At 75.1% G+C, this 56,848-nt stretch carries 56 protein-coding genes and 1 tRNA gene (2 of these 57 only partly in view); 35 read left to right on the plus strand and 22 right to left on the minus strand.

The window, feature by feature from the left end; all coding sequences use genetic code 11:
• The 5 genes from ACI8AD_RS06710 to ACI8AD_RS06730 form a co-directional block, all read right to left on the minus strand.
• Nucleotides 1-2,366, minus strand: the 5' portion of a protein-coding gene (locus tag ACI8AD_RS06710; RefSeq protein ID WP_456869748.1) for an FtsX-like permease family protein. 109 nt of this gene lie to the left of the window's left edge; only the first 2,366 of its 2,475 coding nucleotides appear in the window; its start codon is at nt 2,364-2,366; its stop codon lies off the left edge, out of view.
• 3 nt (nt 2,367-2,369) lie between these two features.
• On the minus strand, nt 2,370-3,143 hold the full coding sequence (locus tag ACI8AD_RS06715) for an ABC transporter ATP-binding protein (protein ID WP_456869749.1): 774 nt from the start codon (nt 3,141-3,143) through the stop codon (nt 2,370-2,372).
• Between the two features lie 197 nt (nt 3,144-3,340).
• Entirely contained in the window at nt 3,341-4,024 is a 684-nt protein-coding gene (locus tag ACI8AD_RS06720; RefSeq protein ID WP_456869750.1) for a response regulator, read from the minus strand.
• Nucleotides 4,021-5,220 (minus strand): sensor histidine kinase, encoded by a 1,200-nt coding sequence (locus tag ACI8AD_RS06725; RefSeq protein WP_456869751.1) that lies wholly within the window; start codon nt 5,218-5,220, stop codon nt 4,021-4,023. The genes ACI8AD_RS06720 and ACI8AD_RS06725 overlap by 4 nt, the downstream gene beginning before the upstream one ends.
• 89 nt (nt 5,221-5,309) lie before the next feature.
• Nucleotides 5,310-5,807, minus strand: a complete 498-nt coding sequence (locus ACI8AD_RS06730; RefSeq protein ID WP_456869752.1) for a MarR family winged helix-turn-helix transcriptional regulator — start codon at nt 5,805-5,807, stop codon at nt 5,310-5,312.
• Between the two features lie 88 nt (nt 5,808-5,895).
• Here ACI8AD_RS06730 and ACI8AD_RS06735 point away from each other — a divergent pair, with 88 nt between their 5' ends.
• The 11 genes from ACI8AD_RS06735 (at nt 5,896) to ACI8AD_RS06785 (ending at nt 17,118) form a co-directional block, all read left to right on the plus strand.
• Complete coding sequence (locus tag ACI8AD_RS06735; protein WP_089404709.1) at nt 5,896-6,459, plus strand: YceI family protein; 564 nt, start codon at nt 5,896-5,898, stop codon at nt 6,457-6,459.
• Nucleotides 6,460-6,630: 171 nt separating this feature from the next.
• A complete protein-coding gene (locus ACI8AD_RS06740; protein ID WP_456869753.1) occupies nt 6,631-8,235 on the plus strand; it encodes an ATP-binding SpoIIE family protein phosphatase in 1,605 nt (534 codons plus the stop codon).
• The gene (locus tag ACI8AD_RS06745; protein ID WP_456869754.1) at nt 8,232-8,588 is read left to right on the plus strand and encodes an STAS domain-containing protein; all 357 of its coding nucleotides are present in this window, start codon (nt 8,232-8,234) and stop codon (nt 8,586-8,588) included. Before ACI8AD_RS06740 ends, ACI8AD_RS06745 begins: the two co-directional genes overlap by 4 nt.
• A 19-nt stretch (nt 8,589-8,607) precedes the next feature.
• Nucleotides 8,608-8,979, plus strand: coding sequence for an STAS domain-containing protein (locus tag ACI8AD_RS06750; protein ID WP_456869755.1), 372 nt, complete (start codon nt 8,608-8,610; stop codon nt 8,977-8,979).
• Nucleotides 8,976-9,725 carry a hypothetical protein gene (locus ACI8AD_RS06755; RefSeq protein WP_456869756.1) on the plus strand — a complete coding sequence of 250 codons (750 nt, stop codon included), beginning with the start codon at nt 8,976-8,978 and terminating at the stop codon, nt 9,723-9,725. The genes ACI8AD_RS06750 and ACI8AD_RS06755 overlap by 4 nt, the downstream gene beginning before the upstream one ends.
• A gap of 26 nt (nt 9,726-9,751) precedes the next feature.
• On the plus strand, nt 9,752-10,927 hold the full coding sequence (locus tag ACI8AD_RS06760) for a hypothetical protein (protein WP_456869757.1): 1,176 nt from the start codon (nt 9,752-9,754) through the stop codon (nt 10,925-10,927).
• On the plus strand, nt 10,927-12,090 hold the full coding sequence (locus tag ACI8AD_RS06765; protein WP_456869758.1) for a hypothetical protein: 1,164 nt from the start codon (nt 10,927-10,929) through the stop codon (nt 12,088-12,090). Before ACI8AD_RS06760 ends, ACI8AD_RS06765 begins: the two co-directional genes overlap by 1 nt.
• The gene (locus tag ACI8AD_RS06770; RefSeq protein ID WP_456869759.1) at nt 12,090-13,238 is read left to right on the plus strand and encodes a hypothetical protein; all 1,149 of its coding nucleotides are present in this window, start codon (nt 12,090-12,092) and stop codon (nt 13,236-13,238) included. The genes ACI8AD_RS06765 and ACI8AD_RS06770 overlap by 1 nt, the downstream gene beginning before the upstream one ends.
• Nucleotides 13,235-14,413 carry a hypothetical protein gene (locus ACI8AD_RS06775; protein WP_456869760.1) on the plus strand — a complete coding sequence of 393 codons (1,179 nt, stop codon included), beginning with the start codon at nt 13,235-13,237 and terminating at the stop codon, nt 14,411-14,413. Before ACI8AD_RS06770 ends, ACI8AD_RS06775 begins: the two co-directional genes overlap by 4 nt.
• The gene (locus tag ACI8AD_RS06780) at nt 14,410-15,615 is read left to right on the plus strand and encodes a hypothetical protein (RefSeq protein ID WP_456869761.1); all 1,206 of its coding nucleotides are present in this window, start codon (nt 14,410-14,412) and stop codon (nt 15,613-15,615) included. The genes ACI8AD_RS06775 and ACI8AD_RS06780 overlap by 4 nt, the downstream gene beginning before the upstream one ends.
• Before the next feature lie 108 nt (nt 15,616-15,723).
• Entirely contained in the window at nt 15,724-17,118 is a 1,395-nt protein-coding gene (locus tag ACI8AD_RS06785) for an MFS transporter (protein ID WP_456869762.1), read from the plus strand.
• A 31-nt stretch (nt 17,119-17,149) separates the two neighbouring features.
• Here ACI8AD_RS06785 and ACI8AD_RS06790 read toward each other — a convergent pair whose 3' ends face one another.
• Nucleotides 17,150-17,674, minus strand: a complete 525-nt coding sequence (locus ACI8AD_RS06790; protein WP_456869763.1) for a GNAT family N-acetyltransferase — start codon at nt 17,672-17,674, stop codon at nt 17,150-17,152.
• Between the two features lie 52 nt (nt 17,675-17,726).
• Between ACI8AD_RS06790 and ACI8AD_RS06795 the strand changes: the two genes are divergently transcribed.
• From ACI8AD_RS06795 to ACI8AD_RS06820, 6 genes are all read left to right on the plus strand, one after another.
• Nucleotides 17,727-18,071 carry a hypothetical protein gene (locus tag ACI8AD_RS06795; RefSeq protein WP_456869764.1) on the plus strand — a complete coding sequence of 115 codons (345 nt, stop codon included), beginning with the start codon at nt 17,727-17,729 and terminating at the stop codon, nt 18,069-18,071.
• A 41-nt stretch (nt 18,072-18,112) separates the two neighbouring features.
• On the plus strand, nt 18,113-18,646 hold the full coding sequence (locus ACI8AD_RS06800; protein WP_456869765.1) for a hypothetical protein: 534 nt from the start codon (nt 18,113-18,115) through the stop codon (nt 18,644-18,646).
• 173 nt (nt 18,647-18,819) lie between these two features.
• Complete coding sequence (gene typA / locus ACI8AD_RS06805; RefSeq protein WP_456869766.1) at nt 18,820-20,721, plus strand: translational GTPase TypA; 1,902 nt, start codon at nt 18,820-18,822, stop codon at nt 20,719-20,721.
• A 101-nt stretch (nt 20,722-20,822) separates the two neighbouring features.
• Entirely contained in the window at nt 20,823-21,887 is a 1,065-nt protein-coding gene (locus ACI8AD_RS06810) for an aldose epimerase family protein (protein ID WP_456869767.1), read from the plus strand.
• Nucleotides 21,888-22,066: 179 nt separating this feature from the next.
• Nucleotides 22,067-22,558, plus strand: a complete 492-nt coding sequence (locus ACI8AD_RS06815; RefSeq protein WP_456869768.1) for a DUF5994 family protein — start codon at nt 22,067-22,069, stop codon at nt 22,556-22,558.
• A gap of 62 nt (nt 22,559-22,620) precedes the next feature.
• Entirely contained in the window at nt 22,621-23,604 is a 984-nt protein-coding gene (locus tag ACI8AD_RS06820; RefSeq protein ID WP_456869769.1) for an NAD-dependent epimerase/dehydratase family protein, read from the plus strand.
• Between the two features lie 91 nt (nt 23,605-23,695).
• Here ACI8AD_RS06820 and ACI8AD_RS06825 read toward each other — a convergent pair whose 3' ends face one another.
• The 4 genes from ACI8AD_RS06825 to ACI8AD_RS06840 form a co-directional block, all read right to left on the minus strand.
• On the minus strand, nt 23,696-24,706 hold the full coding sequence (locus tag ACI8AD_RS06825; protein WP_456869770.1) for a sulfite exporter TauE/SafE family protein: 1,011 nt from the start codon (nt 24,704-24,706) through the stop codon (nt 23,696-23,698).
• A 257-nt stretch (nt 24,707-24,963) separates the two neighbouring features.
• On the minus strand, nt 24,964-25,965 hold the full coding sequence (locus tag ACI8AD_RS06830) for an anion permease (RefSeq protein ID WP_456869771.1): 1,002 nt from the start codon (nt 25,963-25,965) through the stop codon (nt 24,964-24,966).
• Between the two features lie 19 nt (nt 25,966-25,984).
• Complete coding sequence (locus ACI8AD_RS06835) at nt 25,985-26,602, minus strand: DUF47 domain-containing protein (protein WP_456869772.1); 618 nt, start codon at nt 26,600-26,602, stop codon at nt 25,985-25,987.
• Between the two features lie 105 nt (nt 26,603-26,707).
• Nucleotides 26,708-27,265: a sigma-70 family RNA polymerase sigma factor gene (locus ACI8AD_RS06840; protein WP_456869773.1), complete on the minus strand. Its 558-nt coding sequence runs from the start codon at nt 27,263-27,265 to the stop codon at nt 26,708-26,710.
• 68 nt (nt 27,266-27,333) lie between these two features.
• Here ACI8AD_RS06840 and ACI8AD_RS06845 point away from each other — a divergent pair, with 68 nt between their 5' ends.
• Genes ACI8AD_RS06845 through ACI8AD_RS06865 form a run of 5 tightly spaced genes read left to right on the plus strand, consistent with a single transcriptional unit; the run spans nt 27,334 to nt 32,298 of the window.
• On the plus strand, nt 27,334-27,978 hold the full coding sequence (locus tag ACI8AD_RS06845; protein ID WP_456869774.1) for a zf-HC2 domain-containing protein: 645 nt from the start codon (nt 27,334-27,336) through the stop codon (nt 27,976-27,978).
• Nucleotides 27,975-29,780, plus strand: coding sequence for a copper resistance CopC/CopD family protein (locus ACI8AD_RS06850; RefSeq protein ID WP_456869775.1), 1,806 nt, complete (start codon nt 27,975-27,977; stop codon nt 29,778-29,780). Before ACI8AD_RS06845 ends, ACI8AD_RS06850 begins: the two co-directional genes overlap by 4 nt.
• 42 nt (nt 29,781-29,822) lie before the next feature.
• On the plus strand, nt 29,823-30,548 hold the full coding sequence (locus ACI8AD_RS06855) for a YcnI family copper-binding membrane protein (protein WP_456869776.1): 726 nt from the start codon (nt 29,823-29,825) through the stop codon (nt 30,546-30,548).
• Nucleotides 30,545-31,222 (plus strand): SCO family protein, encoded by a 678-nt coding sequence (locus tag ACI8AD_RS06860; RefSeq protein WP_456869777.1) that lies wholly within the window; start codon nt 30,545-30,547, stop codon nt 31,220-31,222. The genes ACI8AD_RS06855 and ACI8AD_RS06860 overlap by 4 nt, the downstream gene beginning before the upstream one ends.
• Nucleotides 31,219-32,298: a hypothetical protein gene (locus ACI8AD_RS06865; protein ID WP_456869778.1), complete on the plus strand. Its 1,080-nt coding sequence runs from the start codon at nt 31,219-31,221 to the stop codon at nt 32,296-32,298. Before ACI8AD_RS06860 ends, ACI8AD_RS06865 begins: the two co-directional genes overlap by 4 nt.
• A gap of 42 nt (nt 32,299-32,340) precedes the next feature.
• Here the strand turns inward: ACI8AD_RS06865 and ACI8AD_RS06870 are convergent, their stop codons facing one another.
• From ACI8AD_RS06870 to ACI8AD_RS06885, 4 genes are read right to left on the minus strand one after another with little or no spacing between them, the layout of a single operon-like run.
• The gene (locus ACI8AD_RS06870) at nt 32,341-33,162 is read right to left on the minus strand and encodes a phosphocholine cytidylyltransferase family protein (RefSeq protein WP_456869779.1); all 822 of its coding nucleotides are present in this window, start codon (nt 33,160-33,162) and stop codon (nt 32,341-32,343) included.
• On the minus strand, nt 33,149-34,276 hold the full coding sequence (locus ACI8AD_RS06875; protein WP_456869780.1) for a CDP-glycerol glycerophosphotransferase family protein: 1,128 nt from the start codon (nt 34,274-34,276) through the stop codon (nt 33,149-33,151). Before ACI8AD_RS06875 ends, ACI8AD_RS06870 begins: the two co-directional genes overlap by 14 nt.
• Nucleotides 34,273-35,055: an HAD family hydrolase gene (locus ACI8AD_RS06880; RefSeq protein WP_456869781.1), complete on the minus strand. Its 783-nt coding sequence runs from the start codon at nt 35,053-35,055 to the stop codon at nt 34,273-34,275. The genes ACI8AD_RS06875 and ACI8AD_RS06880 overlap by 4 nt, the downstream gene beginning before the upstream one ends.
• Nucleotides 35,052-36,578 carry a mannitol dehydrogenase family protein gene (locus ACI8AD_RS06885; protein ID WP_456869782.1) on the minus strand — a complete coding sequence of 509 codons (1,527 nt, stop codon included), beginning with the start codon at nt 36,576-36,578 and terminating at the stop codon, nt 35,052-35,054. Before ACI8AD_RS06885 ends, ACI8AD_RS06880 begins: the two co-directional genes overlap by 4 nt.
• Before the next feature lie 574 nt (nt 36,579-37,152).
• Here ACI8AD_RS06885 and ACI8AD_RS06890 point away from each other — a divergent pair.
• Together ACI8AD_RS06890 and ACI8AD_RS06895 are read left to right on the plus strand one after the other, a co-directional pair.
• The gene (locus tag ACI8AD_RS06890) at nt 37,153-38,112 is read left to right on the plus strand and encodes a M23 family metallopeptidase (protein ID WP_456869783.1); all 960 of its coding nucleotides are present in this window, start codon (nt 37,153-37,155) and stop codon (nt 38,110-38,112) included.
• 83 nt (nt 38,113-38,195) lie between these two features.
• Nucleotides 38,196-38,268 (plus strand) — tRNA-Ala (locus ACI8AD_RS06895).
• Nucleotides 38,269-38,494: 226 nt separating this feature from the next.
• On the opposite strand, the gene ACI8AD_RS06900 is transcribed toward ACI8AD_RS06895, so the two are convergent.
• Both ACI8AD_RS06900 and ACI8AD_RS06905 read right to left on the minus strand, forming a co-directional pair.
• Nucleotides 38,495-39,367: a DUF2254 family protein gene (locus tag ACI8AD_RS06900; RefSeq protein ID WP_456869784.1), complete on the minus strand. Its 873-nt coding sequence runs from the start codon at nt 39,365-39,367 to the stop codon at nt 38,495-38,497.
• A gap of 18 nt (nt 39,368-39,385) precedes the next feature.
• Nucleotides 39,386-40,141, minus strand: coding sequence for a type 1 glutamine amidotransferase domain-containing protein (locus ACI8AD_RS06905; protein WP_456869785.1), 756 nt, complete (start codon nt 40,139-40,141; stop codon nt 39,386-39,388).
• Nucleotides 40,142-40,500: 359 nt separating this feature from the next.
• On the opposite strand from ACI8AD_RS06905, the gene ACI8AD_RS06910 reads away from it, so the two are divergent.
• The 4 genes from ACI8AD_RS06910 (at nt 40,501) to ACI8AD_RS06925 (ending at nt 44,627) form a co-directional block, all read left to right on the plus strand.
• The gene (locus tag ACI8AD_RS06910) at nt 40,501-41,649 is read left to right on the plus strand and encodes a zinc-dependent alcohol dehydrogenase (protein ID WP_456869786.1); all 1,149 of its coding nucleotides are present in this window, start codon (nt 40,501-40,503) and stop codon (nt 41,647-41,649) included.
• Between the two features lie 16 nt (nt 41,650-41,665).
• Nucleotides 41,666-42,268 carry a hypothetical protein gene (locus tag ACI8AD_RS06915; RefSeq protein ID WP_456869787.1) on the plus strand — a complete coding sequence of 201 codons (603 nt, stop codon included), beginning with the start codon at nt 41,666-41,668 and terminating at the stop codon, nt 42,266-42,268.
• 123 nt (nt 42,269-42,391) lie between these two features.
• Nucleotides 42,392-43,240: an aldo/keto reductase gene (locus tag ACI8AD_RS06920; RefSeq protein ID WP_456869788.1), complete on the plus strand. Its 849-nt coding sequence runs from the start codon at nt 42,392-42,394 to the stop codon at nt 43,238-43,240.
• Nucleotides 43,241-43,673: 433 nt separating this feature from the next.
• A complete protein-coding gene (locus ACI8AD_RS06925) occupies nt 43,674-44,627 on the plus strand; it encodes a LysR family transcriptional regulator (protein WP_456869789.1) in 954 nt (317 codons plus the stop codon).
• A 257-nt stretch (nt 44,628-44,884) separates the two neighbouring features.
• Here ACI8AD_RS06925 and ACI8AD_RS06930 read toward each other — a convergent pair whose 3' ends face one another.
• Nucleotides 44,885-45,103 (minus strand): hypothetical protein, encoded by a 219-nt coding sequence (locus ACI8AD_RS06930; RefSeq protein WP_456869790.1) that lies wholly within the window; start codon nt 45,101-45,103, stop codon nt 44,885-44,887.
• 288 nt (nt 45,104-45,391) lie between these two features.
• Here ACI8AD_RS06930 and ACI8AD_RS06935 point away from each other — a divergent pair, with 288 nt between their 5' ends.
• From ACI8AD_RS06935 to ACI8AD_RS06955, 5 genes are all read left to right on the plus strand, one after another.
• Nucleotides 45,392-46,546 carry a glutathione-independent formaldehyde dehydrogenase gene (locus ACI8AD_RS06935; RefSeq protein ID WP_456869791.1) on the plus strand — a complete coding sequence of 385 codons (1,155 nt, stop codon included), beginning with the start codon at nt 45,392-45,394 and terminating at the stop codon, nt 46,544-46,546.
• Between the two features lies 1 nt (nt 46,547).
• Complete coding sequence (locus ACI8AD_RS06940) at nt 46,548-47,123, plus strand: type 1 glutamine amidotransferase domain-containing protein (protein ID WP_456869792.1); 576 nt, start codon at nt 46,548-46,550, stop codon at nt 47,121-47,123.
• Entirely contained in the window at nt 47,120-47,608 is a 489-nt protein-coding gene (locus ACI8AD_RS06945) for a hypothetical protein (protein ID WP_456869793.1), read from the plus strand. Before ACI8AD_RS06940 ends, ACI8AD_RS06945 begins: the two co-directional genes overlap by 4 nt.
• On the plus strand, nt 47,605-48,780 hold the full coding sequence (locus tag ACI8AD_RS06950) for a zinc-dependent alcohol dehydrogenase (RefSeq protein WP_456869794.1): 1,176 nt from the start codon (nt 47,605-47,607) through the stop codon (nt 48,778-48,780). The genes ACI8AD_RS06945 and ACI8AD_RS06950 overlap by 4 nt, the downstream gene beginning before the upstream one ends.
• Before the next feature lie 91 nt (nt 48,781-48,871).
• Nucleotides 48,872-49,546: a DUF1345 domain-containing protein gene (locus ACI8AD_RS06955; protein WP_456869795.1), complete on the plus strand. Its 675-nt coding sequence runs from the start codon at nt 48,872-48,874 to the stop codon at nt 49,544-49,546.
• Between the two features lie 147 nt (nt 49,547-49,693).
• On the opposite strand, the gene ACI8AD_RS06960 is transcribed toward ACI8AD_RS06955, so the two are convergent.
• The 4 genes from ACI8AD_RS06960 to ACI8AD_RS06975 all read right to left on the minus strand — a co-directional run bounded on the left by ACI8AD_RS06960 (nt 49,694) and on the right by ACI8AD_RS06975 (nt 55,080).
• Nucleotides 49,694-51,073 (minus strand): DUF1254 domain-containing protein, encoded by a 1,380-nt coding sequence (locus ACI8AD_RS06960; RefSeq protein ID WP_456869796.1) that lies wholly within the window; start codon nt 51,071-51,073, stop codon nt 49,694-49,696.
• A gap of 60 nt (nt 51,074-51,133) precedes the next feature.
• Entirely contained in the window at nt 51,134-52,939 is a 1,806-nt protein-coding gene (locus ACI8AD_RS06965; RefSeq protein ID WP_456869797.1) for an alkyl/aryl-sulfatase, read from the minus strand.
• A gap of 141 nt (nt 52,940-53,080) precedes the next feature.
• Nucleotides 53,081-53,917, minus strand: a complete 837-nt coding sequence (locus tag ACI8AD_RS06970; RefSeq protein WP_456869798.1) for a YhjD/YihY/BrkB family envelope integrity protein — start codon at nt 53,915-53,917, stop codon at nt 53,081-53,083.
• Nucleotides 53,914-55,080, minus strand: a complete 1,167-nt coding sequence (locus ACI8AD_RS06975; RefSeq protein ID WP_456869799.1) for an AI-2E family transporter — start codon at nt 55,078-55,080, stop codon at nt 53,914-53,916. The genes ACI8AD_RS06970 and ACI8AD_RS06975 overlap by 4 nt, the downstream gene beginning before the upstream one ends.
• 222 nt (nt 55,081-55,302) lie before the next feature.
• On the opposite strand from ACI8AD_RS06975, the gene ACI8AD_RS06980 reads away from it, so the two are divergent.
• Nucleotides 55,303-55,494, plus strand: a complete 192-nt coding sequence (locus ACI8AD_RS06980) for a LapA family protein (RefSeq protein ID WP_456869800.1) — start codon at nt 55,303-55,305, stop codon at nt 55,492-55,494.
• A 74-nt stretch (nt 55,495-55,568) separates the two neighbouring features.
• On the plus strand, nt 55,569-55,781 hold the full coding sequence (locus ACI8AD_RS06985; protein WP_456869801.1) for a hypothetical protein: 213 nt from the start codon (nt 55,569-55,571) through the stop codon (nt 55,779-55,781).
• 22 nt (nt 55,782-55,803) lie between these two features.
• Here ACI8AD_RS06985 and ACI8AD_RS06990 read toward each other — a convergent pair whose 3' ends face one another.
• On the minus strand, nt 55,804-56,848 hold the 3' end of the coding sequence (locus tag ACI8AD_RS06990; protein ID WP_456869802.1) for a LuxR C-terminal-related transcriptional regulator. Its footprint extends 1,598 nt past the window's final position; only the last 1,045 of its 2,643 coding nucleotides appear in the window; the start codon falls outside the window, past its right edge; its stop codon occupies nt 55,804-55,806.

Below are 56,848 nucleotides of genomic sequence, written 5' to 3' on the forward strand. Positions count from 1 at the left end.
TGCAGCCACGGGACGTCGACCACGACCTCGCCGGCCATCCCCAGCACCGACGCGGTCCCGGTGACGCCGTAGACCCCGCCGAGGACGACGCCGAGCACCGCCGCCACGCCGGACACCACGACCGCCTCCCACGCCAGCAGCCCGCGCAGCTGCCCGCGGGTGAGACCCACTGCCCGCAGCAGGCCGTTCTCCTGCCGCCGCTCGACCACCGACAGCGCCAGCGTGTTGCCCACGCCGATCAGCGCGATGACCACCGCGACGCCGAGCAGGCCGGTGACGACCAGCAGCAGCACGTCGAGCACCTCGTCCATCTGCTGGCGCAGGCTGACCACGCCGGTGACCTGCGCGTCGGGCACCACCGACCCCACCGTGTCGGTGACCGTGTCGACGACGGCGGCCTGCGCGTCCGCGCCGGCGTCGTCGAGCCGCAGCCACAGTTGGCCGACCGCGGCCCCGGGGGCCAGCACCGCGAGGTCGCCGGTGGTCAGCAGCACCGGCGCGTCGTCGCCGGTCACCCGGGCCCGCAGCGACAGCGCCCGGCCGTCCCCGGTGAGCTCCACCGACTCGCCCCCGGTGACCGACCAGGAGCGGGCCAGCCACCCGGGGAGGAGCACCTCGCCGGGCGCGGGCAGCGGGGTGTCGGCGGTCGACCGCAGGGTCGGCACGGCGGTCGCCGGGTCGACGGCGCGGACCGTCCACGGCTGGCCGTCGGGTCCGGCGACCTCGGCGACGGCGATCGCGGTCCCGCGCGTGACGCCGTCGAGGCCCTCCAGCCGGCCCAGCAGGGTGGCGGGCAGCTCGCCGGATAACCCCTCGACGACGACGTCGGCGGGGTACTGCGCGGCCAGCCCCGCGGTCGCCGTGGCCCGGGTGGAGGCGGTGCCGACCACCATCGCAGTGGTGAGCGTCACGCCGATGAGCAGCGCGGTCGCCGTCGCCGCCGTCCGCCGGGGGTTGCGGGTGGCGTTGCCGGCCGCCAGCCGGGCGGGCACCCCGCCCACGCGGGCCACCAGGCCGCCCGCGGCGCGCACCACCGGCGGCAGCACCCGTTGGCCGAGCAGCACGACGCCGAGGAAGCTGGCCGCCCCGCCGGGCAGCGCCACGAACACGCTCGACACCGCGACGCCGAGGGCGAGCACGGCCGCCCCGGGCAGGAGCAGCAGCAGCCCGAGCACCAGCCGCGCGAGTCCCGGGCGGGTGCGCAGCGGCGCCGGGTCCAGCGGGCGCATCGCGGCCAGCGGCGCGACCCGGGTCGCCGCGCGGGCCGGCGCGACGGCGGCCAGCAGGGTGGTCAGCGTGCCCACCGCCAGGCCGGCGAGGACGGCGGTGAGCGGCACCGACAGGCCCGACAGCGGAACGGGGGACTCGACGCCCCCGGCCAGCGCGGACACCGCCCCGGCCAGCCCGATCCCGGCCCCGACCCCGACGAGCGAGGCGGCGAGCCCGGTGAGCGCGGCCTCGACCAGCACGCCGCGGCGCACCTGCCGCGCCGTGGCGCCGACGCAGCGCAGCAGCGCCAGCTCCCGGGTCCGCTGGGCGAGCAGGACGGCGAGTGTGTTGGCGATGACCAGTCCCGCGACGAGCACGGCGACGGTGCCGAAGACCAGCAGCACCGCGGCGAGGGCGGTCGCGTTGCCGAGCATCGACCCGGCGCGGTGCTCGGCCTGCCCGGTGCCGGTGCGCACGGTCAGCCCCGGCCCGGGGAGGGCGGTGGTGACGGCGTCGGCCAGCACCTGCGGGTCGGTGCCGGGCCTGCCGGCGACCCGGAGCTCGGTCGGGTCCACCGCGCCCCACGCCTGCGCCTGCGCGGGGGTGGCCCAGGCTCGGCCGTACAGGCCCGCCTCGGGGTCGCCGCCGAGGTCGACGACGCCGGTGACGGTGACCGCGGTGGCGGTCCCGGTGCCGTCGGCGCTGGTCGCGGACACCTGCAGCACGTCGCCGACGTCCGCGCCGACGCGCTCGCTGACGGCCACCTCGCCGGGCCCGTCCGGCAGTGCGCCGTCGGCGAGCCGCTGCCACCGCAGCGCGGGGTCCTCGGCGACCGCGCCCACGACCAGGTACTGCGCCCCGGTGCGGCCCGGTGCGACCGCCTGCACCGAGGTCTGCCACTCCGGGGCGACGGCGCGGACGCCGTCCAGCGCGGTGAGGACGGGCAGCTCGTCGAGCAGCGAGCTGCCGTCCTCGGAGGTGACGACGGCGTCCGCACCGACGTACCGGGCGCCGGCGGCGGTCAGCACCGTGCTGCGGGTGGTCTCGTTGAGCACGAGCGTGGCGACGACGAAGGCGACGGCCAGCACGACGGCCACGCAGGAGGCGACCAGGCGCGGCAGGTGCGCGCGCAGGCCGGCCAGGGCGGTGGACAGCACCGGTCAACCCCCGAGCCCGCGCAGCGCGTCGAGCACGGACGCGGCGGTGGGCCGCTCGATCTCGCCGGCGAGGCGGCCGTCGGCGAGCAGCACGACGCGGTCGGCGTAGGAGGCCGCGGTCGGGTCGTGGGTGACCATGACGACGGTCTGGCCGGTCTCGCGAACGCTGCTGCGCAGCAGGTCCAGCACCTCCGCGCCGGCGCGGGAGTCGAGGTTGCCGGTGGGCTCGTCGGCGAAGACGACGTCGGGGCGGGGCAGCAGCGCCCGGGCGATGGCCACCCGCTGCTGCTGGCCGCCGGAGAGCTCGGCGGGACGGTGCCGCAGCCGCTCGCGCAGGCCGAGGCGGGCGATCACGGCGTCGAACCAGGCGGGGTCGGGACGGCGGCCGGCCAGCTGCATCGGCAGCACCACGTTCTCCCGCGCGTCGAGCACCGGCAGCAGGTTGAACGCCTGGAAGACGAAGCCGATGCGCTCGCGGCGCAGCCGGGTCAGCTCGTCGTCGCGCAGCCGGGTCAGCTCGGTGCCGCCGAGGAACACCTGCCCGTCGGTGGCGGTGTCGAGGCCGGCCAGGCAGTGCATGAGCGTCGACTTGCCCGAGCCGGACGGGCCCATGATCGCGGTGAACCCGCCGCGGGCGAAGTCGACGTCCACGCCGTCGAGAGCGAGGACCCGGGCATCGCCCGAGCCGTACACCTTGGTCAGCCCGGTGGCCCGGACGGCGGCGGACGACACCGGCGCCGGCGGCTCGCCGGGCACGGTCATGACGGGGACGGACACGGGGGACCTCCGCGGATCGGTTCTGGGGACGCAGGGACCCTCGCGGCCGGGCGCGTCCCCCCGCGTCGGACCCGGAGGTGATCCCGCCGTCATCCGCCGGTCGTACGGGCACGTCCGCGGAAGTGCCCGGGGAGGGCGTGCACTTCCGCGGAAGTGCGCGGAAGAGGGCGTGCACTTCCGCGGAAGTGCCCGGGGGTTCAGGCGTCGCGGAGGAGGTCGGCGGGGGAGACCAGCCCGGTCCGGTAGGCGAGGACGACGGCCTGCACGCGGTCGCGCGAGCCGGTCTTGGCCAGCACCCGGCCGACGTGGGTCTTCACCGTCGCCTCGCTGACGAACAGCCGCCCGGCGATCTCGGTGTTGGTGGCGCCGAGCGCCATCTGCACGAGCACCTCGCGCTCGCGCGGGGTCAGGTCGGCGAGCTCCGCACCGCCGCCGACCGTCGCCGGGGCCGCGCCGCGCAGCAGGGGCGCCACGGGCTGCAGCAGCCGGCGGGTGGAGCTGGCCGCGATCACCGAGTCGCCGGCGTGCACGGTGCGCACCGCGTCGAGCATCTCCTCCGGCGGCGCGTCCTTGAGCAGGAAGCCGCTGGCCCCCGCGCCGATCGCGGCGACGACGTACTCGTCGAGGTCGAAGGTGGTGAGCACGACCACCCGCGGCGGGTCGGGCAGCGCGGTGACCCGGCGGGTGGCCTCGATGCCGTCGGTGCCCGGCATGCGCACGTCCATCAGCACGACGTCGGCCGCCGTGCGCTCCAGCAGCCGCACCGCCGCCTCGCCGTCGCTGGCCTCCCCGACGACGGTGAGGTCGGGCTGGGAGTCGATGACCATGCGGAAGCCCGCGCGCACCATCTGCTGGTCGTCGACCAGGACCACCCGGATCACCGCGCGCCGCCGATCGGCAGGACGGCGTGCACCCGCCAGCCGCCGCCGGCGCGGGGGCCGGCCTCCACCCGACCGCGGTGCAGCTGCGCCCGCTCCTGCATGCCGCGCAGCCCCTGCCCGTCGCCCGCGGCCGCCGCGCCGGCCACCGCGGCCGCCGCGCCGCGACCGTCGTCGAGCACCGACAGCTCGAGGGAGTCCGGCCGCCAGTGCAGCCGCACCCAGGCCCGCACCCCGGGGCCGGCGTGCTTGAGCACGTTGGTCAGCGACTCCTGCACGATCCGGTAGGCGGCCAGTTGCGGACCGGCGGCCATGGGCCGCGGCTCGCCCTCCACCAGCAGGTCGACGTCGAGCCCGCTGGCCCGGACGTCGTCGACGAGCTCGGGGACGGCGGCGACGTCGGGCTGCGGGGCGTACTGCTCGGCGGCGCCGTCGCGGAGCACGCCGAGCAGCGCGCGCATGTCGGTGAGCGCCTGGCGGCCGGTGGCGGCGATCGCCTCGAGGGCGCCGGTGGCGGCCGCGGGGTCGGCCCGCCCGGCGTAGCGGCCGCCGTCGGCCTGCGCGATGACCACCGACAGGGAGTGCGCGACGACGTCGTGCATCTCGCGGGCGATCCGTGCCCGCTCGGCGGTGGCGGCCAGCCGCATCTCCTGGTCGCGCTCGACCTCCAGCAGCCGGGCCCGCTCGGCCAGCCCGGACAGCTCCGCGAGGCGTGCCCGGCGCAGGTCGCCCAGCGCCCAGGCGGCCACCACCGCCACGGCGATGGAGGCGGCGGGCACGAGGAAGGTCTCGCCGAGGTCGGCGGCGTAGTAGCGCGCCGCGGCGAGGACGGCGCCGGCGAGCCCGAGCACCAGTCCGGCGCGGCCGGCCCACCGCGGCGCGTAGGCGGCCAGCGCGTGCACCATCACCAGTGCCGCGACGTTGGCCGGCAGGAACACCTCCACCAGCGCCAGCTCGAGCAGTCCGGCCGCGGTGACCGCGGCCGCCGCGGCGACCGGGGAGCGGCGGCGCCAGGCCAGGGGGGTCACCAGCAGGAGGCTGACGAGGAGGGCCGGACCCTCACCCGACCCGACGCCGCCGCCGCCGCCGAAGGAGACCACGACGAGCAGGGCCAGCGTGGCGGTGATCGCGACGTCGACGGAGAAGGGCCGTGAGCGCAGCGTCGCCGAGAGCCGCTCGAGGGGGAGGCGCTGGTCCATCGGCGCCGACCCTAGGCAGCGCGGGTGCGCCCGTCGTCCACCCGGGGGAGGACCCGCCGCTCGTCCTCCGGGCGGAGTGTCAGGAGGGGTCAGGAGGGGTCGAGGTGGCGCAGCAGGGTCTCGCCGATGTCGCGCATCGCGGCGACCTGCTGGGGGGAGAGCTGGTCGAACAGGTGGGTCCGCACGCCCTCCACGTGCACCGGGGCGGCGGCCTCCAGGGCGGCGAAGCCCTCGTCGGTGAGCACGGCGAGGAGGCCGCGGCCGTCCTCGGGACACTCCTGGCGGCGGACCCAGCCGCGCTCCTCCAGGCGGGAGACGGCGTGCGACAGGCGGCTGCGGGAGGACAGGCAGCGGTCGGCGAGCTCGCTCATCCGCATCTGGCGCCCTGGGGTCTCCGACAGCTGGACGAGGATCTCGTAGTAGGTGTGCGGGATGCCGGTCGCGCGGGTCAGCTCGCGGTCGAGCCGGTCGGCCAGCAGCTGGGTGCTGTAGAGCCAGGCGCGCCAGGCCCGCTGCTCCTCGGCGTCGAGCCAGCGCGTCTCCCCGTGCTCCGGCCGCGGTGTGCGGGAGGACACGTCGGTGGTCATGTCCTCCAGGGTACTGGCGGAATAATCAAGTGCTCAACTATGCTCCAGGCGGCGAACGTCAAGCGTTCAACTACAAGGAGTCCTGAACATGACCAGCACCACCGCCGTCCAGATCCCCGGTTACGTCGCCGGCACCTGGGACATCGACGCCGCGCACTCGACCGTGGGCTTCTCCGTCCGCCACATGATGGTGAGCAAGGTCCGCGGCTACTTCACCGAGTTCTCCGGCGAGCTCGTCACCGCCGAGGACCCGGCCCGGTCGTCCGTCACCGCAACCATCGACATGGACTCGATCGACACCCGCCAGGAGCAGCGCGACGCGCACATCCGCTCCGCGGACTTCTTCGACGTCGGCAACCACACCGTCATGACCTTCCGCTCCACCCGCGTCGTCGCGGACGGGGACGACTGGTCCGTCGAGGGCGACCTGACGATCAAGGGCATCACCAAGCCCGTCACCCTGCGCCTCGAGGTCAACGGCTTCGGCCCCGACGCCTACGGCGGCACCCGCGCCGGCTTCAGCGCCAAGACCTCCATCTCCCGCAAGGCGTTCGGCGTCGACATCGACATGCCGATGGACGGCGGCGGCGTCGTCGTGGGCGACAAGATCGACATCGAGCTCGAGATCGAGGCCGTGCTCCGCACCGCCTAGTCGAGAAGTCCGTCCCCCCGGGACGGGACCACCGAGGGGCCCCGGACGACGCGTTCGTCCGGGGCCCTCGGCGTCCCGGTCGCCGACGGCGACGGTCGCACCCGCCACGCGGGAGTCCCTTCCGCGCCACGCCGCGGGGGAGCACCATGCGGCCAACCGACCCCGGGGGAGGTGACCGTGCTGCGTGCCGCGCGACGGGGCACCCGGCTGTTCCGCCGTGACCGGGCCGCACCGGCCGTCCCCACCGTCCCGGCGCCGGTGGAGGACCCGCAGGTCGACCTCGACCCCGACGACCCCCTGCTCGCCCACCTCGCCACGGTCGCCGAGCCGACCCCGGTCGACCGCATCCCCGTGGACTCCCCGGGTGTGCGGGCACTGCGCGAGGCGGGCATCACCCTGGTCGTCCCGCTGGTGACCTCCGGGGAGCTGGTCGGCCTGCTCAGCCTGGGGCCGCGGCGCTCGGAGAACGAGTACTCGACCGACGACCGCCGCCTGCTGCAGGACCTCGCCGCACACGCCGCACCCGCGGTGCGGGTGGCCCAGCTGGTGCGCGAGCAGGAGGCCGAGGCCCTCGACCGGCAGCGCATCGAGCAGGAGCTGCAGGTCGCCGGCCTCATCCAGCAGCAGTTCCTGCCGCGCTCGCTGCCGGAGCTGCCCGGCTGGCGGGTCTCGGCGCACTACCGGCCCGCGCGCGAGGTGGGCGGCGACTTCTACGACTTCCTCGACCTGCCCGGCGGACAGGTCGGCATCGTCATCGGCGACGTCACCGACAAGGGCGTGCCCGCGGCCCTGGTCATGGCGACGACGCACAGCATCCTGCGCACCGAGGCCGCCCGGCTGGTGTCCCCCGGGGAGGTGCTGCGGCGGGCGAACACGCTGCTCGTGGGGGAGATGCCCGCGCATATGTTCGTCACCTGCCTCTACGCCGTCCTCGACCCCGCCACCGGCCGGCTGCGCTACGCCAACGCCGGGCACGACCTGCCCTACGTGCGCACCGCCGACGGCGTCGTCGAGCTGCGCGCCACGGGGATGCCGCTCGGCCTGCTCCCGGAGATGGACTACGAGGAGAAGGAGACGGTCCTCGCCCCGGGGCACGAGGTGCTGTTCCACAGCGACGGCGTCGTCGAGGCCCACGACCCGGACCGGGAGATGTTCGGGTTCCCGCGGCTCAAGGAGCTCGTCGGCGAGCCGCTCAGCGGGGACGCGCTCATCGACCGCGTGCTCGCCGACCTGGCCTCCTTCACCGGCCCGGGCTGGGAGCAGGAGGACGACATCACGCTCGTGACGCTGTCCCGGGCGTCGCGGCCGACGGCGGGAGGCGACCGCATGCCCACCGGATGTGACGCCGAGGTCCTGGCCGAGCTCGACGTGCCCAGCGAGCCCGGTGGGGAGCGGGCGGTGCTGACCGCGCTGGCCGAGGCGGTCGAGCCGCTCGGCCTGCGCCCGGGCCGCCGCGACGCGCTGGCCACCGCCGTGGCCGAGGCCACGATGAACGCCATCGAGCACGGCAACGACAACCGCAGCGAGCTCCCGGTGCGGATCACCGTCGCCGCCACCGACCGCGACGTCCGGGTCAGCGTCACCGACCGTGCGGTGAAGGGCCCGGACCCCGGGACGGCCGAGGAGCCCGACATCGTCGCCAAGCTCGCCGGTGAGCAGTCACCGCGCGGCTGGGGCCTGTTCCTCATGCGCAACCTGGTCGACGAGGTCCGTGCCGCCGACCACGAGGGCGGGCACACCGTCGAGCTCGTGCTGCACAGGGACGGCCCGGCGTGAGCACCCGCCGCTTCCCCGTCCGCGAGCCCCGCCCGGGCTTCGCCGTCGTCGACCTGTCCGGGGACCTGCGCTCCGACGCCCGCCAGGCGCTGCAGGCCGCCTACGCGGAGGCCGCGGCCACCGGCCCGCACACCGTCGTGCTCGGCATGACCGGGGTCGGTTACGTCAACTCGACCGGCATCGCGCTGCTGGTGGACCTGCTCGCGCGGGCGCGGCGGGACGGGCGCGCGGTCGCCGCCTTCGGGCTGACCGAGCACTACCGGGAGGTCTTCGCGATCACCCGGCTGTCCGAGTTCATCTCCGTGTACGCCGACGAGCCCAGCGCACTGGGGCACGTGCCCACCGGCGCCTGAACCCTCCCTGGGGGAGCACATGCAGACCGCCCGACTCGAGACCGCCGTCCGCCGCGTCGATGACGACGTCGTCGTCATCTCGCTGGTCGGTGACGTCACCGCGGCCAGCGACGGCCCGCTGACCGAGGCCTACCAGGAGGCCTGCGGCCACGGGCCCCGCGGGATCGCGCTCGACTTCAGCCGGCTGGCGTACATGAACAGCGGCGGCATCGGGATGCTGGTGACGCTGCTGGTGCGGGCCAAGCGCGCCCACCAGCGGGTGGCCGCGTTCGGGCTGTCCGACCACTACCGCCAGATCTTCTCGCTGACCCGCATCGACGAGGCCATCAGCCTGCAGGACGACGAGGCGTCCGCCCTCGCCGCGGCGCGGGGGACGGTGGGCACGCGGTGAGCACCGACACGACCCCGGCCGGCGACGGCACCCGGCCGGCGGAGGACCCGCTGCCCCGGGACGCCGCGTACTGGGCCGCGCCGGTGTCCCAGCTCGTCGCGGCGAGCGAGGCCGCCAGGGCGCGCGGCCTGGACGGCAAGCGCCTCATGGGTCCGCAGCAGGGCTTCGGGAAGCTGTGGCGGCGCAGCCACCGGATCCCGCTGACCGGCGTCGCCATGACGCCGGAGGCCGTGGTCGCCCAGTGGAAGGTGCGGTTCGGCGAGTTCTGGCCCCGCGGCGGGCGCTTCCACCCGTCACTGGGCGGCATCGAGCCGGGGGAGGTGGCCGCTCTCGACGTCGGCGTCGGCCAGGTGTGCGTGCTCTCCACCGGCGTCTTCGTGATCTACGCCGACGAGACCTCCTTCGCCTACATGACGCCGGAGGGCCACGCGCTGGCCGCCTGGATCACCTTCAGCGCGGAGGAGGACCGGGGGACGACCGTCGCGGACATCAGCATGCTGCTGCGCACCGCCGACCCCCTGGTCGAGCTGCCCTACGTGCTGGGCGGAGCGCGGCTGGAGGACCGGTTCTGGCAGGCGACCCTGCGCAACCTCGCCACGGCGTTCGGGGCGGAGGGACCACCGCCGGTCGAGACGAGCGTCGTGTGCCTCGACCGGCGGCGGCAGTGGGCGCAGGCGCGCAACGTCCGCCACTTCGGCGGGGTGAGGACCGCGCTGCGCGGCTTCCGGGCGCCCCGCGGGGGCTGACCGGGAGCACGGGGAGGAGCGGGACCGTGCGGCGGGGCGTCTGGCTGCGGCTGCCGTGGGCCCTGCTCGGCCTGAGCGTGGTGCTCGCGACGCTGACCCACGTCCTGCTGTGGCAGGACGGCCGCGGCGACCAGCCGGCCGTCGTCCTGGTGACCGACCTCCTCAGCTCGCTGGGCGTCCTCGGCTTCGCGGTGGTCGGTGCGGTCGTGGCCGCCCGCCTGCCCGGCAGCCCGATCGGCTGGCTGTGCACCGGCCTGAGCGTGGCCTTCTGGTCGAGTGCGACCGCGGGGGCGCTGCAGGCGGCCGGGTGGGTGTCGGCGTGGCCCCTCGGCCTGCTGGAGCGGCTCGGCTTCCCGCTGGGGATCTTCCTCGCCGTCCTCCTGTTCCTGCTCTTCCCCACCGGACGGGTCCCCTCACCCGCCTGGCGGTGGCTCGCGCGGGTGGCGGTCGTGTGCGTGGTGCTGGCCGGCACCAGCGGTGCCCTCGTGCGCACCGACGACGACACGACGGTGGACCTGCCGTGGGCCCTGGACGGGACGGCCGCCGACGTGGCCGAGGGCGTGTTCTACGCCGGCACGCTCGGACTGATCGTCTCGTGGCTGGCCGCGCTGGTGTCGATGGTGCCGCGGTACCGGCGGGCCGGCCCCGTCGAGCGCGAGCAGCTCCGGTGGGTCTCCCTGGCCGTGCTGCTCAACCTCGCCCAGCTTGTCATCCGGCCGCTGGCCCCCGACGACGTCGGCGTCGTCTACGCGGCGGTGGCGTTCGCGGCGGTCCCGGTTGCCATCGGCATCGCCGTGACCCGGTACCGGCTCTTCGACATCGACCGGATCGTCAGCCGGACGGTGTCCTACGGCGTGCTGACCGGTGGGCTGCTGGTGCTGTACCTGGTGGCGGTGACCGCGCTGCGGCCGCTGCTGACCCCGCTGACGGGGACCTCGGACCTGGCGGTCGTGGTCTCGACGCTGGCGGCGGCGGCCGCGTTCGGGCCGGTGCGCCGGCGGGTGCAGGCGGCCGTCGACCGGCGATTCGACCGGTCCCGCTACGACGCGGCCCGGGCAGTGGACGCCTACGCCCGGCGGCTGCGCACCGAGGTGGACCTCCAGGCCGTCACCGCCGGACTGCGGGACACGGTGACGACGACGGTCGGCCCGCAGCGGGTGGGGCTGTGGCTGCGCGACGACGCAGTCGCCCGGAGGGCCTGATGCGCCCGCCGACGCACGCGCGACGGCTGCCGTGGGCGCTCTGCGCCCTCGCGCTGGCGCTGGTGGTGGCGGCGATCGTCGTGCGGTTCACCGTCGCCGACGCCTCCGGACCCCGCGCGCTCACCCCGGCCGAGGTCCTGGTGGGCACCCTGGGCTTCCTCGGGGTGCCCGTCGTCGGGGGTCTGCTCGCGTCCCGCCTGCCGGACAACCCCTACGGCTGGCTGTGGTGCGCCGCCGGGGTCTGCTACGGGATCACGGCGCTGGCCGCCGCCCTCGGCGCGGTCCCGGGGGGCCTGTCCCGGGTGGCTCGTACGGTCGAGGGGGCCAGCTTCGTCGTCGGCCTCGTGCTGCTCACCCTGCTGTTCCTCCTCTTCCCGACCGGTTCGCTGCCCTCGCCCCGCTGGCGCTGGCTGCCGCGGGTCGCCGTGGGCCTGGCCGTGGTCGTGCTGGCGGCGGGGGGCCTGGCCGGGGCCCGGCTCCCGGACGGCACCCCGGTCCGCGTCGCGGCAGCCGCGGCCGACGCCGGCGTGACCGGGCTCTTCCTCGCCGTGGTCGTCGCGGCCGTGTCGGTCCTCGCCCGCTACCGGCGCGCCGGGCCCGTCGAGCGGCGTCAGCTGACCTGGTTCGTGGTGGCCGCGGCGGCGCTGGTGGTGACGACGTCGCTGGACCTCACCGGCGCACCGGTGCCGCCCGCCGTCTGGGCGGTGCTCGACGCGGTCAGCTTCGGGCTCATCCCGGCCGCGGTGGCCGTCGCCGTCCTGCGCTACCGGCTGTACGAGATCGACCGGATCGTCAGCCGCACGGTGTCCTACGCGGTGCTGACCGGTGGGCTGCTGGTGCTGTACCTGGTGGCGGTGACCGCGCTGCGGCCGCTGCTCACCCCGCTGACGGGCACCTCGGACCTGGCGGTGGTGGTGTCCACGCTGGCGGCCGCCGCGGTGTTCGGCGCGGCCCGGCGGCGAGTGCAGGACCTCGTCGACCGGCGGTTCGACCGCTCCCGCTACGACGCGGCGCGGGCGGTGGACGCCTACGCCCGCCGGCTGCGCAGCGAGGTGGACCTCGACGCCGTCACGGCGGGACTGCGGGACACGGTCGCGACGACGGTCGGGCCGGACCGGCTGGGCGTCTGGCTGCGCCCCGGCGCCGACGTCCGGAGAGCCTGATGGACCGGACGCGGCGGGTGCGAGTGCGCGCCTGGGGGCTGTGCGCGGTGGCGGTGCTGCTCTTCCTCGCCGCCGGGGTCCTCCGGGCCACCGCGGACGACCCCTGGACGGCACTCGGGCTGGCCGGTTCCCTGGCGGTGCCGGTCGTCGGTGCGCTCATCGCCACCCGGCTCCCGGAGAACCCCCTCGGGTGGCTGTGGTGTGCCTTCGGCCTGACCGACGCGGTGCTGGTCCTGGTCGGCGAGCTGCGGTCCCTGGCCCCCGCCGCGGTCCCGCTCGCGGTCGTGGAGCGGTCGTCGTTCCTGACCCTGCTGGTACTGCTTCCCCTGGTCGTCGTCCTCTTCCCCACGGGCCGGTTGCCCAGCCCGGCGTGGCGGTGGCTGTTCCGCGGCGTGGGGCTCTCGCTGGCCGTCGCCGTGGTCGGCAGCCTGTTCGCCACCATCCCGGAGGACCCCGCAGCGGCGGGCCTGCTGAGCCCGGGTGGTGAGGCCGGGCGCCGCTGGTACACCGTCTTCGTCGCTGGGCTCAGCGGACTCTTCCTCGGCTGCGTGCTCGCCATGGCGTCGCTCGTGGTGCGGCTGCGCCGGGCCGGGCCGGTCGAACGGCGCCAGCTCGCCTGGTTCGCCTACGCCGGGCTGGTCAACGCCGCCGCGCTGCTCGCCGCACTGACGGGCGTCGTCGGGGAGGCCGGGTGGCTGCTGTTCGAGGTGACGTTCACCCTCTTCCCCGTGGCCGTGGGGGTCGCCGTGCTGCGGTACCGGCTCTACGAGATCGACCGCATCGTCAGCCGGACGGTGTCCTACGCCGTCCTGACCGCCGGCCTGCTCCTGCTCTACGTCGTCGCGGTCACCGCGCTGCGGCCCCTGCTGGCGCCGCTGGCCGGCACCTCGGAACTCGCCGTCGCCGTGTCGACACTGACGGTGGCCGCTGCGTTCCGCCCGGCCCGGCGGCGGGTGCAGGTCGCCGTCGACCGGCGCTTCGACCGGACCCGCTACGACGGGGCCCGGGCGGTGGACGCGTACGCCCGCCGGCTGCGCACCGAGGTCGACCTGCGGCAGGTGACCGAGGGGTTGCGCGACACCGTGGTGACCACGGTCCACCCGGCGTCGGTGGGTGTGTGGCTGCGCGGTGGGGGAGGACCGCCGTGACCCCGGGACGGGCCCGGTGGCTCGCGTGGTCGACCTGTGCGGCCACCCTGGCGCTGGCCGCCACCGCCGCCGTCGTCGACGTCCTCGAGCCCGACGGCACGAGCGACCCGTGGTCCTCGCTGCCCGGCCTGGTCTCGGCGGCCCTCGTGGGAGCACTGATCGCGGCGCGGCTGCCCGCCAACCCGTACGGCTGGGTGGCCAGCGGCTGCGCGCTCGTCGCGGCAGCCGTCCAGGTCGTCTTCACGCTCGGTCGCGGCACCGACGTCCGGGACGACGTGCTCGTCGTGGCCGAGGCCTGGGGGTACGGGGCCTTCTTCGTGCTCTTCTACCTCGTGCTGGTGCTCTTCCCCACCGGCCGACTGCCCGGCCCCGGCTGGCGCTGGTTCCCGTGGACGGCGGTCGGACTGGCCGCCGCCCAGGCCGTCGCGGTGCTGGTCGCGCCGCGGGACGGGGACCCGGTCGCGCCGGGGCCGTGGGCGGTGGCCGGCACCGCAGGCCAGGTCTGGGACGTGGTGGTCGACGCCAGCGTCTACGGAGCACTGCTGCTGGGCGTGCCGGCGGCGCTCGCGCCCGTGCTGCGCTACCGCCGGGCCGGGCCCGTCGAGCGGCAGCAGCTCAAGTGGCTCGCCGTCGCGAGCTCGGCCATGGCCGTGTCGATCCTGCTGGACCTGGTGGCCCCGGACGGGCTGGTGCCGGGCTGGGCGTACGTGGTCCTCGACCAGGTCGCCTTCACCCTCGTCCCCGTCGGGATCGGCATCGCCGTGCTGCGGTACCGGCTCTTCGACATCGACCACGTCCTCAGCCGGACCGTGTCCTATGCCCTGCTCACCGTGGGGCTGGTGGCCCTCTACGTGGCGGCGGTGACGGGGCTGCGGGCGCTGCTGGCGCCGGTGACCGGCAGCTCCGAGCCGGCGGTGGTGGCCTCCACGCTGGTCGTGGCGGCCGCCTTCCGGCCGGCCCGGCGGCGGGTGCAGGACGCGGTCGACCGGCGGTTCGACCGGTCCCGGTACGACGCGGCGCAGGCCGTGGACGCCTACGCCCAGCGGCTGCGCACCGACGTCGACCTCGAGACGGTGGTGGCCGGACTGCGGGAGACGGTCACCGCCACCGTCGGCCCCCGGCGGATGGCGCTGTGGCTGCGCGACGTCCCCGCCGGGAACGGGACGACGACGTGAGGACGGCGGCCCGCGTGCTCGGCGCCGGTGCGCTGTGCGCCGCGGTCCTGGTGCTCGTCGCCACGGACCTGGTCGTCCGGGCGCGCCACCCCGCGGCCTTCCCCGCGGACGGCGGGCTCGGGCTGCCGGTGGCGACGGCCGTGGCGCTGGCCACCGTGGCGTTCACCGCGGTCGGGGTGCTGCTGGTGTCCCGGGCCGCCGGCGGCGGGTACGGCTGGGCCCCCGCTGCGCTCGGTCTCGGCCTGGCGCTGCTGGAGGCCGGTTTCGCGGTCGGCCAGATCGGCGCGCTGCCCCGGTGGGTCGAGCTGCCGCTCGCCTCGTCGGCGGTCCCCGTCGTCCTCGCCTCGGCCACCGCGGTCTTCGCGCTGTTCCCCGACGGCCGGCTGCCGGGCCCCCGCTGGCGGTGGCTGCCACCGGTCACCGCCGGCGCCGCCGGTCTCGCGGTCACCCTCGGCCTCCTGCTCGGCCCGGACCCCGACATCCCGGGCCTGCTCGCCCCCGGAGGCGCCGTCGCCGACGCGGCCGACGCGCTGTCCTCGTGGCTGCTCCTCGTCCTCACCGCCTGCCTGGTGGCGTCCGCCGGGGCGCCGTTCCAGCGCTACCGGGGCGCCGGGCCGGTCGAGCGGCAGCAGCTGCGCTGGTTCGCCGGGGCGGCGCTGGCCTTCGGCGCGATCGCGCTCGTCGCGTCCCTCGGGAGTGCGCTCCTGCCGGAGGACGACACGGGTCTGGTCGTCGGGGTGGCCGTCGGCGTGAGCCTGGCGCTGCCTCCGGCCGCGATCTGGGTCGCCGTCAGCAGGTACCGCCTCTACGACCTCGACCGGCTGGTCAGCCGCACGGTCTCCTACGCGCTCCTCACCGGCCTGCTGCTGGCCCTCTACCTCGGGCTGGTGACCGCGCTGCGGCCGCTGTTCACCCCGCTGACCGGCACGTCCGAGCTGGCGGTCGCGGCCTCGACGCTGGCGGTCGCCGCGGTCTTCTCGCCGCTGCGGCGGCGGCTGCAGGGCGTCGTCGACCGGCGCTTCGACCGGGCGCGGTACGACGCCGCCTTCGCGGTGGACGCCTACGCCCGTCGGCTGCGGACCCAGGTCGACCTCGACGACGTCGCGACCGGGCTGCGGGACACGGTGGCGGCCACGGTCGGTCCCCGGCAGGTCGGTCTGTGGCTCCGCGACCCGGCGGCCCGGGGGGAGGCCCGCGGCTGAGGCCCGGCCTCCACCCCCGGCTCGTCCACTTCGGGGGAGGTCGCGGGCCGCGGCCGCGCCGACGATGGGCGGCGCCCGCTCCGCCCGGCCGGAGGACGACGCCCCGCCATGACCGCGACCACGCGCACCGCCGCGACGGCCCGTGCGGCCGTCCTGCCCCTGGCGCTCGCCCAGTTCATCGCCAGCTACGCCGCGTCGAACATGAACGTGGCGATCACCACGATCGCCGACGACCTCGGCACCGACGTCGCCGGGATCCAGACGACCATCACCCTGTTCACGCTGACGATGGCCGCGCTGATGATCCCGGGCAGCAAGCTCACCGACCTCTGGGGCCGCAAGTCCTGCTTCCTCCTGGGTCTGGGGATCTACGGGGCGGGCGCGCTGCTCGCCGCCATGGCGCCGGGACTCGGTCTGCTCACCGTCGGCTACGCCCTGCTCGAGGGCGTGGGCTCGGCGCTGCTCATCCCGCCGATCTACATCCTCGTCACGGTCCTGTTCGACGACGTGAAGACGCGCGCCAAGTGGTTCGGCGTGATCAGCGGCGCGGCGGGGCTGGGTGCGGCCGCCGGGCCGCTGATCGGCGGGCTGGTCACCGCCTACGTCAGCTGGCGGGCGTCGTTCGTGCTCCAGGCGCTCGTCGTGGGCCTGGTCGCGCTCCTCGCCCGGCGGATCGACGACCCGCCGCTGCCCGACCGGCGCCCCCCGTTCGACCTCCTCGGCGCCGTCCTGTCCGCGGCCGGGCTCTTCCTCGTCGTGTTCGGGATCCTGCAGACGAACACCCACGGCTGGACGAACGCCCGGGTCTGGGCGCTCGTCGCCGCCGGTGTGCTGGTGCTGGCCGCGTTCTTCGGCCACGCCCGCGCCCGGGAGCGCGGCGGCCGCGCCCCGCTGGTCTCGGTCCGCCTGTTCCGCAACCGGACGTCGAACCTCGGCCTGGTCACGCAGACCGTCCAGTGGCTGGTCATGCAGGGCTCGTTCTTCGTCATCTCGGTGTTCCTGCAGCAGGAGCGCGGCTACGACGCCATCCAGACCGGGCTGATGCTGGTGCCGGCCACGATCGGCATCCTGATCTCCTCCGCGGCGGCCCAGCGGATGGCCAGCCGGCACCCGCAGCGACTGCTGATCCGCGCCGGCTTTACGTGCACGGTCGTCGGGCTCGCCCTGCTGCTGGCGCTGGCCCGGGTGGACTCCGCCGTCTGGACCTTCTGGCCCGGCCTCTTCCTCATGGGGTTCGGCGTGGGCGCGATGCTCACCGCGTCGGTGAACGTGGTCCAGTCGGCCTGGCCGGAGCAGGAGCAGGGGGACATCTCCGGGGTGTCGCGCAGCGTGTCCAACCTCGGCTCGTCGCTGGGTGTGGCCATCGCCGGCTCGGTGCTGGTCGCCGCCACGGCGGGCGGGCACGCGCCGTTCCTGACCGCCATCGTGGTGGTGGGTGCCTTCGCCCTGGTGGGCTGGGTCGCCGCCCTGCTCCTCCCGAAGACCCCGCAGCCGGCCGGGTGACCGCGGGCCGCGGCGCCGCGGAGCTCCGGCGCTACGGCGCCGCCGGGTCCAGCAGCTGGAAGAGCACGTGGTCCTGCCAGCGGCCGGCGATGCGCAGGTACCGCGGCGCCAGCCCGTAGCGGGTGAACCCGGTGCGCTCGAGCACCCGCTGCGAGGCGACGTTGTGCACCAGGGTGCCGGCCTCCACCCGGTGCAGCCCGAGCTCGCCGAAGGCCACCGCCAGCACGGCCCGCACCGCGGCCGTGGCGTGTCCCCGGCCGTTGGCCGCCGACCGGATCCAGTAGCCGAGGCTGCACGACTGGAAGGCGCCGCGGACGACGTTGTTGAGGCTGACCCGGCCGACCACCGCCCCGTCGTCGTCGAGGACCACGTGCGGCACCCGCAGGCCCAGCCGGTGCTGCTCGAGCACCGACCGGATCTCCTCGCGCTGGCCGGCCTCCGTCGCCCAGCGCTCGTCGCGGAGGGGCTCCCAGGGCGCGAGGAAGTCGCGGTCCTCCCGGGCGATGCGCGCGAGGACCGGGGCGTCGTCGGGGGACAGCAGCCGCGTCGTGGTCACCCCTCACCCTCGCAAGGACCGGCGCGGGCCGGGAGCGGGGGAGACTCGGGGCATGACGACGTCGCTGCTGACCCGTGCCCGCACCCGGCTGTCCTCCGCCGTCCCCGTCGCCATCGGGCTGGCGGCGGGCTTCGGCGTCGCGCAGGGCACCGGCATCCGGGCACTCGGTGGCGCGGTGTTCGCCGCGGGCGGGCTGGTCGCGGGGTACCTGTGGGTCCAGCGGCGCGGCTGGGCGGTCGCCCTCGGGCTCGGCGCGCTCTACGTCGGCGCCTTCGTCCTGGCCCACGTGCTCGCCCTCGGCGCCGGCCTGCCGGCCTGGCTCGCGGTCGGCCTCGTGACGGTCGCCGCCGCGGGGGTCGCGTACGCGGTGGCCGACCGCGAGCAGCTCACGCCCTGATCCCGATGGCGCCGCCGCGCGGTGTCCGCCACGCTGACGGCGTGCGGACGCCGGGGGAGCGGGGACTGCTGACGGAGGCCCTGGGGCCGGTCCTGGTCGTCGGGGTCGCCTTCGGCCCGCTGCTCGAGGCGTTCGACGTGCTGGGGTTCGGCGAGACGTGGAGCTGGCGGCAGGTCCTCCTCTCCGGGGTGCTCGTCACGGCGGGAGCGGGGCTGGGCACCGCCGTCCAGCTGCGGCTGTCGGCCGCCGCCCGGCAGCGGGCCGCGGTCGGCCGGGCGGTCGCCGGGGGCGCCCTGCCGGCGGGGGCCGACGGCGAGTGGCTCGAGCGGCTCACGGCCGAGCGGCAGCGGCTCCTGCTGAGCCGGACCGGCGTGCCCAGCGTCCTGGCGCTCGCGGCGCTGCTGGTCGCCGCCACCACGCTCCTCCCGCGGGGGCCGGGCGACGGGGCGTTGCTCCTCGTCGTCGGCCTGGCGCTCGCCGGCGTCCTCGGCGGGGCGCGGGAGCGCAGGCGGCTGCACTCCGCCGACCGGTTGCAGGCCGAGCTGGAGGAGCGCCTGACCCCGTCCGGGCGGTGAGTCTGGTCACGATCACCGCCGCGGGGGTGACGTACGCGGTGGCAGACCGCCCGGAGCGGCCGGTCGTCGTCCGCTGAGCCCCTAAGGTGGGTGGGAAGGTCGCGACCCCGGCGGCCGTTACCAGTGGTACCGCGTGCGCCGCCGCCGCGGGATCCCCCCTGACTCTCCCCGAGGTGTCCTTCCGCATGCCCACCCGCGACGACCTGCGCAACGTGGCGATCATCGCCCACGTCGACCACGGCAAGACCACCCTGGTCGACGCCCTCCTCCGCCAGGCCGGTGCGCTCGGCCGCGCCAAGGGCGAGGGGACGGACAACGACTCCACGCAGGACCGCGTCATGGACTCGATGGACCTCGAGCGCGAGCGCGGCATCACCATCCTCGCCAAGAACACCGCCATCCGGCTGGCCGACGCCGAGGGCAACCCGGTCACGGTCAACATCGTCGACACCCCCGGCCACGCCGACTTCGGCGGTGAGGTCGAGCGCGGCCTGTCCATGGTCGACGGCGTCGTCCTGCTCGTCGACGCCTCCGAGGGCCCGCTGCCGCAGACCCGCTTCGTGCTGCGCAAGGCGCTGGGCAAGGGGATGCCGGTCATCCTCGTGGTCAACAAGACCGACCGCTCCGACGCGCGCATCGCCGAGGTCGTCGACGAGACCTACGAGCTGTTCATGGAGCTGCTCGAGGACAACGGCCTGGACACCGACGCCCTCGAGTTCCCGATCGTCTACTCCAACGGCAAGACCGGGCAGGCCTCGCTCACCCGGCCCGCCGACGGCGAGAGCCCGGACAGCCCCGACCTCGCCCCGCTGGTGGAGACGCTGCTGGAGACCATCCCGGCGCCGACCTACGACGCCGAGGAGCCGCTGCGCGCGCAGGTCACCAACCTCGACGCCTCGCCCTACCTCGGCCGGCTGGCGCTGCTGCGCATCCACTCCGGCACGATGAAGAACGGCCAGACCGTCGCCTGGTGCCGCACCGACGGCACGGTGAAGAACGTCAAGATCACCGAGCTGCTCATGACCGAGGGCCTCACCCGCACCCCGGCCGAGAGCGCCGGCCCCGGCGACCTCGTCGCCATCGCCGGCATCGAGGACGTCATGATCGGCGACACCCTCGCCGACCCCAACGACCCGCGCCCGCTGCCGCCGCTGACCGTCGACGAGCCGTCGATCTCGATCACCATCGGCATCAACACCTCGCCGATCTCCGGCCGCTCGGGCAAGAAGCTCACCGCCCGGCTCATCAAGAACCGTCTCGACCAGGAGCTGGTCGGCAACGTCTCGGTGCGCATGCTGCCCACCGAGCGCCCCGACACCTGGGAGATGCAGGGCCGCGGCGAGCTGGCGCTGGCCATCCTCGTCGAGCAGCTGCGCCGCGAGGAGTTCGAGCTGACCGTCGGCCGCCCGCAGGTGGTCACCAAGGTCATCGACGGCACGCTGCACGAGCCGGTCGAGCGGGTCACCATCGACACCCCCGGCGAGTACGTCGGCACGCTCACCCAGGCGCTGGCCGCCCGCCGCGGACGCATGGAGAACCTGGTGCACCACGACACCGGCTGGGCGCGGATGGAGTACGTCGTCCCGTCCCGCGGCCTCATCGGGTTCCGCACCGAGTTCCTCACCGAGACCCGCGGCACCGGCGTCCTCAACCACAACCTCGAGGGCTACGAGCCGTGGCTGGGCGACATGCGCGCCCGGCCCACCGGATCGCTGGTGGCCGACCGGCAGGGCGTGGCGACGTCGTACGCGATGTTCTCGCTGCAGGAGCGCGGCTCGATGATGGTCGCGCCCGGCACCGAGGTGTACGAGGGCATGATCGTCGGCGAGAACTCCCGCCCCGACGACATGGACGTCAACATCACCAAGGAGAAGAAGCTCACCAACATGCGGTCCTCGACCGCCGAGGAGCTCGAGCGGCTCATCCCGCCGCGGATCCTCAACCTCGAGCAGGCGCTGGAGTTCTGTGCCGAGGACGAGTGCGTCGAGGTGACGCCGGCCGCCGTCCGCGTGCGCAAGGTGATCCTCGACCAGAACGAGCGCGGCAAGGCGAAGAACCGCAAGCCCAAGCCGTGACCGGCTCCTGACCGAGTCCTGACGACGACGCCCCGGGTGCACCCGCGCCCGGGGCGTCGCGCCGCTTTGACACACCCGCGGGTCCTCCCTAGCGTCGGGCGGTGCCCGCCACCGTCGAGCCCTTCGGGACCACCCCTGACGGCACCCCTGTGGAGCGCTGGACGCTGACCTCCGGCGAGGCGACGCTGCGGGTGCTCGGCTACGGCGGCGTCGTCCAGAGCCTCGAGGTGCCCGACGCCGCCGGTGAGGTCGCGGACGTCGTCCTCGGCTTCCCCGACCTCGCGGGCTACCTCTCCGCCGACGACCCCTACTTCGGCGCGCTCGTCGGCCGCTTCGGCAACCGCATCGCGCAGGGGCGGTTCACCCTCGACGGCGAGACGTACCGGCTGCCGGTCAACCAGGGGTCCAACACGCTGCACGGCGGCCCCGTCGGCTTCTCCGACCGGGTCTGGACGGTCACCGACGTCAGCGACGACGCTGCCGCGGCGCTGCGGCTGGAGCTGGTCAGCGAGGCCGGCGACCAGGGCTTCCCCGGCACGCTGACCACCGCGGTCACCTACCGCCTCGACGGCGCGACGCGGCTGACCGTGCACTACCGCGCGACCACCGACGCCCCGACCGTGGTCAACCTGACGCAGCACACCTACTGGAACCTCGCCGGGGAGGGCTCCGGCGACGTCCACGGCCACGAGCTGCAGGTCGACGCGAGCGGCTACACGCCGGTCGACGCGGCGCTCGTCCCCACCGGCGCCATCGCTCCGGTGGCGGGCACGCCGTTCGACTTCCGCCGTCCCACCCCGATCGGCGCGCGCATCCGCGAGGCCGACGAGCAGCTGCTGCACGGGCACGGCTACGACCACAACTATGTGCTCGACCGCGGGGACGCCGACGGCGGGACGCTGCGGCAGGCGGCGCTGCTGCGCGACCCGGTCGGGGGCCGGACGCTGCGGGTCCTCACCACCGAGCCGGGCCTGCAGGTCTACTCGGGCAACGCCCTCGACGGCACGCTGGTGGGCACCGGCGGCCGCGTCTACCGGCAGGGCGACGGCGTCGCGCTGGAGACCCAGCACTTCCCCGACTCGCCCAACCGGCCGGACTTCCCGTCCACGGTGCTGCGCCCGGGCGAGGTGTACGAGAGCACCACGGTGTTCGAGCTGGGCCGCTGAGCCCGCCGGGTCGTGACCGGGGCGTCGTGACCGGTGCGTGACCGGTCGTGACGACGGGCCGCGCGTGCTCGACAGGCCGGGTGCGGGCTCGCCGGGAGGCGCCGACCCGCCGACCTACGGTCGGTGCTCCGGGTCCGGACGCGGGCCCGGGGCACGCTGAGCGGGAGGCGGGACGGCACATGACCCAGGGGGTGTGGGGACCGGAGGGGTTCCGCGGCGGGATCGACGTCCGCGTGAGCCTGCGGGCGGACGCCGGGTCGGGGGAGAACGCCTTCGACGGCGCCTGGTTCCCGCGCAGCCGCGACCTCGCCGTCGAGGTGCCCGAGCTGGTGGCCGCCCTCGACCGGCGCGGGGTGCGGGTCGAGCGCTTCACCCACGCGCTCGAGCCGTGGCTGCCGGCGCCGCGCAAGATCGTCGTCGACGGCCGGGTCGTGCGCACCGGCGGCTTCCGGAGCATGGACCCGGGCGTGGTGTGCCTGAGCTGGGCCGGCGGGAACCAGGTCGCCGACCTGCTGGTCGTCCCGCCGGAGACCGACGTCATCACCGGCGTGCGGGCGCTGCGGCTGTGCACCCGCCGCGGGCTGCCGCGCTCCCCGCAGATGGTGCTCGCCGCCGCCCGGTCCCAGCCCCTGCCGCAGGTGCCCGGCCTGCCCGCCACCCGCGCGGTCTGAGCCCGCTTGCGCCGTCGGTGAACCGGCTGGACGGGGCGGCCGGCCTGCACTGAGCTGGGCCCGTGCGACTCCTGGTCCTCGGCGGCACAGCCTTCCTCGGCCGGCACGTGACGACGGCGGCGCTCGACCGCGGTCACGAGGTGGCCACCTTCACCCGCGGCGTCACCGGCCGGCCCCCGGACGGGGTGCGGGCTCTGCACGGCGACCGGGACGACCCCGGCGCCCTGCCCCTCGCCCTGGACGGCTGGGTCCCGGAGCTGGTGGTCGACACCTCCTGCCAGACCCGCGCCGCCGCCGCGAACGCCGCCGCGGCCCTGGGCGGCGCCGGCGTCCGCGGCTACGCCTCCGTCAGCAGCCTCAACGCCTACTCGACCTGGCCGCCGGGGCCGGTCCCCGACGAGCGGCAGCCGACCTGGGACACCGACGACGACGAGTACGGGCCGGTCAAGGCGCACGCCGAGCGGGTCCTGGCCGCCGCCGTCCCAGGCCGCTTCCTCACCGCGCGGGCGGGGTTGATCGTCGGCCCGCACGACAACGTGCGGCGGCTGCCGTGGTGGCTCGAGCGCATCGCCCGCGGCGGGCGGGTCGTCGTCCCGGACGCGCTCGACCAGCCGATCGCGCTGGTCGACGTCCGCGACCTCGCCGGCTGGCTGGTGGCGATGGCCGAGCAGGGGGTGGACGGCCCGGTCAACGCCACCGGCCCGGCCGGGATGACGACCCTGGGGGAGCTGTTGCGCACCTGCCGCGAGGTCACCGGCAGCGACGCCGACCTCGTGCCGGTGCCGGAGGAGGAGCTGCTGGCCGCCGGCGTCGAGCCGTGGTTGCACCTGCCGCTGTGGCTGCCGCGGGAGATGGCGGGCACGGCGTGGGACGTCGGCACCGCCCGCGCCCGCGAGCTCGGCCTGCCCAGCCGCCCGGTGCGCGAGACGGTCGCCGACACCTGGGCCTGGCTGCAGCGCGACCCGGTTCGGCTGCCCACCCCGCACGGCCTGCCCGAGCCCGGCCTCCCCGCGGACCTGGAGGCCGCCCTGCTGGCCCCGCGATGATCAGGGTCCCTGATCGTGCGGCGTCCTCCCTCACGGTGGGACGTGCGGGAGGACGCCCCACGATCAGGTCACCTGATCGTGGCGGACCGCCTCAGTCGCGGGGGTCGGCCGGGCGGCCGGCGCGCAGGCTGCGCTCCAGGTCGGCGACGTCGGCCGCGTCGGGGGCGTGCAGCCGGTGCCGCTCCTCCTCGGCCAGGCGCGCGGCCTCGGCGGCCAGGGCGTCGGCCGACTCCTGCACCCGGTCCTTGCGGTACTGGCGGTAGGAGTGCACGACCGCGGCGGCCCAGACCGCGTAGAGCAGCGCGTAGACCGCGTAGCGCACCGGGTCGGAGGCGTCGATCCAGTCGCTGCGCAGCAGCGTGCGGGTGTTGGTCAGCACGATGATCCCGCCGACCAGCGAGCCGAGCAGCCGCGGCGGCACGTGCCGCACCAGCCAGGCGGCGATCGGCGCGGCGACCAGGCCGCCGGCCAGCAGCCCCAGCGCCCAGGTCCAGTTGACGCCCTGCGAGCCGAGGGCGAGCAGGAAGCCGAGGCTGGCCGCCAGCGCGACGAGGAACTCCGAGGTGTCGATCGAGCCGATGACCTTGCGCGGCTCCAGCCGGCCGCTGGCCAGCAGCGCCGGCGTGCCGACCGGGCCCCAGCCGCCGCCGCCGGTGGCGTCGACGAAGCCGGCCACCAGGCCCAGCGGCCCGAGGAAGCGCTTGCGGACGGGCTTGCCGAGGTTGCGGCGGTCGATGCCGCGCAGGGTGAACCGGACGAGCAGGTAGACGCCGAGCGTCAGCAGGATCAGCGACATCACCGGGGCGGCGACCTCGGTGGAGAGGTTCGACAGCACGGTGGCGCCGGCGAAGGCGCCGACGGCGCCGGGGATGCCGACCTTCGCGACGACCTTCCAGTCGACGTTGCCGAACCGCCAGTGCGCGGCGCCGGACATGAGGGTCGTGCCGATCTCGGCGAAGTGGACGGTCGCCGAGGCGGCGGCTGGGTTGGTGCCGAAGGCCAGCAGCAGCGTCGTCGAGGTGACGCCGTAGGCCATGCCGAGGCTGCCGTCGACGAGTTGGGCGCCGAGGCCGGCGAGGGCGAGCAGGATCAACGTCTTCACGGGGGCTGACTCCAGGAGGGGACGCCGGGGCGCGCGGCAGCGCGCCCTCGCGGCGGGAGGGGCGGAGGAGGCGCCGGGGGACGGCGCGGGAGGTCAGCGGCCCGGACAGGCGGCGGTGCAGATGCGCAGCAGGTCGACGTGGATGCGCCCCACGAGGAGCACCACGGTCGCCGCCATGGGCGGTATGTCTACCAGATCGGTGGAGATGGGACGAATGCGCCCCGGAGTGGCCTGGTCACGGGGTCGGAGCCCCCGCGTCAGCCCACGACGAGGTCGGTGATCAGGTAGGCCAGCGCCGCCACGGCGCCCGCGGCGGGCAGCGTGACGATCCACGCGACGACGATGTTGCCGGCCACCCCCCAGCGCACGGCCGACAGCCGGCGGGTGGCCCCCACGCCCATGATCGAGGTGGTCGTGATGTGCGTCGTCGACACCGGGACGGCGAAGACCGTGGCCGTGGTGACCATGACGCTGGAGGCCACCGTCTGGGCGGCGAAGCCGCCGGCCGGGGTGAGCTGGATGATCCGCCGGCCCAGCGTCCGCATGATGCGGAAGCCGCCGGCGTAGGTGCCGGCGCTGATCGCGGCGGCCGCGGCGAGCACGACCCACAGCGGCACGTCGAAGCTGTCGATCTCCCCGGCGGTGAACAGCGCCAGCGTGATGATGCCCATCGTCTTCTGCGCGTCCTGCAGGCCGTGGCCGAGCGCCATGGTGGCGGAGCTGGCGATCTGCGCGTAGCGGAACCCGCGGTTGGCGCGGGTGACGTTGGCCCGCCGGAAGGTCCACAGGATGGCGAGCATGAACAGGTAGCCGAGAGCGAAGCCGACCAGCGGCGAGACCACCATCGGGATGACGACCTTGTCGACGACGCCCAGCCACTGGACGTCGTGGGCCGCGGCCAGCGCGGCGCCCACCAGGCCGCCGATGAGGGCGTGCGAGGACGACGAGGGCAGCCCGAAGTACCAGGTGATCAGGTTCCACGCGATCGCCCCGACCAGCGCGGCGAAGACGATCTCCAGCCCACCGGTCCCGCTCGGCGCCTCGATGATGCCCTCGCCGACGGTCTTGGCGACCTCGGTGGACAGCAGCGCCCCGACCAGGTTCATCACCGCCGCCAGCGCCAGCGCCACCCGGGGCGTGAGGGCCTTGGTGGAGACGGCGACGGCGATGGCGTTGGCCGCGTCGTGGAACCCGTTGGTGTAGTCGAAGGCCAGGGCGACGACGACGATGACGACCAGCGCGACGAAGGCCGCGTCCATCAGCGGAGGTCCACGGAGCTCAGGACTCCTTGACCGAGATGGACTCGACGACGTTGGCCACCTTCTCGAACGCGTCGGCGGCCTCCTCGAGCTGGTCGGCCACCTCCTTGAGGCGCAGCACCTCCAGGGCCTCGAACTCCCCGCTGTAGAGCCGCGAGAGCAGCCGCCGGTAGAGCTTGTCGGCCTCGTTCTCGATGCGGTTGACCTCGATCCAGTAGTCGGGGAGGTCCTTGAGCGTCTGCAGCCGCGGCATGGCCTCGGCGGTGATGTGCGCCGCCCGCTGCAGCAGCGCCGTCTGCTGGTTCATCTCGGCCGGGAGGGTGCCCAGCCCGGTGAGGACGACGAGGTCGGCGGCGGCCTCGACGAAGTCCATGACGTCGTCGAGGTGGCTGGCCAGGCTGTAGATGTCCTCGCGGTCGAACGGCGTCACGAAGCTGGAGTTCAGCTGCCGGAAGATCGCGTGGGTCGACTGGTCGCCGGCGTGCTCGAGGTCGCGCAGCCGGTCGGCGAGCTCGGTGCGGCGGGTGTGCTCGCGGAGGAACTCGTCGAGGACGTCGGTGGCCGTCACCAGGTTCTGCGCCGAGGCGCTGAAGAGCCGGTAGAAGCTCTGGTCCTTGGGGGTCAGGCTGAAGGGCACGGGGGACTCCCGGATCGGCGGGGATGGGCTCGCCCGCCTCGGGATCAGCGGTCGTACGGCCGTCGGGCAGCATAGGTACCCGCTCACCTGTGGTTCAGCGCACGGTCACCCGCGGGCCGCGCCGGGCTCCTCCAGGACCGACCCGCCGAGCGCCCCGACGAGGTCGGCCCGCGCCCGCGCGACGCGGGAGCGGATGGTCCCGACCGGGCAGCCGGCCACCTCGGCGGCCTCGGCGTAGGAGAGCCCGAGCAGCTGGGTGAGCGCGAACGCCTCGCGGCGGTCGGGGTCGAGCCGGCCGAGCAGGTCGGTGACCGCCGCGCCCTCGCCCACCCGGTCGGCGGCGTCGGCGGGGGAGAGGGCCTCGAGGTCGGCGTCGTCGCCCACCAGGGTCAGCCGCCGCCGGCGGCGCGAGCGGACGGCGTCGGCGCAGACCCGCCGGGCGATGGCCAGCAGCCAGGTGCGCAGCGAGGACCGGCCCGCGAAGCGGTGCAGCGCGGCGAAGGCCCGGGCGTAGGTCTCCTGCGTGAGGTCGTCGGCGGTGTCGCGGTCGCCGAGGGCCGCGCACAGCCGCCACACGTCGGACTGGGTGGCCCGGACCAGGGTCGCGGCGGCGAGGGGGTCGCCGTCGACGGCGGCCGCGGCGACCCGCTCCAGCTCGTCCACGTGACTCCTCCGCTGTGATCCCCGTCGTACCGGGAACCGGACGGGCCCTGCGCGACGACTACCTCTCCATGCAGTGTGCACCGTTCCGCGAGGCGGTCTCGGCGCGACTCGACGGCGAACCGCTCGGGATGCCCGCCGCCGACCTCGACCGTCACCTGGCCGGCTGCCCCGACTGCGCCGGCTGGGCCGACGCCGCGGGCGCGGTGACCCGCCGCGCCCGGCTGGTCGCGGCCCCCGACGTGCCCGATCTCACGGCGGCGGTGCTCTCCGCGCTGCCGCGGCAGCTGCCCGGGGCCGCGGCCGCGGCGCGCTCCCGGCTGGTGCAGTCGGCGCTGCGGCTGGCGCTGCTGGCGGTGGCCGTGGCGCAGGCGGGCGTGGCCTGGCCGGCGCTGACCGGCGGCACCGCCGCGATGAGCGCCCCGGTGCACGTGGCGCACGAGACCGGCGCGTGGAACCTCGCCGTCGCCGCGGCCTTCCTCGCCGTCGCCGCCGCGCCGCGGCTGGCCGCCGGGGCGCTGCCGTTCCTGCTCACCTTCGGCGTGCTGCTGACCGTGGTCACCGTCCGCGACCTGCGGGCCGGGCACGTGCACGCCGACCGCGCCGGCGCCCACCTGCTGCTGCTGGCCGGCGTGGTGCTCGTCGCCGTGCTCGCCTGGCGACGGCGCAGCCGGCGGGCGGCCGCGGTCGTCGCCCGGGGGCGGGTGACCGCGTGACCGGCCACACCGCGCGCCCGGTGCGCCCGGTCCTGCTGCTGCTCGTCCTGCTGGCCGGCTGGCTGGGGCTGGGCGTGGCCACCGCCGGCCCCGCGGCCGCGCACGCCGAGCTGGTGTCGACCGACCCGGGGGAGGGCGCGCGCCTCGACGAGGTGCCCGCCGAGGTGACGCTGCGCTTCAGCGAGGGCGTGTCCCTCGGGGCCGGCTACACCCGCGTCATCGGCGAGGGCGGCGAGCGGGCCGACACCGGCGCGGCCACGGTCGACGGCGACACCGTGACCGTGCCGCTGCGCGCGGACCTGCCCGACGCCAGCTACGTCGTCACCTACCGGATCGTCTCGGCCGACTCCCACCCGATCAGCGGGGCCTACGCCTTCGTCGTCGGCGACGGCGAGCTCGCCGACGCCGGCACCGTGGCCGACGGCGCGGGTGTCGACCCGTTCGTGGCCGCCGCGCTGCCCGCCTCCCGGGCCCTGGGGTTCGCCGGCGTGGCCGCGGGCCTCGGCGTCCCCGCCTTCCTCGTGCTGTGCTGGCCCGGCGGCTGGGCGTCGCGGACGATGCGCCGGCTGACCACCGCCGGGCTGCTCACCGTGGCCGGGGCCGCGGTGCTCACCTTCCTGCTGCAGGGCCCCTACGCGGCCGGCGCCGGGCTCGGCTCGCTGCTCGACCCGTCGCTGCTGACCACCACGGGCAGCTCGTCGTTCGGGCTGACCACCCTGGGCCGCGGCGCCCTGGCCCTGCTGCTGGCCGCGCTGCTGGTGCCGCTGTGGCGCCGGGCGGGCGCCCCGACGGCGCAGGAGACGGCCGGGCTCGGCGCCGTCGCCGGCGGCGTCGTCCTGACCACCGCGGCGGTGGGGCACCCGGTCGCCGGGGCCCTGCCGGTGTTCGCCACCGCGGTCGCCGCCGTGCACGTCGCGGCGATGGCGCTGTGGCTGGGCGGGCTCACGGCGCTGCTCACCGGGCTGGTCCGCACCGGCACCGAGGCCGGTGACGTGGCCGCCGCCCTGCCGCGCTGGTCGCGCCTGGCGTCGGCCTCGGTGGCCGCGCTGGTGGTCACCGGCGTCGTCCAGTCGGTGCGGGAGGTCGGGTCGCCGGTCGCGCTGGTGTCCACGACGTACGGCTGGGTGCTGCTGGGCAAGCTCGCACTGGTGCTGCTGCTCCTCGCCGCCGCGGGGGTCTCCCGCGTGTGGGTGCAGCAGCAGCTGGGCCTGCCGCGGACCCGGCCGGGCCCGCGCCGCCGGGTCCCCGCGCCCGCCCTGGCGGGCGGGGCGGGGGAGGCCGTCGCCGAGGAGGCCGCGGTCGCCGAGGCGGCCCGCACCCGCGCGGCGGCGCAGGCCCGCGGGGCCATCGAGGACGTGGGCCCGCTGCGCCGCTCGGTGCTGGTCGAGGCCGCCGTCGCCGCGGCCGTGCTGGTGCTCTCGGCGGTGCTGGTGGGCATCCCGCCGGCTCGCGCCGCGGTGTCCCAGCCGGTCGACGTCACCTTGCCGCTGCAGGCGGCCGCGGGCGAGGTCGGCAGCGTCCAGCTCTCGGTCGACCCGGCCCGCCCGGGGCCCAACACCGTGCACGTCTACCTCTTCGACGAGGAGGGGCAGCTCACCCAGCCCGCCGACCTGCGGGTGACCCTCACCGAGCCCGCGCAGGAGATCGGCCCGCTCGACGTCGACCTGGAGCCGGCCGGCCCCGGCCACTGGGTGGCCGACGGGGCGAGCATCCCCGGCGCCGGCACCTGGACCCTCGCCGTCAGCGTCCGGCTCGACGAGTTCACCGCCGCCACCGCCAGCACCGACGTCCCGGTCCGCTGACCGCCACCCCGATCAGGCCCCACCCCGAACCCGAGGAGAACCGTGCGTCCCACCGTCCTGCGACCGCTGGCCCGTGCCGGCGTCGTCCTGACCGCCCTCGTCGCTGCCCTGGTCGCGTCCGTCGTGCTCGCCACCGGCGCCTCGGCGCACGTGACGGTCTCCTCCGACGACGCCACCGCCGGCGGCTACGGGAAGCTGACCTTCCGGGTGCCCAACGAGAGCGACACCGCCAGCACGGTGGCGCTGCGCGTGTCCATCCCGGAGGACGAGGCGCTGGCCTCGCTGCGCGTGCAGCCGGTGCCGGGCTGGACGGTCACGCTGACCTCGGCGCAGCTGACCGAACCGGTGGACGTCCACGGCCAGCAGATCAGCGACTACGTGTCGGTCGTGGAGTTCCGCGCCGACCCCGGCGGCGGGATCGCCCCCGGGGAGTTCCAGGAGTTCTCCCTCTCCGGCGGGCCGTTCCCCGACGCCGACACGCTGTCGTTCCCGACCGTGCAGACCTACAGCGACGGCACCGAGTCGGCCTGGATCGAGCCGACCGTCGACGGCCAGGAGCCGGAGTACCCGGCGCCGGTGCTCTCGCTGACGGGCGACACCGCCACCGCCACCGACACCGCGGCCGCCGCCGACGAGCACGCCCACGGCGGCGAGGTGAGCAACGCGCCGGCGGGGCTGGCGCTGTTCCTCGCCATCCTGGCGCTGGCCGTCGGCGTCGCGGGCGTCGTCCTCGGCTACCGCGCAGGTCGACGTACCGTGTCCTCGTGACCGCTCCCGTCCGCGGCCGGGTCGCCGCGCTGCTGCTCGCCGCTGCCCTGGGCCTGACCGCCTGCGGCTCCGACGACGGCGAGCAGGCGGCGGCCGCCGAGGGCCACGACCACGGCAGCGGCTCCTCCGACGGGCCGGCCGCCACGCTGGAGGGGCCCGGCGACGAGTACGCCGGCATCGACCTGCGCGATCCCTACCAACGGCCGTCGTTCACCCTCACCGACAGCACCGCCGCGGAGTACGACTTCGCGGCGGCGACGGCGGGGAAGCCGACGCTGCTGTTCTTCGGCTACACCAACTGCCCCGACGTCTGCCCGACGACGATGGCCGACGTCGCCCTGGCGCTGCGCGACGTCGACCCGGCGCTGGCCGAGCAGGTGCAGGTGGTCTTCGTCACCACCGACCCCGCCGCCGACACCCCGCAGGTGCTCGGCGAGTACCTCGACCGGTTCGACGCCGACCTGCCCACCCAGTTCGTCGGGCTGACCGGCGAGCAGGAGGTCATCGACCAGGCGCAGCTGTCGGCCGGGGTGCCGCTGGCCGAGGACCGGGGCCGGCTGCACAGCTCGCTGCTGCTGCTCTACGGCCCCGACGACGAGGCGCACGTGGCCTTCGACGCCGGCAACACCGCCCGCGACATCGCCGGCGACCTCGAAGCCGTCGCCGCGCGGTGACCGGCGCCCGTCCACGGCGGGCGGCCGGCCGGCTGCTCGTCGTCGTCCTCGGCGTGCTCGCCGCCCTCGCGCTCGCCGGCCCCGCCACCGCGCACGTCGGTGGGGACGCGGCCGGCAGCGACTTCGACGGCCGGGTGACGTCGGTGCGGCCGGGTGTGCCGGGGGTCTCGGTGCGGGTGCTGCAGTTCGGCGACGCCCTCGAGGTGGTCAACACCACCGGCGTCGAGGTGACCGTGCCTGGCTACTCCGACGAGCCCTACCTGCGGATCGGCCCCGACGGCGTCTGGCGCAACGCCGCCAGCCCGGCCACCTACATCAACCTCGACCGCTACGGCCGGGTGACGCTGCCCGCGGCCGCCGACCCGCAGGGCGACCCCGAGTGGGTGCAGGTGTCCACCGAGCCGCAGTACACCTGGCACGACCACCGCACGCACTGGATGAGCGAGGGGCAGCTGCCGCCGGCGGTCGCCGCCGACCCGTCGCACCCGCACACCGTCTTCGACTGGACGGTGCCGATGCGGCACGGGGACACCGCGGTGACCGTCCGCGGCGAGCTCACCTGGGAGCCACCGCCGTCGCCGCTGCTGGTCTGGACGCTGTACGCCGCGCTGCTCGCCGCCGTCGCCGCGGCCGGGCTGGCCGCCCGGACACCCGCGCCGCTGGCCTGGGCCCTGGGCGCCGGCGCCGCCGCGGCGCTGTGGCACGCCGCGGCCACGCCCGAGCCGCCCGTGACGGTGTCCTCGCACGCCGCGGCCGTCGTCTCGGCGCTGCTGCCTGCGGGAACCGCGGCGCTGGTCGCCGCGTTGGGTGCCGTCGCCGCCCGGCGCGGCCGGGGCGTGGTGACCGGCCTGTGCGCGCTGGTGCTCGGCTGGCTGCTGCTGGTGCAGGGCCTGCCCGACGTCGACGTGCTGTGGAGTGCCAACGTCGCCGGCGCCGGACCGGCCGTGCTCGCGCGGGTCGCCGTCGCCGTGCTGGTGGCCGGCGGCGCCGGGCTGGTCGTGGCGGGGCTGGGCGCGGTCCGCCGCTTCCGCGACCCCGCCCGCTCCCAGGCAGTGGAAGCTCTCCCCACGTCCTGACGCCCAGGACGTGGGGAGAGCTTCCACTGCCTCGAGGGGCCGTTACGCGGTGCCGTCGGGGACCGGGTGCAGGTGCGGCCGCGGGCCGGAGAACAGCGCGTTGGCGCGGTCCAGGTCGGCCTCGAAGTCGACCTCGACGGCGGCCCAGCGCGAGATGTCCAGCGGCCGGAACCGCAGGCCCGCCTCGGCGATCGCCGTCTCCATGCCGCGCTCGAAGTAGTCCTGGTCGCCGCAGGCCTCCAGGTGCTCGACCAGCAGGGCCTTGTCGGCCGAGGAGACGTGGTTGATGCCCACGGCCTCGCCGAGGCCGCCCTGCACCGTCTTCGACAGCCCGTCGATCCAGCCCTCGGCATCGAGGGTGTACTTGACCTCCTCGTCGCCGACCACCGAGGTGTCGACGCACACGAAGCTCTCGTCGGCCTGCAGCGCCGGCACGACCGCCTCGAGGACGGCGGCGTCGAACACGACGTCGCCGTTGAGCCACAGCACCCCGCCGGGGCCGGTGGCGCGCAGCCCGCGCAGCAGGCTCTTGCTGGTGTTGGTCCGCGCGTAGTGCGGGTTGTAGGCGAAGCGCAGGTCGGGGGCGGCCTGCATGACCAGCTCGCACTGGAAGCCGACGACGGCGGTCACGTCGACGGCCGGGCCGAGCACCTGCCCGACGGTGTCGAGCTGGCGCTGCAGGATGCTGCGGCCGTCGTGCAGCGGCGTCAGGGGCTTGGGCAGCGGGCGGCCCAGGCGGGTGCCCATGCCGGCGGCCAGGACGACGACCTGCACGGGGCGGGTCTGCGGCCGGGGAGCCGGGCGGTCGGCGCGCAGCCCGAAGCTGCGTGCCGGAGTGGTCTGCGTGAGGTCAGCGAAGCGCACTGTCGTCCCCTCCTCGGGTCGGAGCAGCCGCGCCGGCGGGACCGCCGGGCGGGAAGAACAGGTCGAGGACGCGCTCGGTGGCGTGCCCGTCCTCGAGGGCGGTGTAGGTCTCGCGGAACCGCCGGTAGCGGTCGGCGGAGGCGGCCGCGACGGCGTCGAGGTCGGCGATCGCGTCGACCAGCTCGCCGCTGGTGGTCACCAGCGGGCCGGGCGCGACCTCCTCGAGGTCGAGGTAGAAGCCGCGCAGCCGGTCGCGGTACTCCGCGAGGTCGTAGGGGAACAGCAGGATCGGCCGGCCGGTGATCGCGAAGTCGAACATCGTCGACGAGTAGTCGGTGACCAGCACGTCGGCGGCCAGGTACAGGTCGCGGATGTCGGGGTGGGACGAGACGTCGCGCACCGGCAGTCCCTCGATGGACTCCAGGCGGCTGGACACCATGTTGTGCAGCCGCAGCAGGAGCACGTGGTCGTCGCCCAGCCGCTTCGCGAAGTCCCCGAGGTCGACGGGGAAGTCGAAGTCGCGCTCGCCGCTGCCCTCGAAGACCAGGTCGTCGCGCCAGGTGGGCGTGTACAGGACGACGCGGGTGTCCTCACCGATGCCGAGGCCGGCCCGCACCGCCGCGCGCACCTCCTCGCGCCGGGGGCTGGAGAGCAGGTCGTTGCGGGGGTAGCCGGTCTCGTGCACCGGCCCGCGGAAGGCGAAGGCCTGCCGGAACCGGCCGGTGCTGTACGGGTTGGGCGAGAGCATCGCGTCCCACCGGGCGATGTCGTGCTCGAGGTAGGCCAGCCGGCCCTCCGGCGCCCAGAGGACGTCGTTGTGGATCCGCTTGAGCGGGGTGCCGTGCCACGTCTGCAGGTAGAACGCCCCGGGCCGCTTCTCCCAGTCCAGCGGCACGTGGTCGTTGGAGACGACGACGTCGGCGGACTCCAGGGCGGCGACGCTCTCCGGGCTGCCGAACGGGACGGTCTCGACGTCGGCCGGGAAGGCGTGCTCGGCGACCGGGGCGGTCAGCCACGTGTGCGTGACGTCGTCGCCGCGGGCGCGCAGCGCCTCGAAGACGGCGCGCGGGCTGTCGGAGAACAGGCCGCGGAAGCTGGTGTAGACGATCCTCATCGGCCACCTCCGGTCAGGACGGGCAGGAGCGTGTCGGCGAGCTCCTGCCAGGACGAGACGACGGCCAGCACCCCGGCCTGGCGGAGCGCGGCCTCGCGCTCGGCGCGCTCGGCGGGCTGGACGAAGAGCAGGTTGCCGACGGTCGGGCACCCGGCGCGGACCGCCGACAGGGCGCCGGGCACCGAGTCCTCGACCGCCAGACCCTGCGCCGGGGCGATGCCCAGCTGCGCGCAGGCGTGCAGGTAGACGGCCGGGTCGGGCTTGCTGGTCGGCGTCGGCAGGGAGTCCTCGGCGCTGAACCGGGCCGCCGGCGGGATGAGCTCGTCGAGGCCGGTGGCGGTGAAGCAGGCGGCGAGGCGGCCCAGGGCGCTGGAGCTGACCGCGGCCAGCCGCAGGTGCGGCGCGAGGGCGGTGAGCGCGGCCGTGGTGGGTCCGTGCGGGCGCAGGTGCTCACCGAGGTACGCGGTGACCGCGCGCTTCTCCTCGGCCACCCACGGCTCGACGTCGACCTCGGCCCGGCCCGCCTCGGCGGCCAGCCGCCGCGACGTGGTCCGGAAGTTCATGCCGGTGGTCGCCAGCCGCAGCTCGTCGGGGGTGAACCGGCGCGCGTCGCCGAGCTCGGCGAGGAAGCGGTTGGTGACCTCGGCGGAGGCGACGAAGGCCGGCTCCTCGGAGGGGAAGAGGTTGCCGTCGGCGTCGCAGAGGAGGGCGGTCAGGCCGGCCACGGCGTCCCGGGGGAGGACTGCTGCGGCCGCCCCGCCCACGCGGGGCGGGGTCACCGATCGCTCGCGGCGGTCGTGGCGGCGGATCCGGCGGTGGCGGCCGAGGCGGCCGTGGCGGCGGCGACGGTCTCGCGGACGCCGTCGTGTGCCAGCCGGTGCAGGGCCGCGGCGAGCTCCTCGGGGAAGCCGGGGACCGTCCCGAGGTCGCCGAACACCGACCGCTCGGCCAGCAGCGGGCGCGGGTCGGCGCCGGCGCGGGCCAGTGCCTGCAGGTGCTCCCCGCGGTCGTCCTCGACCGGCAGCGGCAGCCCGGCGCCGTCGGTGCGCTGCAGGTACCGCACCCAGCCGGCCAGCGCGAGGGTCAGCAGGCCGTGCGGGCGGCCCTCGGCCAGCGCCTGGCGCAGCGAGGGCAGCAGGTGCTGGGGCAGCTTGGTGGACCCGCGGCGGCACAGCCGCGACAGCCGGTCGGCGATGGCCGGGTTGGCGAAGCGCTGCCGGAGGGTGGCCTTGTACGCGTCGAGGTCGATGCCCTCGGGGCAGGGGATGAGCGGCGTGACCTCGTCGTCCATGAGGTGCCGGGCGTAGGCGTCGAACACCGGGTCGCCCATGAGGACGTCGATGCGCTCGTGCCCGGCGAGCGTGCCGAGGTAGCCCAGCGCCGAGTGGGTGGCGTTGAGCAGCCGGGTCTTCATCAGCTCGTGGTCGGTGACGTCGCGCACGAACCGCACGCCCACCCGGTCAAGCGGCGGACGGCCGTTGCAGAAGGTGTCCTCGACGACCCACTGCGAGAAGGGCTCGGTGACGACGGGCCAGCGGTCGTCGACGCCGTACCGGCGGGCCAGGGCCGCGCGCTCCTCGGGTGCGGTCTGCGGGGTGATGCGGTCGACCATGCTGCTGGGGAAGGCGACGCGGTCGGTGATCCAGCGCGCGAGCACCTCGTCGCGCCGCGCGGCGAAGCCGACCACCGCGGTGCGGGTGGCGTCGCCGTTGCGGTGCAGGTTGTCGCAGGACAGCACGGTGAACGGCGCGGTGCCGGCCCGGCGGCGGCGGTCGAGGGCCTCGACGAGGAAGCCGAAGACCGTCCGCGGGCGCGCCGGGTGGGCGAGGTCGTGCCGGACGTCGTCGTCGGGGGTGAAGGCGCCGGTGCAGGGGTCGAGCAGGTAGCCGGCGTCGGTGATGGTCATGGTGACCACCCGCGTCCGGGGGTCGGTGAGCCGGTCGAGCACGGCGGCGGGGGCGTCGGGGGCGAACAGGTAGTCGGTGAGGACGCCGACGACCCGGGCCCGCTCCCCGTCGGGGCTGCGCTCGACCACGGTGTAGAGGTTGTCCTGCGGCGCCAGGGCCTCGTGCATGGACCGGTGCCGCAGGCCCACGCCGACGACGCCCCAGCCGCCGGAGATGCGCTGCTCGGCGACCTCGTCGAAGTAGGTGAGCTGGTGGGCGCGCGAGAAGCCGCCGACGCTGAGGTGGACGACGGCGGGGACGAGCGCCGAGCGGTCGTAGGTGGGGACGGTGAGGCGGGCCCCGTGCTGCTCGAGCGTCGCGGCGGTCAGCGGCCGGATGCGGACGACGGGTGCCACCGCCGGCTCCGCGGGGGCCGTCCGGCTCCGCGGGTGCTCCCGCGGAGGACGCTCGGGCTGCGCCATCGAGGCATCGGTCCTTCCTGTCCAGGGTCGGTGCGGGCACGACCGGTCGCACCGCTGCCACGAGACGTCCGAGGACCACGCCGGGGAACGGTCATGGGATCACGCCGACCGGAGCGGCCACACCCCGGGGGGAGGTGGCGGCCGGCGGTGGCGGCGAGTCCTGCGGCGTGTCGCGTCGGGCGCCGGGCGCGGTGCGGTCCGCGGGCGTCGGCGGGGGTCGGCCCGGCGGGTGAGCGTCGGACCGGCGCGAGCTTCTCCACGCCGGAGGCAGGATCTGCCCCGGGGCGGGCGCGCCCAAACGCAGGTGCAGGACGTGACTCGGCACACACGGCGCGTCATCCGATGACACGCCGGGCGGAGGGTCACGAGACGGTCACGGTGTGTTTTGATCGCTGAGTCCTGATCGGGCCCACGGGGGCCGCTTCCCACGAGCGGGGTACGAGCGTTGGCCAGTCACCGGAGCGAGGCGGGTCTGCTGCCGCGACCCTCGAGCGACGCCTCCCGCGAGGTGCCCGGCCCCCGGACCGGCGCGCACCGGCGCGCCGCTGCCCGCCCGGTCTCGCCGCTGCGCGGCTTCCCGCCGGTCCGCCCCGCCGACCCGGCGCCCAGGGCCGCGGTCCTGCCCGCGCCGCGGGCGGCCGATCACGACGTCGTCGCCGGCCCGGACCCGGCCGTGCTGCCGACCGCGGTGCTGCCGGTGGAGGGCGCTGACGCCCCCGCGACCGCCGCCGTCCCGGCCCCCGTGGCAGCCGACCCCGTGCCGGTCCGCCGGCGTCGCGGCCTGCGCGACCGCCGTCCCTCCCTGCTCGTCGCCGCGCTGGTGGCCGGCGCCGTGGGCGCCGCGGTCGTCGGGGTCCCCGGCTCCCCGGAGGCGGCCGCCGAGCCGACTCCGGTGCTGGGCGCGATGGAGCTGGCCACCGGCGACGAAGCCGTCGAGGTCATGCCGATGGCCTCCATCACCGAGGCGGAGGCGCAGGCCCGGCTGGAGGAGGTGGCCGCCTCCCGCGCGGAGCGCGCCGCCGCCGAGGCCGCCGCCGCGGAGGCCGCCGCGGCCGCCGCCGAGGCGGCCCGGCCCAAGGCCGTGCTGCCGGTGGACGGCGCCCGCTTCACCAGCGGCTTCGGCTCGCGCTGGGGCACCTTCCACTACGGCATCGACCTCGCCGCCCCGATCGGCACGCCGGAGTACGCCGCGGCCGACGGCGTGGTCGTGCGCGCCGGTGCGGCCAGCGGCTTCGGCCTGGCCGTCTACGTCCTCCACGAGAACGGCGACGTCACCGTCTACGGCCACATGGAGGAGATCCTCGTCGAGCCGGGGCAGTACGTGGAGGCCGGCGAGACGATCGCGCTGCTGGGCAACCGCGGCCAGTCGACCGGGCCGCACCTGCACTTCGAGGTGCACGAGGGCGGCATGGACGGGAAGCGGATCGACCCCGTCGGGTGGCTGGCCGAGCGCGGCGTCGAGATCTGACGCGCCGCACCCCCCGCGCGGGCGGCCCGGGGCGGCGATGTACAGTTCTCCTCGGTCCGGACGAGACCGGCCGGGCCGGGAACGGGGCTGTGGCGCAGCTGGTAGCGCACCACACTGGCAGTGTGGGGGTCAGGGGTTCGAGTCCCCTCAGCTCCACCCCGACGACCAGGCCGTCCTCCCCCGGGAGGGCGGCCTGAGTCGTCTCTGGCTGCGGTCGACGCCGGCGTCACGAGCAGCACGGCGCCCATGCGGTCGGCCGCCTCGCGGGACAGGCCACGATGGCGGCTCCCGCTGCTCTCGCGGGTCGGCCTGGACAGCACCGCGTCCGAAGCGGAGGTCCGGCTCCTGACCCCGGCGATGGTCGGGCCGGCACCTGGCCGGCTCAGTACGGTGCGCGAGCCGCTCGAGATCGTGGCGCGGCGGTGACGTCGGCTCCCGACCCGATGCCCTCGGTGTCCGGGGTGAGCGCCGCGACGACGTCCTCCTCGTCCTCGTGGGCGCGCCGGACGGCGGCGTGCAGCAGCCGGAGCTGGCGGTCCAGCGGTTCCTGCCGGTCGGGCGGTGCCACGCTCTTGAGGTCGGCCAGCGCCGCGCACGTCTTCCGGGTCACCTGCGGCTCCGACGCCCCGGCCAGGCGGATCTCGTCGAAGGCCAGCCGGACGTAGCCGTCCCAGCTGACGGTCCGCTCGAGCAGGCGCACCACGCCGTCCTCGTCGCGGTGCTCACCGCAGGGCAGGGGGCGAGCGGCGATCTGGCGCAGCAGGTCGTGCAGCCGGTGCAGCGCCTGGACCGTCGTCGTGGGGTCGTTGAACGGCTGTGCGATCGACCGCACGGCGATGTCGACGAGCTTGCGGAAGCCGTAGGCCAGGTCCTCGGTGTGCACGCGCTCCGGGCCGAGCAGGACGTGGCGGGTGACGTCGGTGGCGCGGAGCCGACCGGCCGGGGGGCCGTCGGCGGCCACCGTCGACCGGGTGCCCGGGTGCACCCGGAACAGGGGCGCGCCGCCGACGACGAAGTCCCCGACGACGGGGACCAGCTCCAGCACGCAGTCCGCCCGCCGGGCCGCGGCGACCAGTGCCGGTCGGTCGACGCGGACCACGTTGCCGGGCTGCGCGGCGACCATCTCGTCCGGGCCGCCGGTGACGACGGGCCCCTCCCCGTGCTGGCGGACGATGAACTCGCGGGAGCCGGTACGGGTGCACCGCGGAGCACCGGCGTGCGTCGTGGAGTCGCGGCGGCTCAGGGACCTCCGCACCCGCCGCAGGCGCGGACGTCACCCGGCAGGGCCTGCCGCCCGGGTCCTCCAGCTCTGTGCAGCCGGACCGTGCAGGGCGCGCTGGGCGGCGGCAGCCAGGCCGATGCCCGCCACGGCGGCGACCGACGGCTTCGGCGACCACCGCAGCGCGGCGATGGCCCAGCCGACGGGCGCCTCGCGCTGCCGGTCGGACTCGCGACGCGGTGCCGTCGTCGCCGGCTCCGGCGACGTCGTCGCGAAGGCGTCGAGCATCCCGGGGACGAAGGCGGCCATGTCCTGGGGCCCCCTGCTGGTGGTGAGGTTCCCGTCCCGGACGAGCTCCCGGTCGAGCCAGGTGGCACCGGCGTTCACCAGGTCGTCGCGGATCCCGGGCCAGGAGGTGAGGGTCCGACCGTCCACGAGTCCCGCCGACGCGAGCACCCACGGTCCGTGACAGAGGGTGGCGATGGGCTTGTCACTGGCGGCGAACGCGCGGACGAACTCCCGTGCCGCGGCGGACTGCCGGAGGAGGTCGGGGTTGATGAACCCCCCGGGCAGCAGCAGGCCGTCGTAGTCGCCGGGATCGGCTTCCTCGATCGTCCTGTCCACGCGGACCCGGCTGGCCGGCACGTGCAGGTTCACCCCGCGGATGCGTCCGCGCCGCAGGGACACGACGTCCACCTCCGCGCCGGCCGCCTTCAGGGCTCGCAGCGGGACGATCAGCTCCACCTTCTCGAAGCCGTCGGCCGCCAGGGCAGCGAGCCGGCGACCCCTGAGCCTGCGTCGTGTGCGCACGTCGTCCCCCTGGTGCTCGATGGCGCGGAGATGACGGAGATCTCCTTGGTGGCGGAAGCCCCGATCGGGGCGCGCAGGGGTTGCTCCCACCTGGCCGGCTGCTCGGCGGTGAGCGGGGTACCCGCGCCTGACAGCCGGACACGTTCCCGGGCGGACGTCTGCGTCCATCCGAGCGGGACCGGGACGTCGGGCATCGGTAGATCTGCCGATCTTTCGGCGGAGCGGTGCGTGGAGCCCGGGTTGGGGTGGCCCCGGTGGGACGGCCGACGCAGAGTCGGGGGGCCCGGTGAGCAGAGCCGGCCGCTGGGCGCCCCGTGGCGCTCTCCCGAGCCGGGGCCCGCGCCCCAGGAGGGGATCCCATGCGAGCGATGGTCTACCGAGGTCCCTACAAGGTCAGGGCCGAGGAGAAGGAACGGCCTGCGATCGAGCACCCCAACGACGCGATCGTGCGGGTCACCCTGGCCGCCATCTGCGGCTCCGACCTGCACCTCTACCACGGCATGATGCCGGACACCCGGATCGGTCACACGTTCGGCCACGAGTTCATCGGCGTCGTCGACGAGGTGGGCTCCTCCGTGCAGAACCTGCAGGTCGGGGACCGGGTGATGGTGCCGTTCAACGTCTTCTGCGGCACCTGCTGGTACTGCGCCCGAGGCCTGTACTCCAACTGCCACAACGTCAACCCGAACGCCACCGCCGTCGGCGGCATCTACGGCTACTCCCACACGACCGGCGGGTACGACGGCGGCCAGGCCGAGTTCGTCCGGGTGCCCTTTGCCGACGTCGGCCCGTCCAAGATCCCGGACTGGATGGAGGACGAGGACGCGGTCCTGCTCACCGACGCCACGGCGACCGGCTACTTCGGGGCGCAGCTCGGCGACATCGTCGAGGGCGACGTCGTCGTCGTCTTCGGCGCCGGACCGGTCGGACTCGTGGCCGCGAAGTCGGCCTGGCTGATCGGCGCCGGCCGGGTCATCGTCATCGACCACCTGGACCACCGGCTGGAGAAGGCCCGCACCTTCGCCCACGCCGAGACCTACAACTTCACCGAGTACGGCGACATCGTCCTGGAGATGAAGAAGACGACCGACTGGCTCGGGGCCGACGTCGCCATCGACGCCGTGGGTGCGGAGGCCGACGGCAACTTCCTCCAGCACGTCACCTCGTCCAAGCTCAAGCTGCAGGGCGGCTCCCCGGTCGCGCTGAACTGGGCGATCGACTCCGTCCGCAAGGGCGCGACCATCTCGGTGATGGGCGCCTACGGCCCGCTGTTCAGCGCCGTCAAGTTCGGCGACGCGATGAACAAGGGCCTGACGATCCACACCAACCAGGCCCCGGTCAAGCGGCAGTGGCCGCGGCTGTTCGAGCACGTGCGCAACGGCTACCTCAAGCCCAGCGAGCTCGTCACCCACCGGGTGCCCCTCGAGCACATCGCCGAGGGCTACCACATCTTCTCGGCCAAGCTCGACGGGATCATCAAGCCCCTCGTCGTCCCGACCGCGGCGTGAGCGACAGGAGAACCCGATGACGTACACACCGCACAAGCCCCCGCTGGCCGAGTCGCCCGACGAGCTGAGGAAGCGCATCCCCGGCTGGGGCGTCGACCTCGACCCGAAGGACCGGCCGTCGGTGCCGAAGCTGCAGTTCCAGGAGGACTTCACCGGCGCGCACTGGGAGTTCCCGGAGCGGCAGCCCGAGAAGTACCCGCGGGAACGCTCCGTCGAGCACGGCATGCTCACCCCCGTCTTCGGCACCGCCCAGCCGCCGTCGGGCGTCGCCGGTGTCATCCGTCGCTACGCCTACACGTACAGCGAAGGCCGGACGGCGCACTGGCTGCTGCTCATCGCCGCCGACCGCGTGGACGCGTGGGAGCACCACCTGAAGTCGTTCCTCACGCTCCGCCCGGACAACCCGATCACCGAGACCGGGGTGAAGGCCGAGTTCACCCACCACGGCCTGAAGTCGCGGGTCGGGCAGCACCGCACCGACCTCAAGCACCAGGTGCTCGACCCGGTGATCGTCGGTGGCCCGTGGGTCGCCGCGGCGGGGGCGGTCTACGCCGGCGCCCGGAGCGTGTCGAGGTCGCTGGCGCGCGTCGGGTCCGACGGGCAGCGGCCGGTGCACTGAGCGGGTGCCCCACGGGCGGCAGGCCCTGCGGCCCTCGACTCCGCGGCCGCCGGGTCCGCCCCGTGTCACACGGGGCGGACCCGGCGGGGGCCGGGGCGTCCGCGAACTGCTCTGGAGGACCCCGTGACCACGTCCACGATCCGCACCGTGACCCTGCCCGACGGCACCGCCGCCCCGGCCCTCGGCATGGGCACCTGGTACCTCGGTGAGGACCCCGTCAGCACCGACAGCCAGCTGGACGCCCTGCGCGCCGGGATCGACCTCGGGCTGACGCTGGTGGACACCGCCGAGATGTACGGGGACGGCGCCGCCGAGGAACTCGTCGGCCGGGCGATCGTCGGCCGGCGCGACGACGTCTTCCTGGTCAGCAAGGTGCTGCCGCACCACGCCACGCGCCAGGGCACGGTGGACGCCTGCGAGCGGAGCCTGCGCCGACTGGGCACCGACCGCCTGGACCTGTACCTGCTGCACTGGCGCGGCCGGGTCCCGGTCGAGGAGACCGTCGCCGGGTTCGAGTCGCTGGTCTCCCGCGGGCTGATCCGCTCCTGGGGCGTGAGCAACCTCGACGTCCCCGACCTCGACCGGCTGGCGGGGCTCCCCGGCGGCAACCGCGTCCAGACCGACCAGGTGCTGTACAACCTCGCCCGGCGCGGCCCCGAGTACGACCTGATCCCCTGGTGCCGCGGCAGGCGCATGCCCCTGATGGCGTACTCGCCCGTCGACCACGGCAGGCTCCTCGAGCACCGGGCCGTCCGAGACCTGGCCGCGGACAAGGGGGTCACCCCGGCCCAGCTCGCCATCGCGTGGGTGCTGCGGCTGCCCGACGTGTTCGCCGTCGCCAAGGCCTCGACCCGCGCGCACGTCATCGAGAACCGCGCGGCGCTGGAGATCGGCTTCAGCCAGGCGGAGCTGGACCACCTCGACCGGATCTTCCCGCCGCCGTCCGGCAAGGTGCCGCTCGACGTCCTGTAGGACCGGCCGACGAGCCGATCACGAGGGCCTGCCTCACGAGCCGCGGCCGGCGGGTTCCTCTCGCGAGCGCCCAGGGCCGACGGCCGGAGCCGCGCCACCGAGTTCCTTGCCCACCGTCGGATCAGCGTCGTCGGGCTGGGGCACCCGCGGGTCGTCCGGGAGCCGGGTGTCGACCTCGTCGGCGGCCGCGGCCGCTGGCGTGTCGTCCTGCGGAGGGAGGATTCCGCCGTCCATGCCGTGGGGGTACCCCGAGCCGCCGTCGGAACCGGGGCCGCCGGCCGAGATCGGCAGCCCTGCCGATGCCCGTCGGTCGCCTGGCCTGGACCGTCCCGTGCTCTGGCCGTGAGTCCTCCGCCGAGGTCCAGCGCCGGCGACCGGCGCCCGTCCCCGTCCACGGCCTGCGGTCGGCACGGGGTCCGCAGTAGCGTGGGTCGTGGAGTTGCGCCAGCTCAGGTACTTCCTGGCGGTGGCCGAGGAGGGGCGCTTCAGCCGTGCGGCCAAGCGGCTGCACATCGCCGCACCCTCCCTCTCCCAGCAGATCCAGGCCCTGGAGCGCGAACTGCGTGCGTCCCTCTTCGAGCGCACGCCGCAGCGCGTCGAGCTCACGATCGCCGGGCAGGCTCTGCTCGAGCGGGCGAGGGTGGTCCTCGCCGAGGTGGAGCGGGCGCGGGCGGACGTGCGCGCCGCCGGAACGGGCCGCCAGCGGCTGACCCTCCGGGTGGCCAACATGGCCGACCTGGTCCTGGACGGTCCGTTGAGGAGCCTGGGCCGGGGCATCGACGGGGTCGAGGTCTCGGTGAGCTCCAGCCGGGGGGACGACGCGCTGGAGGCCGTCCGTCAGGGCCGGGCCGACGCGGCGGTCGTCTGGAGCCGGGCACCGTTCGACCGCGATCTCGACGGCGTCGTCCTCGGCTCGGTGCTGTTCGGCGTGGTCGTCCCGCTCGGGCACCGGACGGCCGACTCCGAGACGGTGTCGGTCGCCTCCCTCGCCGACGAGGTGCTGGTCATGTTCCCGCGGGAACCGTTCGCCGGGATCTGGGACCGCACGGTGGACCACTTCTTCCCGGACGGCGCAGGCTCGCGGCAGGTCGTCGTCGAACCGAACCTGCTCAACAGTCCCGAGGCAGTGCTCCGGGCGGTCGCGGCAGGCGTCGGCATCGCCGCCGGCATCCTGGGCTCCGTCGGTCTCTCGGGTGTCGGCGGGCTCGCGGTCCGGCGTCTGGACCCCGACCTGCGACTCGACCTGGAGGTCGTGTGGCGTGCGCCCGCCGGGCAGTCCGTCCGCAGCCTCGTCGACTGCCTGCGGCAGTCGGCCCGGGATCCCGGTACCGCCATCGAGGCGGTCCAGCACCGCGGTGGCGACACCGGGACCCCGATCAGGCCGTGAGGACGACCTTCTCGCGGGGCTCCCTGACACCTCCTCCCGTGGTCCGGTGACGGTCGTGGCGGACGTGAGTTCCACGGGTGTCGCGGTCGTTCCCCTCCGGATCGTCCGGGTGGCGGCTGCGTGAAGGTGGGCAAGCGACCCATCCGTGGCCGGTGCCGGATCGGCTCAGGTCGCTCCGGTCCGCCCGCACCCCGGGCAGGTCTCCCACGTGACGCGCTCACCCACCGACGATCCTCCCGACTGCGGAGCCGCCGTGGTCAGACGAGCCCCTCGTTGTGGGGCTCGATGCTGGCCGAGGGATCCACCCCCTGGTCTGCGTCCGGCTGAACCGGACCCTCGCCCGGCTCGGAACCGGAGCCGGCGGCGGTGTTCCGGGAGGACCGCTCCGGGTCGGTCACGTCGGTGGTCGTCGGCGCCTGACCGATGCGCTTGGCGGCATCCCCGGTCCCGGTCTCCTCGAGCTCTGACTCGCTCACCACTCCTCCATCCAGGTCGTGCGCTGCGGGCGCTCACGCGGTCGGGCTGCGGGAGGACGCCGGTCGGTGCTCCCACCGTGGGACATGCCGCCGCGGGAGGCCATCGGCAGACCTGCCGATGTGCGTCGTCCGGGTACCGGTGCGCGAGCCGGGGAGGCCTGGCGGTGCACCCCCAGGGGGACGTCGGCCGGGATCGGCATGTCTGCCGATTCCGGGCACCCCGCCGCGCCGGGTGCAATCGAGGTCCCGACCCCAGCCGGGACGGGACCACCCCGACGAGGAGGCAGCGTGAAGGCAGTCGTGTACGACGGACCCCGCCAGGTCAGTGTCAAGGACGTACCGGACGCGCGGATCGAGCGGCCGACCGACGTCCTGGTGCGGATCACCTCGGCGAACATCTGCGGCTCGGACCTGCACATGTACGAGGGCCGGACCGACTTCGAGACCGGCCGCTGGTTCGGGCACGAGAACCTGGGCCAGGTGGTCGAGGTCGGCGACGGGGTCGACAAGGTGCGGGTGGGGGACTGGGTCGTCCTGCCGTTCAACATCTCGTGCGGGCACTGCAAGAACTGCGAGCAGCAGCTGACGAACTACTGCCTGACCGCGCAGCCGGAGCCGAAGATGGCCGGCGCGGCCTACGGCTTCGCCGACATGGGCCCCTGGGCCGGTGGGCAGGCGGAGCTGCTGCGCGTGCCCTGGGGTGACTTCAACTGCCTGCGGCTGGGTGAGGACGCCGAGGAGCGTCAGACCGACTACGTGATGCTCGCCGACATCTTCCCGACCGGCTACCACGCCACCGAGCTGGCCGGCGTGAAGCCCGGCGACCAGACGGTCGTCTACGGCGCCGGCCCGGTCGGGCTGATGGCCGCCCTCTCGGCCACCATCCGCGGGGCCGGCAAGGTGATGGTCGTCGACCGGCACCCCGACCGGCTCAAGCTGGCCGAGTCGATCGGCGCGATCGCCATCGACGACTCGAAGGTCGACCCCGTGCAGGCGGTCCTCGACCAGACGATGGGCCTCGGCGCCGACAACGGCTGCGAGTGCGTCGGCTACCAGGCGCACGAGCCCGACGGGCAGGAGCAGGCCAACCTGACGATGAACCGGCTGGTCGCCTCGGTGCGCTTCACCGGGAAGATCGGCAACGTCGGCGTCTTCGTGCCCCAGGACCCCGGCGCCAGCGACGAGCTGGCCAAGCAGGGCAAGCTCGCCTTCGACTACGGCATGTTCTGGTTCAAGGGCCAGCACATCGGCAGCGGCCAGGCGCCGGTCAAGAAGTACAACCGGCAGCTGCGCGACCTCATCGCCGGGGGCAAGGCCGAGCCGTCGTTCATCGTGAGCCACGAGCTGCCCCTCGACCGCGCGCCGGAGGCCTACGAGCACTTCGACGCCCGCGACGAGGGCTGGACCAAGGTCGTCCTGCACCCGGCGATGGCAGGGAGCTGACGTGGCCGCGGAGCTGAACGGACGACGGGTCGCGATCCTGGCGGCCGACGGGGTGGAGCGCGTCGAGCTCGAGCAGCCGCGCCGGGCCCTGGACGACGCGGGTGCGCGGACCGACGTGCTGTCGATCCACGACGGCGAGATCGCGGCACGGAACAACGACCTGGAGGACGCCGGCACCTTCGGCGTCGACCGGCTGGTCGGCGCGGCGTCGGTCGACGAGTACGACGCGCTGCTGCTGCCGGGCGGGACGGTGAACCCGGACCAGCTGCGGATGCAACCCGCCGCGGTGCAGTTCGTCCGCGACTTCGTCCAGTCGGGCAAGCCCGTCGCCTCGATCTGCCACGGCCCGTGGAACTTCGTCGAGGCCGACGTCGCGCGAGGACGGCGGCTGACCTCGTTCCCCAGCATCCGCACCGACCTGCGCAACGCCGGGGCCGAGGTGGTCGACGAGCAGGTCGTCACCGACGGCAACATCACCACGAGCCGGTCGCCGGACGACCTGCCGGCCTTCTGCGAGCGCATCGTGCAGGAGTTCGCGCGGGTCCCCCAGACCGCGTCGGCCGGGGGTGGGGCATGACCTCCGCGATCGGCAACGTCGCGTCGCTGGCCGCCCGGGCGGGCGGCACCGTCGTCCGCCAGGTCCTCTCGGTCTTCGAGCACGGCAGTGGCCCCGGTGCGGCGGGCGCTCCGGCGTCCGGGTGGTTGGCGGTGAGCATCAACCGCGAGCCGGCGGAGATCGACGCCACCTCGCTGCCGGCACCGCTGGCCGCGTACGGCGACCGCGTCGAGACGCGGATCCGCCCCGCGGCGGACGGCAAGGGCACCGAGCTGGCCGTACGGCTGACCCAGCGCTCCTCGGGCAACGCCTCCGGTCCGGCACGGCTCATGGGCAGCGACCCGCAGGGCGACCTGCGGTCCGCGCTGCGCAAGGCCAAGCAACTGATCGAGGTGGGCGAGGTGCTCGTGGTGGACCCCGCCCCACACGGCAGGCGGAGCGCCACGCCCGCCGGCGCGGCGCTGGAGGCGGTCGCGAAGCGGTCGCCCAAGGGAGGCGTGCTGTGAAGGCGGTGACCTGGCGGGGCGTCAACGAGATCGGCGTGGAGGACGTCCCGGAGCCGAAGATCCTCAACGACCACGACATCATCCTCGAGGTCGGCCTGTCGGTGACCTGCGGCTCGGACCTGCACCTGCTCGGCGGCTACATCCCCGCGATGCGTGCCGGTGACGTGCTCGGCCACGAGTTCATGGGCACGGTGGCCGAGGTCGGCAAGAGCGTCACCAGACACCGGGTCGGCGACCGGGTGGTGGTGGTCTCGTTCATCGGCTGCGGGCAGTGCTGGTACTGCGAGAACGAGCTGTGGTCGCTGTGCGACAACGGCAACCCCAACCCGGGGATCACCGAGTCGCTCTGGGGCCAGTCCATCGGCGGCTGCTTCGGCTACTCCCACGCGATGGGCGGCTGGGCGGGCAGCCACGCCCGCTACATCCGGGTGCCCTACGCCGACCAGGGCGCCTTCACGATCCCCGACGGCGTCTCCGACGAGCGTGCCCTGTTCGCCTCCGACGCGGCCCCCACCGGCTGGACCGGGGCGCACCAGGCGGAGGTGAAGGCCGGTGACGTCGTCGCGGTGTGGGGCGCCGGCGGCGTGGGGCAGATGGCCGCGCGCAAGGCGGTGCTCATGGGCGCCGAGCGGGTCGTCGTCATCGACCGGTTCGACAACCGGCTGGAGCAGGTCCGCACGCACATCGGGGCGGAGACCCTCGACTACGAGCAGGTCGACGTCCCCGCGGAACTGCGGGAGATGTCCGGCGGGCGCGGTCCGGACGTCTGCATCGAGGCGGTGGGCATGGAGGCGCACAGCCCTGGCCCGCAGTACCTCTACGACCAGGTCAAGCAGCAGTTGCGGCTGCAGTCGGACCGGCCGACCGCCCTCCGGGAGGCCATCTACGCCTGCCGCAAGGGCGGGACGGTGTTCGCGCTGGGCGTGTTCGGCGGCGTGGTGGACAAGTTCCCGATGGGGGCGGTGATGAACAAGGCGCTGACCCTCCGCGGCGCCCAGCAGCACGGGCACCGCTACGTCCCGGAGATCCTCGACCTGATGAGCCGGGACGAGGTGAAGACCGAGCACCTGGCGACCCACGTGATGTCCCTGGACCAGGGGCCACGCGGGTACGAGATGTTCAAGAACAAGGAGGACGGGTGCGTCCGTGCCGTCTTCCGTCCGGGTGGCTGAAGCGCCGACGGGCGGCCCACCGCACGGCCCGGGGACGAGCCGTACGGTGGGCCGGCGCCGGGCCCCCACCGGTCCGGTGCGGGGCGGCCCGGTGAGCGCCGCACCCCGCACGACGGCGGTGGAGGCGGGCCCACGGGCGACGATCCTGTCGTGGCGGCGCCTGCTGATCTGTCTCGGCGGCGGCCTCGTCGCGGGCGGACTGGCCGTGGTCGCCGGTGTGCCCGAGCTCGCGGTCCTCGTCGGCTGGGCCCTCACCGCCGGCGGCCTGCTGTTCTGGGTGTGGCGGATCAGCTGGCCGCGCGACGCGGAGGGGACCAAACGGCTGGCCGAGGAGGAGGGGCAGACCCGGGTCACGGACGCGGCCGTGCTGGGTGCGGCGGTGGCCAGCCTCGCCGCCGTCGTGGAGGCCCTCGTCCGGTCCGGCTCCGGGGACGCCGTCGGAGTCGCCACCGTGGTGCTCGGCATCCTCGTGGTGATCCTGTCGTGGGCGCTGGTCAACACGGTCTTCGCCCTCAAGTTCGCGCGCCACTACTACTCCGGGGACGACAGCGGCATCGACTTCGGCCAGCGGGAGCTGCCTGCCTACAGCGACTTCGCCTACGTCGCGTTCACCATCGGGATGAGCTTCGCGGTGCCGGACACCCAGGTCGAGGACACGTCGATCCGCAAGGTCGCCCTCGGGCACGCTCTGCTGTCCTACCTGTTCGGCACCGTGGTGATCGCCGTGGCGGTGAACCTGGTGACGAACCTGGGGCAGCAGGGATAGCGCCGGGGTGACGGCCCGGGAGGTCGACACCCTCGGGCGCGTCGACGTCTGCGGCCCGTGACCGGGGCAGGAGGTTCGGCGGACCGGGCCCCGGGCCGGTGCACGCCACCTCGCCCCTCGTGCGCGAGGCGGCCATGGACGGCCGCGTCAGGCGGTCTGCTCCGGGTCCGGCAGCCGCCAGGAGCCGTCGAAGGCGGCCTGACGCGGGCCGTAGAGCCGGACGTAGGAGAACCAGCCGGCACCCGGGACGGTCCTGATCCAGCGGCCGCCCACACCCGGGTCCTCCGGGCCGAACCACAGCTCCACCGGCGCGGCCGGGTCCTCGCCGGCCAGCTCGAACAGCGACCGGATGGCCGCGCGGCCCTGCGGGGTGGTGATCTGGCTGCGCGTGCGGGCGTCGTAGACGGTCAACGACCAGAACAGCTCCGCCGGCACCGGCTGGGGCACCACGAGGCGGTAGGTGCGCCTGCCGTCGAGCCAGTTCCCGCCCGCGTCCCGGGTGCCCAGCCAGTAGAGGGAGCCGGCGCCGGCCTCCCGCCGCATCATCGCCGGCGAGACGCCGATGGCCTGGAAGAACCACTTCTCGCGGGCGTCGCTGTCCAGCACCCCGTCCCGTCGGAACTCGGGGTCCTGCTCGAGGGTGGCCCACTCCCAGTGCGTGCCGGGCCAGGCGATGCGGTCGGGACGCCGGTCGGCCAGCGACTGCACGCGCAGTTGTCCGCTCGCCGTGCGTGCCGCGAGCTCGAGGATCCTCGTCGTGCGCTCGTCGGGGGCGAAGGGACGGCCCCGGACGATGCCCAGGGCCGCGAGCTCGCCGTACATCGCCTCCCAGCCCGGCGTGGGCGGCTCGGTGTCGAGGACCTCGTGCAGGACGCGCCAGTACTCCAGGCTCTCCTCCCAGCGGAACGGGGTGGTGTCCTGCGGCTTGCTCGAGACGTCGACCCAGGACGCCGGACCTCGACCGTCGGAGACGAGAGGGCGCACCTTCACGCGGGTGAGCAGGTCCATCGCCGCGCCCAGGTCGCCTCCCTGCGGGATGGCCCGCAGCCCGCCGATGACGCGGTGGGTCCCCGAGCGGGCGACGTGGTGGCCGTCCGGGACCGTGCCGTCCCAGTCGGGTGGCAGCAGGAGGTGGGATCCGCCGCGCCCACCGTCCGGGCCGGCCAGGCCCATGTCCGCCAGCCACCGCTGGTTCACGTCGAGCGCCACGCCGACCAGCGGGCCCGGTGGCAGCTCGACCACGACGGGCCCCTCGTGCAGGTCGAGCACGAGCGGTCCGTACGGGGTGTCCGAGTTGAGGGTCAGGCCCACCTGCTCGGGGCGGGTCTCCATGGCGCCGAAGACCTGGTTGGGGACGGCGCCCGCGGCCAGGTTGCCCTGGTAGATCGCCGCTCCGGACACCGTGGGGAAGAAGAACCGGTACGTCGTGACCGCCCGGCCGAGGTCGGCGTCGTCGTAGGCGCGCTGCACCGTCTGCGGGGTGGGGTAGCCGCCCTCGAAGGTGTACGGGGCAGGAGACGTCTCCATCGGGGTCCTCCTCGGGGCCAGGGGGGCGGGTCGCGTCCGGCAGTGCAGGTGGGGGCGGTGCTACGGCGTGACGATGGGGAACGCCTCGTCCGCGGTCTCCAGCAGGCCCATGAGCCGGGTCAGCGCCGTCGGGTCCCCGTCGTGGTCGAGGCCGTCGAGTCCGCGCCCGGCGAGGAGACCCAGGAGGTCCTGCTCGGTCAGGGTGACGGTCAGGTCGGGCGTCGCCGCCCGACGCGGGTTCTCGGTCTGGATCAGCGCACCGTTGGACAGGGCGGTCCGGAGGGTGGTGCCGCTGTCGGTGAAGCGCCAGTCGATGACGAGCGACTCGGCGGCGGCACGCGGGCCGTCGAGCCGGATGGCCAGGGTGTCGAACAGCTGCTCCACGGTGAGGGCCGCGGCCATGCCCCCGGCCATGGTGAGCGGGGGCGGCTTGACCCCGTTGCGCAGCTCGTGGGCGCCGGTCAGGTAGAAGCCGCGCCACGTGGCGTTCTCGCAGCCGTAGCCGAGCCGCTCGTAGACGCCGGCGAGGGCCTCCTTCGCCTCGCCGTCGTCGGGGTCGGCGAAGACGGCGTGCTTCAGGAGCTCGGCGGCGAAGCGCAGGTCGCCGACGCCGGTGTACCGCCGGGCCTTCTCCAGCACGGCGTCCCGGCCGCCGATCACGTCGACGTACCGGGTCGCCGCCGCCTCCGGCGGGTGCGGCCACAGCGAGGACGGGTGGCCGTCGAACCAGCCCAGGTACCGCTGGTAGACGGCCTTCACGTTGTGGCTGACCGACCCGTAGTAGCCGCGGGCGTGCCAGGCGGACTCCAGCCCCGGGGGGAGCCCCATCTGCTCGGCGATCTCGAGGCCGGTGAGGCCGTTGTTCAGCATCCGCAGCGTCTGGTCGTGCAGGTAGGCGTACAGGTCGCGCTGCTCGGTGAGGAAGGCGACGACGTCGTCGGTCCCCCAGGTGGGCCAGTGGTGCGAGGCGAACGCCACGTCGGTGTCGGCGCCGAACAGCTCGATCGCCTCGTCGAGGTGGCGCGACCAGGCGCGCGGGTCCCGGACCAGCGCGCCGCGGAGGGTCAGCAGGTTGTGCAGGTTGTGCGTGGCGTTCTCGGCCATGCACAGCGCCCGGTGGTCCGGGAAGTGGAAGTTCATCTCGGCCGGGGCCTCGGTGCCCGGGGTCAGCTGGAAGACCATCCGCACCCCGTCGACGGTCTCCTCCTGCCCGGTGCGGCTGACGTCGACGGTCGGCGCGAGCAGGCCCGCCGAGCCCGTCGAGCCGCCGATGCCGAGGCCCGTGCCCACCTGCCCGGTCGGGCCGGGGCCGAGGAGCATCCCGTACATGTAGGTCCCGCGCCGGATCATCGCGCCGCCGGCGTAGACGTTCTCCGACACCGCGTGCTCCAGGAAGCCGGCGGGAGCGAGGATCGGCACGTCCCCGGCTCCGTCGGGCAGGACGCCCAGCACGCCGCCGAAGTGGTCGCCGTGGGAGTGGGTGTAGACCACCCCGGTGACCGGCCGGTCGCCGCGGTTGCGCCGGTACAGCGCGAGGGCGGCTGCGGCGGTCTCCGCCGAGACGAGCGGGTCGATGACGACCACCCCGGTGTCGCCCTCGACGAGGGTCGTGTTCGAGAGGTCGAGGCCGCGCACCTGGTAGATCCCGTCGGTCACCTCGAACAGGCCGTGGATGCGCAACAGCTGGGCCTGCCGCCAGAGGCTCGGGTGCACCGTGTCCGGGCGCTCGCCGTCCAGGAAGGCGTACTGCTCCAGGTCCCAGACCGTGCGGCCGTCGGCGGCCGTGACGCGACAGGGCTCGAGTCGGTCGACCAGGCCGCGTCCGGCGTTCTCGAAGTCGGTCCGGTCGGTGTAGTCGAGCGGCATGGTGATCCCCTTCGGTGGTGGCCGAGCTCGGCGCGACGCCGGTCGCGACGATCCGGCAGCGGCTGCTGCCGACACATCACCTGTCACGGACGAAGTGGGCGCCGGGCGCACCGGACGTGCCGGGGACCCGCACGGTGTCCCTCAGGGGGCGGGGTCGGACCCGGGCGCAGCCGCCGGTGCCGCGCGTGCGTGCCACAGCTCGGCGCTCACCACGGCTGCGCAGACCAGGAGCAGGGCGATCAGGATGAGCCAGCTGATCAGCACCACGACGATCCCGACGAGCCCGTAGGACCCGGCCTGGGAGATGAACGCCCGCGGGAGCCACACCTCGGAGACGACCCACACCGCGGCCGTGCCGGCACCGGCCACGACCGCCCCGGGCAGGAACGGCTGCCAGGGGAGGGACCAGCCCAGCAGCAACCGGATGGCCACGAGCCAGAGGACGCCGGAGAGGAACGCCCGGGCGACGAAGGCCACCGGACCGGCGCCCTGGAAGCCCTCCACCAGGGCGGTCACCCCGAGACCGGCGACGACGACCGCGGCGACCGCCAGGGCGCCGCCGACGCCACCGACCCACCCGCGCCACCCCGGCGACCGCGGCACCCGCCAGGCCGCCCGGAAGGCCCGTTGCAGCGCGCGGGTGAAGCCGACGCCGGACACCACGAGCAGGCAGATCCCCCACACGGTGACGCCCGTGTCGGCCGGAGGCCGCAGCGCCTCGCGCACGAGGTCCGCGGTGTCGCCCGACAGCCCGAAGCGCGCGACGACCCGGTCGGCGAGGGCGCTCCCGGTCCCGCCGGACAGCGACGACACCACCACCATCGTGGGCACGGTGGCGACGAACGCCTGCGCCGCCAGGCCCAGGGCGCGGTCGTACCCGGTGATGTCGACGAACCGCAGCGCGCACCGCCAGACCAGGGTGGAGGACAGGCGGGCGCGCCAGGCCCCGACCCGGGCAGCGGGGGAGCGGACCGTCACGACGCGCCACGGGGGGCGTCCTCGGCGGCCGGCCGGGCCTGCTCCGCCACGACCGGTGCCCGCTGCGCCGGCGTCGCGACGGCCGCCCCGGGGCGGCGCCGGGCCTGCCGTCCCGGCTTCGGCGGCGGGCTGGACACCAGCGTCCGCGCCCACTCCCGTCCGGGGTCGGCGTCGAGCAGCACCGCCTTCACGAGCAGGCTGAGCGGCAGGGCCAGCAGCGCTCCCAGCGGGCCGAGGATCCAGGTCCAGGCCACCAGGGAGAGGAACGTGACGGTCACCGACAGCCCCACGGCGTCACCCACCACCGCCGGCTGGATGATCGACTGGATCACGACGTTGGCGACGCAGTAGACGGCCACCACGACGATCGCCAGGCCGGGTCCGTCCACCAACAGGGCCAGCAGAGCCGGGGGGGCCAGCCCGATGAGGAACCCGATGTTCGGCACGTAGTTGGTGATCCAGGACAGCAGCCCCCAGAGGATCGGCAGGGGGATGCCCAGGACGAACAGCGCGACGGTGTCGATGACGGCCACGACCAGGCCGAACACGGTCGAGACCACCAGGTAGCTCCGGGTGCGCTCGGCGAAGCCGCCCAGGGCGGCGGTCAGGGCCGGTGAGCTCCCGGGGACCGACCGCAGGCGGTCGGGGAGCCCGCTCGCGTCGACCCCCATGAACAGGACCGTGGCGAGGACGAACAGCAGGTTGCTGATCGCGCCGAGGAGTCCCGCCACGAGATCGCCGGCGAAGCCCACGACGGCCCCTGCGTCGATCCCCTCCAGTGCCCGTGCGACCTCGTCCCGGCCGACGCCGACCGACGCCAGCAGGGCCCCGACGTCGTCGACCAGGCCGTCGATCTGCTCCTGGTACGCGGGGAGGAGCGTGGCCAGCCGGGCGACGGACAGTCCCAGGCCCAGGACGAGGCCGAGGACGACGGCGTACAGCACGACCAGGGCGAGGGCGAGCGCCAGCCAGTTCGGCGCCCCGTGCCGGCGGGCCCAGGTGAGGACCGGGTGCACGGCGATGACGAGCACCAGGGCCAGGAAGACCGGCGCGATGATGTCGGCCGCGGTGCGCAGCCCGGCCACCGCGATGACCGTGGCGGCCACGCCGAACAGGACGAGGAGCCAGCGGGGCAGGGCACGGTCGACACCGGTGTCGGTCACCGGTGCAGCGTGCGGCCGGCACCCGGCCGGCACGTCGCCCCCAGCAGGTGAGCGGTGTGCCGTGGCCGACGGCGCGCCGGTCATCCGCACCAGGTGATCCGCGGCCGGCTCCGGGCGAGCGAGCGTGTCCCGCCAGGGTCCACCACACGAGCGGACCCCCGAGCGTGGAGGACTGCCATGGCCGACGGGCCCGCGACCTCGTCCCCGAAGAGTTCGACCCCGGTGTCCGTCCGTCCGGGTCAGGTCGTCGCGCTGGTCCTGGCCGTCGTCGCGGTGGTGTTCATCGCGCAGAACCGGGAACGGGTGACGATCAACCTGTTCACGGTCGACGTGTCGGCGCCGGTCTGGCTCATCCTGACGATCATGGTCCTGCTCGGCATGGCCGTCGGGGCGCTCCTGCGGTGGCGCCGGTGACCGGAGGGTCACCACGACGGGATGAGGTCCGCCGGGCCCGGCGCGGTGCAGCATCGGCCTGACCAGGAAGGCAGGTGGTCGAGACCATGCGGTACGAGTTCCTCATCCCCGGCCGGGCCTCGGAGTCCGTCGTCGCCGCCTTCCCCGAGCTGCTGGTGGGCGTGGGTGCGACAGGCGGGACGGTCCTCTTCGGACCGGTCAAGGACGGCGCGCACCTGCACGGCCTGCTCGACCGGTTCCAGCACCTCGGCCTCACCATCGTCGAGCTCCGGCAGCTGCCCGACTGATCCTGGCCTGCCCGCCCGGTTCCTAGAGCAGACCCCGCCGTTGCGCCGTCGCCACGGCACCGCGGCGGCTGGTGGCGCCGAGCTTCTGGTAGATGGAGCGCACGTGGGTCTTCACGGTGTTCACCGAGACCCGGTGGCTCTCGGCGATCTCCTCGAGGGTCAGCTGCGCCGGCAGGTGGCGGAGCACCTCCAGTTCCCGGGGGGTCAACGCCGGCCGGCCGGTGGCTCCACGATCCCGGAGGGCCGCCCGCAGGTCCTCGACGAGCGGGTCGAGCCGGCCGAACCGGCACGCGTGCTGGTCCAGGAGCGGGAGGACACCCGGGAGCTCCAGGAACACGTGCCGGGCCCCGAGGTCCTCGGCCGTGAGCAGGACCTCCCGCAGGGCCTCCCGCGTGCGTGCCGGCTGACCGGCACGCTGGGCGAGCAGGGCCTCGAGCAGCCACGCCAGCTGACGGGTCGTGGGCAGGAGGCAGTCCACGCCGCCCGCGAGCACCGCTGCCAGGCGGCGGCGGGCCGCGTCCCCCCGGCCCCGGGCGAGGTGCTCGCCGGCCGTCAGCACCTCCAGTTCCCCGCCGGCTCCCACCTCGTCCTCGAGGCGGACGAGCGCGTCCCGGGCCCAGTCCGGACGGCTGACGAGCCAGCTGCACCGGTGCTGCAGGAAGGCGACGTGCGCGACCAGCGCGGGCGGGGCGGGCCGGCCGTCGACGACGGTCCAGCAGTCCCGGAGCCGGCGGGCGGCGTCCGGCGGGTCGCTGCCGGTCTCCACGTCCAGGACCGCGTGCAGCGCCGTGGCCGATAGCAGGGCGACGGCGTCCGGGGCGTGGCGCAGCGTCCGGAGCGCCCGCTCGACGAGGTGGCGGGCGCCCAGGAGGTCCAGGCGCTGGTAGGCGCAGTGCGCGGCCTGCTGGAGGGCGAAGCCGACCTCCGGCGTCGCGAGCGATCCGCTGCGCGCGGCGATGCGGACGACCTCCTCGGCCAGCTCCCAGCTGCGTCGGAAGTCGCAGCCGGCGGCGGCCAGGGCGCTCATGGCGGCGGTCGTGCGCAGGAGGGCGTGGGGGTTGTGCCGG

This window comes from Geodermatophilus sp. SYSU D00766, from assembly GCF_054049915.1.

Excerpts from the sequence above, each read along its gene's own strand:
- ACI8AD_RS06725 (WP_456869751.1), bottom strand. The coding sequence starts at position 5,220 with ATGGACCAGCGCCTCCCCCTCGAGCGGCTCTCGGCGACGCTGCGCTCA.
- ACI8AD_RS06730 (WP_456869752.1), bottom strand. The coding sequence starts at position 5,807 with ATGACCACCGACGTGTCCTCCCGCACACCGCGGCCGGAGCACGGGGAG.
- ACI8AD_RS06735 (WP_089404709.1), top strand. The coding sequence starts at position 5,896 with ATGACCAGCACCACCGCCGTCCAGATCCCCGGTTACGTCGCCGGCACC.
- ACI8AD_RS06750 (WP_456869755.1), top strand. The coding sequence starts at position 8,608 with ATGCAGACCGCCCGACTCGAGACCGCCGTCCGCCGCGTCGATGACGAC.
- ACI8AD_RS06765 (WP_456869758.1), top strand. The coding sequence starts at position 10,927 with ATGCGCCCGCCGACGCACGCGCGACGGCTGCCGTGGGCGCTCTGCGCC.
- ACI8AD_RS06770 (WP_456869759.1), top strand. The coding sequence starts at position 12,090 with ATGGACCGGACGCGGCGGGTGCGAGTGCGCGCCTGGGGGCTGTGCGCG.
- ACI8AD_RS06785 (WP_456869762.1), top strand. The coding sequence starts at position 15,724 with ATGACCGCGACCACGCGCACCGCCGCGACGGCCCGTGCGGCCGTCCTG.
- ACI8AD_RS06795 (WP_456869764.1), top strand. The coding sequence starts at position 17,727 with ATGACGACGTCGCTGCTGACCCGTGCCCGCACCCGGCTGTCCTCCGCC.
- ACI8AD_RS06815 (WP_456869768.1), top strand. The coding sequence starts at position 22,067 with ATGACCCAGGGGGTGTGGGGACCGGAGGGGTTCCGCGGCGGGATCGAC.
- ACI8AD_RS06830 (WP_456869771.1), bottom strand. The coding sequence starts at position 25,965 with ATGGACGCGGCCTTCGTCGCGCTGGTCGTCATCGTCGTCGTCGCCCTG.
- ACI8AD_RS06845 (WP_456869774.1), top strand. The coding sequence starts at position 27,334 with ATGCAGTGTGCACCGTTCCGCGAGGCGGTCTCGGCGCGACTCGACGGC.
- ACI8AD_RS06875 (WP_456869780.1), bottom strand. The coding sequence starts at position 34,276 with ATGAGGATCGTCTACACCAGCTTCCGCGGCCTGTTCTCCGACAGCCCG.
- ACI8AD_RS06910 (WP_456869786.1), top strand. The coding sequence starts at position 40,501 with ATGCGAGCGATGGTCTACCGAGGTCCCTACAAGGTCAGGGCCGAGGAG.
- ACI8AD_RS06915 (WP_456869787.1), top strand. The coding sequence starts at position 41,666 with ATGACGTACACACCGCACAAGCCCCCGCTGGCCGAGTCGCCCGACGAG.
- ACI8AD_RS06945 (WP_456869793.1), top strand. The coding sequence starts at position 47,120 with ATGACCTCCGCGATCGGCAACGTCGCGTCGCTGGCCGCCCGGGCGGGC.
- ACI8AD_RS06960 (WP_456869796.1), bottom strand. The coding sequence starts at position 51,073 with ATGGAGACGTCTCCTGCCCCGTACACCTTCGAGGGCGGCTACCCCACC.
- ACI8AD_RS06965 (WP_456869797.1), bottom strand. The coding sequence starts at position 52,939 with ATGCCGCTCGACTACACCGACCGGACCGACTTCGAGAACGCCGGACGC.